We start from the raw sequence: 57110 nt of genomic DNA, 5'->3' as shown, positions 1-57110 counted from the left end.
TGACCAACATGGCGGCGGATTACAACTTCTTCCAGAGCCTGTTCGGTATCGATCGGGACGACAAAGACCCGGCTTATGCCCGTCAGGCATTCCAGGATTTCAAGACCCTGCTGCAGAACTACCCCAACAGCGTCTATGCCGCCGATGCTCGTGCCCGCATGATTGGCCTGAAGAATCGTCTGGCCCGATATGACCTGAGCGTGGCCGAGTATTACGTGAAGCGTGATGCACTGGTCGCGGCCGCCAACCGGGCCAAGCTGATTGTCGAAACCTACCCCGACACAGCCGAAACCGAGAAGGCGCTGGAGATCATGGTCGAGTCTTACGACTCTCTGAAGATGCCGCAGCTGGCCAAGCATGCCCGCGAAGTGCTGGCCAAGAACTACCCGGAGAACCGCCTCGGCCGTGGCTGAGTGATACGGATCAACCGGTAACAAAAACCGATGCCAAGGCATCGGTTTTTTTATCGCTGCAATTTAGCCACTGATATTACCCGCAGGGGCTCTGCAGAGCTGGGGTAACGTAACGGCGCCTTCCCAACGCCGTCATCGCAACGCTTACTTCGCGACGTTACCCGCCACGTTCAGGGCATCCCAGGTGCGGGAGAAGGGCGGCGCGTAGGCAAAGTCCAGCATGCCGAGCTGATCGGTGGTCACTCCCATGGTGATGGCCACCGCCAGCGCGTCGATGCGGTGGACCGCCCCCTTGCGACCGAGGATCTGGCCGCCCAGCAGCCGCTTGCTGCCCGCCTCATAGACCAGCTTGACGTGAATGTCGGACTGGCCCGGGCAGTAGTTGGTATGGCACTTGTCCTTGATCACCACGGTGCGATAGTCGATCCCCATCGCCTTGGCTTCCTGCTCGGAAAGACCGGTACGGCCCGCTTCCAGCCCCAGCACCTTGAGCGCCGCAGAACCGAGGGTACCCGGGAACTCCTGCTCGGCCCCCGCCAGGTTCTCGCCCACCATGCGCCCCAGCTTGTTGGCGATGGTGGCGAGCGGCACATAGACCTGCTGCTGCTTCACGCTGTGCCAGACGCTGGCACAGTCACCGGCTGACCAGACGTTGGCCAGCGAGCTGCGCCCCTGACGATCCACCTTGATGGCACCGTTGCCGAGCCGCTCGATGCCGGTGTCGGCCAGAAACTCGGTGTTGGGCTTGACCCCGGTGCAGACCACCACGATATCGGCCTCATACTCGCCCTGGCTGGTACGCACGCCGGTCACCCGACCATCCCCCAGCAGTGCTTCAACTCGCTCACCCAGATGGAGAGAGACGCCCTGCTCGCGCAGTTCGGTTTCGATGTGCTGGGTGATCTCGCCATCAAACGCATCGGGGATGACTCGATCCGCCAGCTCGATCAGGCGCACCTCTTTGCCCTGATGGACCAGCGCCTCGACCACTTCCAGCCCGATAAAGCCGGAACCAATCACCACGGCGCGGCGATTATTCTTGTCTTGCACCGCCGCCTTAAGCGCCAGCCCGTCGGCCATCCGGCGCAGACCGAATACCCCTTGCTGCTGCAGACCGGGGATGGGAGGCATCACTTCGCGGGCACCGGTGGCGATCATCAGTCGATCGTAGCGATCGGTGAAGGTGTCGCCGTTGTGCTCCACCACCAGAGTCTGGGCAGCCGCATCGACGCTCAGCACCCGATGGCCAATCTTGACCTCGATCCCCTTGGCGGCGAACTGCTCGGGGGTGAACTCGGCCATGTAACCGGGCTCCTGAAACTCGTCACCGACGAAGTAAGGCAGGCCGCAGGCACCGAAAGAGATCACCTCGGAGGCCTCATACACCACGATGTCGGCATCTTTGGCCAGACGGCGCGCCTTGGCCGCCGCGCTCATACCGGCGGCTTCACCACCGATGATCAGAATTCTCATAGTTTTTCCTCTCAATGGCGCAGGGAGGGCATGCCCTCCCTGCGGTCTATGACGGGAAAGAGTCGCCCCTTTCCACGGGCAGATCAACCGACGCAAATCAGACGGTAGACTCTTCGCCGTCCAGACTCACTTCGTGATCGCTGTTGAACACATGCATGTCGGTCTCGCCCATCAGGCGGCTGGTGACCGTCCCTGCGGTGATGGAGCCGGAAACGTTGAGCGCGGTACGGCCCATGTCGATCAGCGGCTCGATGGAGATGAGCAGACCGGCCAGCGCCACCGGGAAGTCCAGCGCGGAGAGCACGATCAGCGCGGCAAAGGTGGCGCCGCCGCCAATCCCGGCCACCCCGAAGGAGCTGACGGTGATGATGGCGATCAGGGTCATGATAAAGCCCGGATCCATCGGGTTGACCCCGACAGTCGGGGCAATCATCACGGCCAGCATGGCCGGATAGATACCGGCACAGCCGTTCTGGCCGATGGTGGAACCGAAGGAGGCGGCGAAGTTGGCGATCCCCTCCGGAATACCCAGCGACTTGGTCTGGGTCTGCACGTTCATCGGGATGGAGCCCGCACTGGTGCGCGAGGTGAAGGCAAACGCCAGCACCGGCGTGATCTTCTTGAGGAAGCGCAGCGGGTTGATGCCGACCATGCTCACCAGCAGCAGGTGCACGACAAACATGATGGCGATGGCGCCGTAAGAGGCCATCACAAAGCTGAGCAGGTTAAGAATATCCGCATAGTTGGAGCCGGAGACCACCTTGGTCATCAGCGCCAGTACGCCGAACGGGGTCAGGCGCAGCACCAGAGTCACCATTCGCATTACGATGGCATGAGCCACGGCCACGAAGTGGCTGAAGCTGGCGAAGATCTCCGGCTTCTTGCGGGCGATGCCGGTAGCGGAGAGGCCAATGAAGATGGAGAAGATCACCACGGCGATGGTGGAGGTCTTGCGGGCCCCGGTCATGTCGAGGAAGGGGTTGGCGGGAATGAACTCCAGCATCATCTTGGCGAAAGACATGCTCTCGACGCTGCCGAGGGTGCTCTGCAGCGCGGCGCCACGGGCGCTTTCGGCGGCACCGGAGGTGAGCCCTTCAGCCGTCAGGCCAAACAGGTTGGACATCAGGATGCCCGCCCCGGCGGCGATGGCGGTGGTGAAGATCAACACGCCTATGGTCATGGCGCTGATCTTGCCCAGCGCGGTGCCGCCATTGAGCTTCAAGATAGCGCTGATGATGGAGACCATGATCAGCGGGATGATGATCATTTGCAGCAGCTTCACATAGCCGCTACCCACGATATCCAGATAGTCGATGGTCTGAACAATGACCGGCGAACCAGCACCGTAAAGCAGTTGCAACGCAGCGCCGAACAGAATACCGAGCCCCAGACCGGCAAATACTCGGCGGGTGAAGCTCACATGTTTTTCCTGTAACCGGTAGAGAAAGAACAGCAAGATGGCGGCGATGGCCAGATTGCCGATAACGCTAAATGTCATGGTGTGACTCCCCAAAAAGCGGGCTTGCGCCCGAGAAACAAGAGCAAGCGCCATGCTTGCCCTGGCAACCGTGTCAGACGGTCTGCGCCGTCGTGACAAGAACAAGGGGGTCTATCGCCCCCTTGTCACAGATTCACTGCTTCTGCTGTTTCGCTCGCATGATGTTGATGATTTCGATGTCGGTATCCAGCATCCCCTCTTTGGAGAGGCGGCCCAGATTGGCGATGGTCTGGTCCACATCGTCGGAGACGATCCCCTCGCTCTGGGGGACATGCAGGTTGTTGATAGCCATCAGCGAAGACTTAACCGCCGCCGAGGTGGAGGTGGAGACCTTCATGGAGCAGGCGCTGCCCGCGCCGTCGCAGATGATGCCGGAGACATCGCCAATCATGTTGTTGATGCAGTGGCTGATCTGCTGATACTGGCCGCCCAGCAGCCAGGTGATGGCGGCACCGGCACCCATGGCGGCGGTACTGGCGGCGCAGAGGGCCGACAGCTTGTTCTGATAGGTCTTGATGTAGATGGCCACCAGATGGCTCATCACCAGTGCTCGGGTCAGCTGCTCGTCGCTCGCCTTGAGGAAGCGGGCAGCCGCGACCACAGGCATGGTGGCGGCAATGCCCTGATTGCCGGAACCGGAGTTGGACATGGCGGGCAGCATGGCGCCATCCATCCGCGCATCGGAGGCAGCAGAGGAGAGGCGCATCGCCAGCGTCATCAGGTCATCGGAGAGCAGCTTGCGCTCCACCTGCTCGGTGAGGATCTTGCCGATCTTCAGGCCGTAGCCCTGTAACCCTTCGTCCGCCAGCGCCTGATTCATGGTGGCGGCCTCGCGGATAAAGTCGATCTCCGCCAGCGGCACTTCCAATGCAAAATCGACGATCTCCCGCAGGGTCATGGCCGGTTTGGCGGATTTGGCTGGCTGGATCTGCACGCCGGGGGCACTGGCCTGCTCCATCAGCACCTCGCCATCCTTCTCCATCAGGATGATGCGGGTGTGGTCGGTGCAGATCACCACCCGGGCACTATGGCCCTCCACTTCGGCCAGCACCTCGGCGTAGAGCACATCCGGTACATCCTTCACATCCACCTTGATCACCGGCAGCAGCGCCTTGGCCGCTTCCACCTGTTCTGGTGTGAGGGTCTTGAGCACCTCCAGCCCGGCATCGGGATTGCCCCCTGTTATACCGACCGCAGCGGCTACCGGCAGGCCGATCATGCCGGTGCCCGGCACCCCGACTCCCATGCCGTTCTTGAACAGATTGCCACTGACCCAGACGCTGACGCGGGTCGGGGTCACCCCCAGCAGCTTGCGGCAGTTGGCCGCCGCCAGCGCCACCGACATCGGCTCGGTACAGCCCAGGGCCGGCACCACTTCACGCTTGAGCAGGGTAATAAAGTCGGTCCATTGTGCTTTCATCGCAGTGTTTCTCATGTTCAGGATGCCCGCAGGCAGTTATTGCTTGTTCAGATCCGCCTTGTAGTTGCGGATATGCAGATAAACAGTATGACGGGAGATGCCGAGCATCCGGGCAACCAGCTGGGCCGCCTCCTTGATCTCGAAGATCCCCATGTCGAAGAGCCGGGTCACTATCTCCTTGTTGCGCACCGTGCAGGAGAGCGAATCGTCCCGATCCACCTTCTCAATCACCTGAGTCACCAGATCGTCCACCGAGCTGGCAAAGGTCTCGTTGTTGAGCGGCGCCGGTGCCGCGGGCAGCGCAAAAGTATCGAGCAGGCTGCCAAGGGAGGTATCCAGACTGAAGTTCACGCAGAGCATGCCGATGGGCTTGCCCTGCCGGTTGCTGATGGTGATGGAAGAGGACTTCATCAGCGTCCCGTCGCGGGTACGGCTGAAGTAGCTGCTCCACTGGCTGCCCGCCTCCCCCTGCAAGCGGTTGAGGGCAAAGTCGGTGACCGGCGCCCCCTCCCGACGACCGGTGACATGGCCGTTGGCAATCTTGATAACCGATGCATCCAGCGTATCGAACGCATGCAACACCACCTCGCACCCTGCGCCAAACAGCGCGGCCAGCGCCTCGACCGCGGGCTCAAAACTGGCGATCAGATGACGTTCTTCATCCGTTAACGAATTGATCTGGTCAGTGGTGGCTGCTGTGGACATATATGAGTAACTCTGAGTAAACCGCAGTTGATTCTACTATCAACAAGATCAACTAATGTTGAGCGGCATCCCCTTTTTGCTCGCCATTATGCCCACCTTTTAACAAAGTGCGACAAATTGTGAAGCGGCGCACAGCAGGGCGGCAACTCAGAGGTGATAGCGGGCCAGCAGTTGCTTGTAGGCGGGAGTCTGTTTGAACGCCTTGAGGGCAGAGGAGAAGCGGATAGCCAGCTGATCGTGGCCGGGCTTGTGGGTAAACGCGAGGAAATTGCGGTTGTCGTCGGTCAGCAGACGCGAGCCGTGGCTCACCTGATCCTGCAGCCCCTGGGTATGCAGCAAGTAGCGACCGACCCGCTCGTTGAGCACCACCCCGTCCAGCCGACCGGCCATCATCAGATGCAGCTGTTTGATGGCATTCCCCTCCCCCGTCATCGGCATCCGGATCACCCCGGGATCGGTCAGAAAATCGGGGCTGTAGGCATAATCTTCCTGAATACCTATCCGCAGACCCTTGAGGTCGGAGAGCTGCTTGAAATCCACCGGACGAACCGTCGGATAGAAGAGCACTTCACCGCTGTAAGAGAGCGGCTCTTCGGGGTAGTGGAGCCAGTGCTGGCGGGAAGGTTCAAAGAAGACATCAAGCACCGCATCCCCCTGTCTGAGACGGGCCTGCTGCAGAACCCGCTTCCAGGGCAGCACCCTGATTTCAGTGCGATAACCCATCTGGCGCAACACGGTACAGGCCAGATCGAGATCGGCGCCGGCCAGCTCGCCATTGTCACCACGCATCACATAAGGGGGCCACAGCTCGGTCAGCAGCGTCAGTGTCGGCGGTTTGTCCGCCGCAGCCGCCAAACCGGCACCCAACAGGGAGGCCAGCAGCCAGCCGTACAACCCGATCCTTCGCCAACCCTGACACCACATCATGGAGATCCCTCATGGTCCGTATGGATTGAGGATATACAAGGGATGAGCAATAAAAAAGGAGGCCGAAGCCTCCTTGATATTCACTCTCTGAATGGCACTTACAGTGCTTTCAGGATTGCCTCGACGCTGGCCTTGGCATCGCCAAACAGCATCTGGGTATTTTCCTTGAAGAACAGCGGGTTCTGGACACCGGCGTAGCCAGTGTTCATGGAGCGCTTGAAGCCGATGACGTTCTGCGCTTTCCACACTTCCAGCACCGGCATACCGGCGATCGGGCTGCCCGGATCTTCCATCGCGGCTGGGTTAACGGTGTCGTTGGCACCAATCACCAGCACGGTATCGGTATCGGCGAAGTCGTCGTTGATCTCGTCCATTTCCAGCACGATGTCATACGGGACTTTCGCTTCCGCCAGCAGCACGTTCATGTGGCCAGGCAGACGACCGGCAACCGGGTGGATACCGAAACGCACCTTGACGCCACGATCACGCAGCTTCTGGGTGATTTCAGCCACCGGATACTGGGCCTGCGCCACTGCCATACCGTAGCCCGGGGTGATGATGACGGAGCTGGAGTTTTTCAGCAGGTCAGCCACTTCCTCGGCGCTGGTTTCGCGGTATTCGCCCATCTCCTGATCAGCCGTGGAGGCCACGCCATCGGAGCCGAAGCCACCGGCGATCACGGAGATGAAGGAGCGGTTCATCGCCTTGCACATGATGTAAGAGAGGATCGCACCGGAGGAACCCACCAGAGCACCGGTGACGATCAGCAGGTCATTGGAGAGCATGAAGCCCGCCGCAGCCGCCGCCCAACCGGAGTAGGAGTTCAGCATGGAGACCACCACCGGCATGTCTGCGCCACCGATGGAGGCAACCAGATGCCAGCCAAAGGCGAAGGCGATCAGGGTCATCACCAGCAGGGCGAAGGTAGAGCCGCCCGCGTTGACGAAGTAGACCATCAGGGCCAGAGAAGCGACCACGGCCAGCAGGTTCAGCTTGTGGCGGTGCGGCAGCATCAGCGGCTTGGAGGAGATGAGACCGCGCAGTTTGCCGAAGGCAACCACGGAACCGGTAAAGGTTACGGCACCGATGAAGACGCCCAGGAAGATCTCGACCAGGTGGATGTTCAGCATGGCGCCGGTCAGGTGCTCGACCTGGGCAACGCTGTTGGCCTGCTCGAACGCCGCACGGGCGGCTGCCAGGGTGGCATCCAGGTTGGAACCGACGGAGACGACGACCTCAGCAGGTGCAGATGGGTGCAGATCGATGAAGCTGTTGAAGCCCACCAGCACTGCCGCCATACCCACGAAGCTGTGCAGCACGGCCACCAGCTCGGGCATCTCGGTCATCTCGACCTTGAGTGCCAGACGCACGCCGATGGCACCGCCAATCACCATGGCTAGGATGATCCAGTGAACGCCACTGGTCTCCGGGTTGAATACGGTGGCGAGCAGGGCGATAGCCATACCCGCGATACCGAACAGGTTGCCATGCTTGGCCGTTTCTTGCTTCGACAGTCCCGCGAGACTGAGGATGAAGAGCACGGCGGCAACGATATAGGATGCTGTTACCAGTCCTTGAGACACGTTAAACCCCCTTAATCCTTACGGAACATCTTCAGCATGCGCTGAGTGACGGTGAAGCCGCCGAAGATGTTGATACTGGCAATCAGCACGGCGATAAACGCCAGCGCGGTAACCAGAGTCGACCCTTGCCCGATCTGCAGCAGGGCACCGACCACGATAATGCCGGAGATGGCATTGGTGACCGACATCAGCGGCGTATGCAGGGCGTGCGATACGTTCCACACCACGTAGTAACCGACCACACAGGCCAGGATGAATACGGTGAAGTGAGAGAGGAAAGCTGCCGGGGCAACGGACGCAATCCAGCCGAAGGCGGCGATGCCGAGGGCACCGAACACGAACTTCTTGTTGGAGGGCTTGGCCTCTTCCTTCTTGGCGGCCGGTTTGGCGGCTGCCGGTTTCTGCGGGGCAGCAGAGACGGAGATGGCGGGCGGCGGGAAGGTCACTTCACCGGCCTGGATCACCGTCATGTTGCGCTGAACCACGTCTTCGAAGTCGATGGCAACGTTGCCGTCCTTCTCCTTGCACATCAGCTTCATCAGGTTGACCAGGTTGGTACCGTAGAGCTGGGAGGATTGGGCAGGCAGACGACCCGGCAGATCGGTGTAACCGATCACCTTGACGCCGTTGGCGGTGACATGCAGCTCACCCGGCACTGTGTATTCACAGTTACCGCCAGCCTGAGCGGCCATGTCCACGATGACGGAGCCCGGCTTCATGCTGTCGACCATCTCTTTGGTGATCAGCTTGGGAGCCGGCTTGCCCGGGATCAGGGCGGTGGTGATGATGATGTCCACCTCTTTGGCCTGCTGGGCGAACAGCTCCATCTCGGCCTTGATGAACTCATCGGACATGACTTTGGCGTAACCATCGCTGGATGCACCGTCTTCGCCACCGAAGTCCAGCTTGAGGAATTCCCCACCCATGGATTCGATCTGCTCGGCCACTTCCAGACGGGTGTCGAATGCACGCACGATGGCGCCGAGGGAACCGGCCGTACCGATGGCGGCCAGACCGGCTACACCGGCACCGATCACCAGCACTTTGGCAGGCGGCACTTTACCGGCTGCGGTGATTTGACCGGTGAAGAAGCGACCGAACTGGTGCGCAGCTTCAACCACGGCGCGATAGCCACCGATGTTGGCCATGGAGGAGAGGGCATCGAGGGACTGGGCACGGGAGATCCGCGGCACCATATCCATCGCCATCACATTGATGTTGCGCTCGGACAGCTTCTTGACCAGCTCAGGGTTCTGGGCAGGCCAGATGAAGCTCACCAGAGTGGCGCCATCTTTAATTTGTGCGATCTCGGCATCGGTCGGCGCATTGACCTTGAAGATAAGGTCGGCTTGCCAGACATTCGGCACCACGCTGGCACCGGCAGCCTCGAAGGCGGCATCATCGAAGCTGGCCGACAGGCCTGCGCCGGTCTCGATGGCGACCTCGAAGCCGAGCTTTTTCAGCTGCTCGACGGTAGCCGGGGTCGCTGCGACCCGGGTCTCACCGGCGAGACTCTCTCTCGGTATTCCAATCTGCATGACTATTCCCTGATGGTTAATAAACAATCGCTGCCCAGTGTCTCACTTCTGACGAAACAAGACATGACCAAAGTGCAGGTCCAGGGCTCTTTGTTATGAAAATCAGTAGGCTTTACCTCAACCTCCTGTCATGGTCAGGCCCCCCGCTTTTCAGGCGCGAAGGTGATTAGTATCAAATTTTGGAGTTTTATTACAACCGCAGTCCCGACGGCACTCGTACAGAATTCAGCCCATCCCTGGCTACGATTAAAAAAAACAAACCAAATTAGAGGCTTATACCAGTAAAAACGGCTGAAAAAAGTGATCCAACCAGTCAAAAAAAATGTTTTACCGGCCCTCTATCTTAGCGTTTTTTGTTCTTACGAAATCCGCTTTCGTCTCACTTCTCGCAGCGAAACGCCGAAAAGTAACATTTTCCCAACAAAAGCGGGACCACTCAGCCGCCATATGGCGGGAGAGGGCCCCGGCAATTCAATCGTTTCGCCCGTTTGGCACCGATTGGCGGCCCTTACCAGGCCGCTTCATAAATATGCTGGCTCTGCACCAGATCGATATCGCTGTGCTCGCCCAGACGGGTCATGCCGTGCTCACCCAGCTTGCCGATCAGGGTGTCGATACCCAGATCTTTCAGACCGTAGTCGCGCAGTCGGGTCTTGACCCCCATCCGCTCGAAGAAGTCGCGGGTCGCGGCGATGGCATCGTCGATGCGCTCCGCTTCGCTACCGCTGTGCAGACCCCACACCCGCTCTGCGTATTGCAGCAGCTTGGCATGTTTCTGTTTGCGCTTGGCCTGCAGCAGGGCAGGCAGCACCACCGCCAGAGTCTGGGCGTGGTCGAGGCCGTGCAGGGCAGTCAGCTCGTGACCCAGCATGTGAGTGGCCCAGTCCTGTGGCACACCGGCACCAATCAGGCCGTTCAACGCCATGGTGGCGCTCCACATGATGTTGGCGCGCACCTCGTAGTTGTGCGGCTCGGCCAGCGCCTTGGGGCCCTCTTCGATCAGGGTCAGCAGCAAGCCTTCGGCGAAGCGATCCTGCACCTTGGCATTGACCGGATAGGTGAGGTACTGCTCCACGATGTGAACAAAGGCATCCACCACCCCGTTCGCCACCTGACGCTCGGGCAGGGTGTAGGTGAGCACCGGATCCAGCACGGCGAAGCGCGGCATCACGAACGGCGAGAAGAAGTGCACCTTGTCGCCACTGCTGCGACGGGTGATGACGGCGCCCATGTTCATTTCGGAACCGGTCGCCGGCAGGGTCAACACGGAACCGAGCGGGATGGCGGAACGCACTTCGCTGCCGACGGTCTCGAGAATGTGCCAGGGATCTTTGGCCAGATCGTAGTGCGCGGCAGCGGCGATAAACTTGGTGCCATCGAGCACGGAACCACCGCCAACGGCGAGCAGGAAGTCGACCCGCTCGGCACGGGCCAGCTCCACGGCGCCCATCAGGGTCTCGTAGGCCGGGTTCGGTTCGATGCCGCCAAATTCAAACAGGGTCATGCCAGCCAGCTCGTTGCGGATCTGTTCCAGCAGGCCGCTGCGTACCACGCTGCCGCCACCGTAGGTGATCATGACGCGGGCATCGCTCGGAAGCTGCTCGCGCAGCTGGGCGATCTGCCCTTGGCCGAACAAGATTTTGGTCGGAGTATGGAGAGTAAAGTTGTTCATCGACATTGCCTTCTTCTGATAGTCAGGGCGGCCTGGCCGCGAAATCGTGATTGCATTTTTCTCCAGAACCACCCTACCTTCAAGACAACATCCTGCTTGATTCTTGCCTATTTCTACAAAGCAGCGAAAACCGGAACTGTCGAATCAAAGAGCGCCCATGCAAAACCGTTACAGCGACCTCGCCGCCAGATTGACCCGCCACGTCACCGCCCCCGGCATCACCCCGTCACCGGTGAAACAGGTCAACCTCATCTATACCACCGAGCACCATGGCCGCACCCCGGTGCTCTACCAACCGCGGATGATCGTTATCCTGCAGGGACACAAGGTGGGTTATCTGGCGGATCAAGTGTTTCGCTACGACCCCAACCACTATCTGCTGATGACCCTGCCGCTCCCTTGCGAGTGCGAGTGCTTCGCCTCCCCCGAGCAGCCGCTTATCGGTTTTACCATCGAGATCGATCTGGTCACCCTGCAAGAGCTGCTGCTGGAGCTGGGCGATGCCTTGCCCGCCCCCGCGCCGCAAAAGAGCGGTGTCCACTCGGTCCCCCTGTCGGAAACCATGTTTTGCGCCGCCGAGCGACTGATCGAGCTGATGGATAACCCGTTGCACGCCAGGGTGCTGGGGCCGCAGACGGTGCGGGAGATGCTGTTCCACGCTCTCACCGAGGGGGGCGGCCCGGCGCTGCAGGCGCTCGCCAATCGCCACAACCATGTGGGCCAGATCGCCAGGGTGCTGCGTATGATAGAGTCCCGTTATGCCGACAACCTCACCATGGAGGAGCTGGCGCGGGAGGTGAACATGAGCGTCTCCGCCTTTCACCACCACTTCAAGGCGGTCACTGCCACCTCGCCGCTGCAGTACATCAAGTCGTTTCGCCTGCACAAGGCGCGGATGATGATGCTGCATGACGGTATCAAGGCGGGCACCGCGGCAGCCAGAGTCGGTTACGAGAGCAACTCCCAGTTCAGTCGGGAGTACAAGCGCTTCTTCGGCAGCACGCCGACGGATCAGGCCTCCCGCTTCCGGGATGGCCAGCTGCGCATCATTGAGGGATAACAAGAGAGGGATTACTTATGCGTTCACTGCTTTGCCTGTTCACCGCTTTACTGCTGACGGCCTGTACCGGGATAGCCGATGGCATTCGCCCCGTTACCGGCTTCCAGCTCGATCGTTATCTTGGTACCTGGTACGAAATCGCCCGCCTCGACCACAGCTTCGAGCGGGGGCTGGAGCAGGTGAGCGCCACCTACAACATGCGGGATGACGGTGGCGTCAAGGTGCTCAACCGCGGCAAGCAGAGCGATGGCAGCTGGCGCGAAGCCGAGGGCAAGGCCTACTTCGTCGGCAACCCGGACGAGGCGCGGCTCAAGGTGAGTTTCTTCGGCCCCTTCTACGGCGGCTACAACGTCATCGACCTCGACCCCGATTACCAGCTCTCGCTGGTGACCAGCTACAACCACGACTACCTCTGGATCCTCTCCCGCTCACCCAACCCGCCCAAGGCGAAAGTGGATGCGCTGGTCGCCAAGGCGAAGTCGCTGGGCTTTGCCACCGACCAGCTGATTTGGGTCAAGCAGACCCCTTAAGCCAGCCGTAAAAAAACAAAGGGCAGCCCGCGGGCTGCCCTTTCTGTTGCTGGAGTGGCGGGATGTCAGAGCCGGAAGCGGCCGATCTCCTGCTCCAGCCGCTCGGTCAACGACTTGAGTTCGGCCGCCTGCGCCGCCTCGCTGCCCGCCTGCTCGGCCAGCTCTTGCGAGACGTGGCGGATATTCTCGGTATTGCGGCTGATCTCGCCGGTCACTGAAGTCTGCTCCTCGGCCGCTGCGGCGATCTGGGTCGCCATGTCGCTGATGGAGCCGATCGCCTCGTTGATCCGGGCAAGGCTCTGGTTGGCCGCTTCGGCATCCTCGACGCTGGTACCCGCCAGCTGACGGCTGGTCTCCATGCCACCCACGGCGCGACGGGTAGTCTGCTGCAGGGTCTCGATCATCTGCTGGATCTCGTCGGTGGAGTCGTGGGTACGGCGCGACAGCACCCTCACCTCGTCCGCAACTACCGCGAAACCGCGCCCCTGCTCACCGGCCCGGGCCGCCTCGATGGCGGCGTTGAGCGCCAGCAGGTTGGTCTGCTCGGCGATGCCGCTGATGGTCGCCAGAATGCCGCTGATCTTCTGGGCATGGCTGTCGAGCTCATTGATGATCTGGCTGGCATCGGCCACTTCGTCCGCCAGACCGGTAATGCTGCGCTGACTCTGGCCAACCTGGGATTGACCGGCGACCGCCAGTGCAACCGCATCGGTGGCGGTAGTGGCGGCAAACTCGGCGTTACCGGCGATCTCCTGGGTAGCGGAGGCCATCTCGGTCACCGCGGTCGCCACCATCACGATCTCGTCCTGCTGCTGGCGTACCCGCTGACTGCGGGCCTGCGCCCCGGCCGCCTGGGCACGGGACTGGGCCGCCAGCTCGACGGTCACATCCCGCAACCGGCTGACGATACCGTGCAGCCGCGCCACAAACTGGTTGAAGTTCTGGGCCAGCTGACCCACCTCATCCTTGCTGTGAGTGTTGATGTGAACGGTGAGATCCCCCTCGCCGTGGGCAATGTCGTGCAGGGCGTGCGCGACCCGACCGAGATCGGCGAACAGGTATTTGAAGGTGGCGGTGAGCAGGGCGCTGAACACCAGCATCAGCACCAGGGTCAGCCCCACCAGCTCCCACAGCAGACTGCTGAGCGGCGCCTCCAGCACATCGCGATACATCACCATGGCCAGCAGCCAGTCGGTGCCCGGCACCGGTTGTACCGCCAGCAGCACATCCCGCCCGTCGAGAGTGGCGGCGTGCAGCTCGCTGTTCTCGCGGCCCCACTGCTGGAAGGTGGCGGCAGAGAGTCCCGGCGCCAGCTCGGCGATGGGCTTGAGCGCCAGATCCTTCTGCGGATGGCCGACGATGAGGCCGCTGCTGTCGAGCAGCATGGCGTAGCCCTCACCCTGCACCTTCATCGCCAGCACTTCGTCGATCAGCTTGTCGAGCGCCAGGTTGGCCCCCACGGCACCGACCAGCTCCCCCTGATGGAGTACCGGCTCGGAGAGGGTGACCACCAGCTTCTGCATGGTGACGCTGACATAGGGGGCGGTGACGATGAGCTGCCCCGCCTTCACCGCATCCTGATACCAGGGGCGCTCGCGCGGGTCATAGTTGCCGGTGTTGAGGGAGGGATCCTGCCGGGTCATCACCCCCTGCGCGGAGCCAAAATAGGTGAGCCCGAAGCCGCCCGAGGTGTAGGCCTGCTTCAGGTGCGGCACCAGCTCGGCTTGGGGGTTGTCGCTGATCAGGTTGACCAACGCATGGACGGTGTTCTTGCGATCCGTCATCCATTCGCCGATGGCGACCGAGTAGGCGTGGCCATAGTTGACCGCCTCGCTCTGGATGGCGCTCATGGTGCGGGATTTTAGGGTGTGAAAGGCAACGATGCCGAGCAGTGATGCCATCAGCAGCACTACGCCAAGACTGGTGGCCAGCAGCTTGCCGCGCAGAGAGAGGGTCATGACGACGAATCCTTGTTGTTGTGTCAGGCAGGGAAAACCCTGATGTATCAAAGGCTATCGGCCGCAATATGAACAGACTTTAGTGAATCTGTATATTTTCCCATCTATCAACAATAGAACGCGCTATTCGTGTGAACCAGATCGCTATTCCATGCTACTGACTCTTGTAACAACAAAGCAGCAGGCCGCCCTAAGGCGGCCTGTCACTTACCCCTGATATGCACCGGCGGAGTAGGTCAGCTCATAGCTGTGGCTGTAGATCTCGACGATATTGCCGAAGGGATCTTCCATGTAGACCATGCGGTAGGGTTTCTCGCCCGGGTAGTACTCGCGCACCGGCATCCGCTGCTTGCCGCCCGCCGCGACGATGCGCGCCGCCAGCCCCTCGACATCCGGATCCTGCACGCTGAAGTGGAACACCCCGCTCTTCCAGAATTCGAAGTTGTTTTCGCGCTGCTCGCTGTTGGGGAACTCGAACAGCTCGATGCCGATCTTGTCGCCGGTGGAGAGGTGGGCGATGCGGAAGGAGCCCCAGCCCGGGCCGAACACGTCGTTGCACATCACGCCGATGGCGGAATCATCCTCGGTGATGGTGGTCGCCGGCATGATGAGATACCAGCCCATCACCTTGGTATAGAACTCGACTGCCTTGTCGAGGTCAGTCACCGTGATGCCGATGTGGGAGAAGTTGCGTGGATAGGTCATACGTCACCTTGAAATTGTGTGTGGGAAACAGGTGATATGATAGGAAGGGGCGACATAATGAAAAATAAGGTCAAACTAATGGAAGGCATAAATTAAATTTATGGTTAATCCGCTCTGGCTCCACACCCTGGTGGTGGTGCATGAAACCGGCAGTTTTACCCGTGCCGCCGAACGGCTGGATCTCACCCAGGCCGCCGTCAGTCAGCATATCTCGCGCCTCGAGGCCGAATTCGGCCCCCTGCTGCTGCGCAAGCCTCGTCAGCTGGAGCTCACTCCGCGCGGGCTGGTGCTGCTCGACTTCGCCCGCCAGCAGGCGCAGGCCGCCGAACAGCTGCGGGCCCGTCTCTCTGACGACGACCCTCACCGCGGCGCCATCACCCTGTCCACCCCCGGCAGCATCGGCCTGCTGCTCTATCCCCTGCTGCTCGACCAGCAACAGGAGCACCCCGGACTCACCATCCAGCACCGTTTCGCCCCCACCCCCGACATAGTGCAGGCGGTATTGGCGGGGCGCAGCGATCTGGGACTGGTGGATCAACCGCCGGAGCACCCCAGCATCGCCGCCGAGCCCTTCGCCCGCGAACCCCTCTGTCTGGTGGTTCCCAACGATGGCGAGGAGCAGAGCTGGCAGCACCTCTGTCAGCTCGGCTTTATCGACCATCCGGATGGCCGCAGCATGGCACAACGCCTGTTGGGACGACGCTACCCCGGCCAGCGCGTTGACGAGATCCCCCTGCGCGGCTTTACCAACCAGATCGGCCTGATCCTGGAGCCGGTCGCCCGCGGCCTCGGCTTTACCGTGCTGCCCCGCTTCGCCGTCACCGCCTTTGCCCAGCAGGAGAAGATCCGGGTGATCCATAGCCGCATTGAAGTGATCGACACCCTCTGGCTGATCTACCGCGCCGAGTGGCCGCTCCCCGCCCGCCACCAGCGGCTGGTCACCGTCCTGAAACAGCGGGTTGCTGCACATTGAACGCTCTTGCGACAGACATCGAGATCAATCTGGCCACAGTCACCGGACTGCTAACGGCAAGAAGGAGAAGAGAAAGGAGAGAGGGATAAATTGGCGAACGCCGGAAATGCGAAAGGCCAGCTCAATGAGCTGGCCTTTCTGAAAATGGCAGGGGCGGCAGGACTCGAACCCGCAACCATCGGTTTTGGAGACCGCTGTTCTACCAATTGGAACTACGCCCCTGCAACAAACGAGGCGTAGTATACAAAGTGGAGATCAAAGGTAAAGGCTTTTTTTACGCTTTCGATGCGATTGCACAAATCCCGAACAAGTCGCGGTTGTTTGTGCAGCAAAGCGGGATAACTTGCTGTATTTGCAGCCCTGCCGGGGTAGGAATGGGACATAAATGGGGGTAGGGTGAAATCAGGTACCGGGAGGCCACTTATGCTCAATTACCGATTGCTCCAACAACTGGCGCCCCTCAATTTCAGGGATGAACGCAAGACAGAGGCCCTGCCCGCCTATCTTGAACGGGTCGCGCCGCTGGTGCCCTTTATTCCTGAAAATGTGCTTTCCCAGTGGATTTACCGTCATTGGCGCGGTTTTGAGTCCAACTGGAGCTTTATCGATCTCGCCAGCCATCAGTTCACCTGTGAAAGCTGGCCCACCGCGCAACTGGTGGATCAGATAGACTCCCACCATATGGAGGTGATCGAGCGCTGGGGCGAGATGCTGCGCAGCAACCGCTATGTCCGTCGCTCCTGGCTCGGCGAGAAGATGCTGAGCGAAGGCACCTGGCCCGAACCTGTCATCGTGCTGGTGCCCGCCGAGGGGTGCAGTTACCCGAACGGGCAACCGCTGCCACAACCATACTGCCTGCTGGAAGGGCACCACAGACTCGGTTATTTGCGCGCCATGGCCCGCGATGGGGAATCGCTGCAAGAGACGCACAAGGTGTGGATTTGTCGTCATGTTTCCGCCACTTAAACGTTTTTCACGCTGAAATTGGCATCAGAAATAAAATTTTGACAATTAAAAAAGCGGCCCTATAATCTGTCCGTTTTTGAAAAAGGTCGGGACGAAACGATGCAGTTTTTGATTCAGAAAACAGCCTTGCAGACGGGTGGTGCGCACCAGAGCGGCCCCGTTTTTTCCGGTTCCCACCCCAAAGATCCCCAGTTATTTTTAAAAAAAGCCCCTGTTTCAGGGGCTTTTTTTTGTGCCCGAAAAACCTCCAATGATGTCAAAGGGAATGCAGACGATGACCAATCCACTCTATAAGAAACATGTCATCTCCATTTCGGACCTGACCCGGTCAGAAATGGAACTGGTAGTCTCAACCGCACAACGGTTGAAGGCTGAACCTGACACCAGCCTGTTGAAAGACAAGCTGGTTGCCAGCTGCTTCTTCGAAGCCTCCACCCGCACCCGCCTCTCCTTCGAGACCGCGGTACAGCGCCTTGGCGGCAACATCATCGGCTTCGCCGACGGTGGCAACACCAGCGCCAAGAAGGGCGAGACGCTGGCTGACTCCATCAAGATCATCGGCTCCTACTCGGATGCGGTGGTGATGCGCCACCCGAAAGAGGGTGCGGCCCGTCTAGCCTCCGAATTCTCCCGCGTGCCGGTCATCAACGGCGGCGACGGCTCCAACCAGCATCCGAGCCAGACCCTGCTCGACCTGTTCACCATCCATGAGACCCAGGGCCGTCTGGACAACCTCAACGTCGCCTTCGTCGGTGACCTGAAATATGGCCGCACCGTGCACTCGCTGGCCCAGGCCCTCAGCCTGTTCAACTGTCGCTTCTTCTTTATCTCCCCGGAAGCGCTGGCGATGCCGGACTACATCTGTGAAGAGCTGGAAGAGAAGGGCATCCAGTTCAGCGTCCACCAGACCATGGAAGAGGTGATGCCGGAGCTGGACATCCTCTACATGACCCGCGTCCAGAAAGAGCGCTTCGACGAGACTGAATACAAGCACATGGCCGCCAAGTTCATTCTGGAACTGGCGACTCTGGAAGGGGCCAAGCCCACCATGAAGATCCTGCATCCCCTGCCCCGCGTCGACGAGATCGATGTAGCGGTCGACAAGACTCCCCACGCTTGCTACTTCCAGCAGGCGGAGAACGGGGTCTATGCACGCCAGGCGCTGCTGGCACTGGTACTGAACGAAACTGTCTGAGCTTAGGGGAATATCATGTCTGACAAGAACCAACTGCAAGTCGAAGCCATCCGTCACGGCTCCGTCATCGATCACATCCCCGCTGGCCAGGGCATCAAGATCCTCAAGCTGTTCCAGCTGGTCGAAACCCAGGAGCGGATCACCGTCGGCTTCAACCTGAAATCCGGCGCGCTGGGCAAGAAGGATCTCATCAAGATTGAGAACACCCGCCTGACCGAGCAACAGGCCAACCAGCTGGCGCTGTTCGCCCCGAAAGCGACCGTCAACATCATCGAAGACTTCAATGTGGTGAAGAAGCACCAGCTGGAGCTGCCGGAGTTCATCGCCGGGGTGTTCCACTGCCCCAACTCCAACTGCATCTCCCACAACGAGCCGGTAGACAGCTACTTCCGGGTGCGCGAAGTGAAAGGCGTCGTGCGGATGAAGTGCAAATATTGCGAGAAGTCCTTCACTCAGGACATCGTCAGCGAGCGTTACTGATATCTGATTGGGCCCTGCGGGGCCCATTTTTGAACCCTGTCACATCACCGAATTTCCAGTCAGCTATAATTTGCCATCGCAAGATGGTAATGCCCGCTCATTCCCTGCATATAGATGGATTATCAGTGTTTTTGCCTGATAACTGACTGCTATGGCAGATATCGCGCGTTTACCTCCGGTCATCATCAAAGGAATTCGCCGTGGTCAAAACCCTCAGTCGTCCCGTTGCCCAAGAGCCCGATCTGGCCCAGCTGGATGCCTGTCGCCAGATCATCGGTCAGCACTGCTACAGCACCCAGGAAGAGATCCGTCGCGAGCTGTCGGAGCGCGGCTTTGCCGACATCAGCCAGTCCACCATCTCCCGCCTGCTGCGCCGTCTCGGCGTTGCCAAGGCGCAGAATGCCAACGGCAAGAAGGTCTACACCCTGGTCGACGAGCAGCTGGAACCCGCCGGCAGCACCCGCTCGATCCACGACATGGTGCGTGAAGTGGTACACAACCAGCAGATGGTGCTGATCCACACCACTCCGGGGGCCGCCACCGTGGTGGCCCGCCTGCTGGATCGCAACGCCAATCCCGAGATCATGGGCGCCGTCGCGGGCAACGATGTAGTACTGGTCGCGCCGCGCCATATCAGCCGCACCCGTCAGGCCCACGCCGCCGTGGTGCGCACCCTGGCACAAGCCCGCTAACCCCTTTCATCGAATGCATCGAGGCGACCTGCGGGTCGCCTTTTTGTTGCCTGCGACTTTGTGCCCATCACTTCTTGCGCCCATAAAAAAACGGGAGCCCGCAGGCTCCCGCTTCATCTTGCTTGCCATCCTCAGGAGAGCACGGCGCCCAGGCTCAGGCAGACCACGATCAGCACAGTCAGGATACCGAGCAACGGAGCCACCCACTTCAGCCAGCGCACATAAGGCACCTTGGCGATGGCCAGACCGCCCATGACCACGGCGGAGGTCGGGGTCACCAGGTTCACCAGACCGGAGGCAGACTGGTAAGCAGTCACCACCAGATCGCGGCCCACGTTGGCGAAGTCGGCCAGCGGCGCCATGATCGGCATGGTCAGTACAGCCAGACCGGAGGAGGACGGCACCAGGAAAGAGAGCACCACTTCCAGCACGAACATCACGTTGATAAAGACGATGGTGGAGAGGCCGGTCACGATCCCTTCTGCACTGTGCAAAATGGTGTGAGTGATCATGCCGTTATCCATCACTACCACGATACCGCGGGCGATACCGATAATCAGCGCCACCCCCAGCAGGTCGCGAGCACCATCGATAAAGTTGGAGGTCAGTTCCTCCTCGCTCATGCGGGAGATGAGACCAACGATGATGGCGGCTGCCAGGAACACACCGGAGATCTGCGCCATCCACCAGCCCAGCACGGCCACACCGTAGATCATCACGGCGAAGGCGGCGACGAAGATACCCAGCACGATTTTACGGGTCAGGGTGAACTCCAGCATCTGGTCACTCTTGTTGCCAAGGAAGTGGGCACGGTTCTCTTCCCACTTGTCAGCCACCAGAGATTTGCTCGGATCGCTGCGCACCATCTTGGCGTAACGCATGACGTAGGCAACACAGAGCAGCCAACCGGCGACCAGCATGGCAACGCGCAGCCAGATACCGTCGGTGAAGGAGATACCGGCAGCGTTGGCTGCAATAACAGTCGCAAACGGGTTGATGGTGGAACCCAGAGTACCGATACCGGCGCCCAGCAATACGGTTGCCGCTGCCACCACTGGGTCGAAGCGGGCGGCCATCATCACCGGCACCAGCAGGGTGTAGAAAGGCAGCGACTCTTCGGCCATGCCGTAGATGGTGCCGCCTGCGGCGAACAGCGCCATCAGGATCGGGATCATCCACTCTTCCCGGCCGCGCAGGCGGTCGGTCACACGTTCAATACCGGCATCGATGGCACCTGTCTTGGTCACTATGCCAAGAAAACCACCGATGATCAGGATAAAGAGGGAGACGTCGATGGCGCCTGCCTCATAGGTGTCGTGGTTGTAGAGGCCATCGATAGGTGCCAGCAGCACGTCGACGATCCCCTGGGGATTCCCCTCCACCAGTTTGTAGGTACCCGCCACCGGCACTTCTTTGCCGAGGGCTTCGTTCATGGTCATCTCATATTTGCCGGCCGGCACTATCCAGCTCAGGGCGGCCACCAGGGCGATCAGCACAAACAGTATCGTGTAGGCTGACGGGAACTTGAATTTGGTCATGGTCCAGCTTCCTTCTGTGGGTGTGGTATCCATGCAGGCTGCGGGTTGTAGGGTTAGAGGTATTATGCCGCTGTCACATGGTCGAAAAGCCGGGGGTCGCCCCCCGGCACCACTACTGCGACCTTAGTCGCCCAGCGTAGCAACCATCACTGCCTTGATGGTGTGCATCCGGTTTTCGGCCTCGTCGAAAACGATGCTGTGCTCGGATTCGAACACGTCCTCAGTCACTTCCAGGCCTTTCATGCCATATTTGTCAGCCACTTCCTTGCCCATGGTGGTCTCGTCGTTGTGGAACGCCGGCAGGCAGTGCATGAACTTCACATCCGGGTTCTTGGTGGCGTTGATGACATCCATGTTGACCTGATACGGGGTCATCAGTTTGACGCGCTGATCCCAGGCTTCTTTCGCTTCACCCATGGATACCCAGACATCGGTGTAGAGGAAGTCAGCACCCAGCACACCCTCTTTCACATCTTCGGTCAGGGTGATGCGTGCGCCGGTCTCTTCGGCAATCAGGCGGCACTTGGCAACCAGCTCCTCTTCCGGCCAGAAGGCTTTCGGTGCAACCAGACGGATGTCCATGCCCATTTTGGCGGCGCCGACCATCAGGGAGTTACCCATGTTGTTGCGGGCATCACCCAGGTAGGCGAACTTGATTTGATCCAGACGCTTGCCCTTGCCGTGCTCCAGCATGGTCATGAAGTCGGCCAGGATCTGGGTTGGGTGGAATTCGTTGGTCAGGCCGTTCCAGACCGGGACTCCGGCGTAGGCGCCCAGCTCTTCCACGATCTCCTGACCGTAGCCGCGGTATTCGATACCGTCATACATGCGACCCAGTACACGGGCGGTGTCCTTCATGGACTCCTTGTGACCGATTTGGGAACCGCTCGGGCCAAGGTAGGAGACTTGCGCGCCCTGGTCGAAGGCCGCCACTTCAAACGCACAACGAGTACGGGTGGAGGTCTTCTCGAAAATCAGGGCGATGTTCTTGCCGACCAGATGCTTGCGCTCGTAGCCACCGTATTTGGCTTTCTTCAGGTCGATGGCCAAGTCGATCATGTATTGGATTTCGCGCGGGGTGAAGTCCAGCAGTTTCAGGAAGTTACGGTTACGCAGATTAAAAGCCATGATGAGTTCTCTCTATATATGTTTCAGACCAGTTCGGGCAGTAGTGTTGACTACGCATTCTCAGTACAGATATCGGTAATTACGCATGTACGGTGCGGGTGGCGACGATATTGGTGCCGGCTTCACCCTTGAGGATGGCGAGGCCATCTTCCAGCGAGCCGATGCCGACCATGCCGCCGGTCGCTTTGACAAATTCACAAGAGGCTTCGACTTTCGGTCCCATGGAACCTGCGTCGAACTTGACCCCGGCCAGCTCGTCCGGGCTGGTGACTCGCAGCGGACGCTGGGTCGGCTTGCCCCAATCCAGATAGACGGCATCGGCATCGGTCAGGATCAGTAGGGCGTCGGCCTTGATCTGCTTGGCCAGATAGGCGGCAGACATGTCCTTGTCGATGACGGCTTCGATACCGGTCAGGCTCTGGCCATCCCAAGTCACAGGGATGCCGCCACCACCGGTACAGATGATGAGGTGGCCCTGGGCAATCAGGGTTTCGATGGCATCGCCTTCCACGATGCGCTGGGGCAGCGGGGATGGCACTACACGGCGGAAGAACTTGCCGTCAGCCTTGACCACCCAGTGCTTCTCTTCTGCCAGGGTGCGGGCTTCAGCCTCTTCGTAGACGGGGCCGATAAATTTGGTCGGGTTGGCGAATGCCGGATCCTTGGGATCGACCTGCACCTGAGTCAGCAGCGCGGTGACGTTGCGGCTCGGCATCAGGTTTTTCAGCTCCTGGATCAGCATGTAGCCGATCATGCCCTGGGACTCGGCACCCAGCACATCCAGCGGATAGGGGGATACCTTGGTGTAGGCGCTGTTTTGCAGGGCCAGCAGGCCGACTTGCGGGCCGTTGCCATGCACCAGCACCACGTTGTACTCCTGAGCGATCAGGGCGATGGTCTTGGCGGCAGTTGCAATGTTCTTGCGCTGGATATCCGCTTCCAGTGGCTCACCACGACGGAGCAGTGCATTGCCACCCAGAGCGACGACGACAGTTGGTTTTTTCATAGTGGTTAATCTCGAGTTTGGTTCTGTGTGGCGCCAGCTTCTGCCGGCGCCACGCCGTCTCATCAGATGCTGTCGCGTTCCATCGGGCAGCTCATGCAGCGGGCGCCGCCACGGCCACGGCCCAGTTCATCACCCGGGATGGAGAGAACTGTGATACCGGCCTTGTCGTACTTCTCGTTGGTGTAGGTATTGCGCTCGTAACCCACCACCACGCCGGGACGTACGGTCAGCACGTTGTTGGCGTCGTTCCACTGCTCGCGTTCGGCTTCGAAGCTGTCACCACCAGTGGTGATGATCTTCAGCTGATCCACGCCCAGCGCTTTCTCGATAGCGGTGACGAAGTAACCCTCTTCCTTGATGTTCATGCCGGTAGCGCCGCCCGGAGTCAGGCTCCAGCACTGCACGTCCTTGCGGATCACTTCCGGATAGACGGAGAAGGTATCGATATCCATGTGGGTCATGACGGTATCCAGGTGCATGCAACTGCGGTGCTTCGGCAGCTCCATGGCGATGACCTGCTTGGCCTGACCATGTTTGAACAGGCTGCGAGCCAGGTGCTCGACACCTTGCGGGGTGGTGCGCTCGGACATGCCGATCAGCACAGCGCCGCGGCCGATAACCAGTACGTCGCCACCCTCGATGGTGGAGTTGTCGTAGTCACGCTCCTCGTCACCGAAGTACTTGATGAAGTCCTGACCGGCAAACATCGGGTGCCAGCGGTAGATGGCCTTCACATGGTTGGTCTCGCGGCGACGAGCCGGCTTGGCCATCGGGTTGATGGAAACGCCACCGTAAACCCAGCAGGAGGTGTCACGGGTAAAGAGGTGGTTGGGCAGCGGCTCGATGATGAAATCGGTCGGAGCGTGCATGCCCACTACCATGTTGACGCCGCTGTAGGGCATCTCGGAGTAAGTCAGGCCGCCGGAGAGAATGCGGGCCAGTTCGCGGTGCGGCATGTCAGCCAGGAAGCAGCGCACGTCGTTGGCAAAAGAAGAGCCGAGGCGATAGTCGGAGACCTGATGTTGCAGCAGCCAGGTTTTGGCTTCCGGCACATCCAGAGTCTCGGCCAGCAGATTGGTCAGCAGGAAAACTTCGACATTCTGATCGCGCAGTACCTGAGCGAATTTGTCGTGCTCCTGACCGGCGCGTTCAACAGACAGGACGTCATCGAACAGCAGATCCTGGCAGTTGGAAGGAGTCAGACGCTTCAGACTGAGGTTGGGGCGGTGCAACATGACACGGCGCAATTGGCCAACTTCAGAACCTACATAAAATTTGCTCATGATTATATTCCGTCTAGCAGTGGTCCCTGCGAGTGATTGAATAGATTCCTTCTATTCATGCTCGTGGCTAAGGCGGGATATTCTTTATGTAGGGTAATCGGCTTATGTTCTATCCTGCCCTTGCCTTTCGAGACCGAGGTTAGCCCTGCGAATCACGACAAACTTAGACATTGATCACATTCACCCAGAACTGAATATATTCACCATCCAATCTATGAGCCCGGTAGCAAATTGCGCATTTTCCACACAAAGTGCACCGAATAACCATGCAAAACCACCCTGCTATATTTCAGATTGATTCATTTTTTATTCATGCCAACTCACTGGATCGATTAAATTCAAATAACAAAAACTGTTAAAAATCATAACTATAAATAACTTTACAAATAGAATTTGAATATTACTCCATATGTATTGAATACATCGCCGTGACGGGAGGAACGCGGGAGAAATAAATACTCACATCGACCACATTCACTGCATAAATTTTTTCTTGTTCCAGATCATGGCATTGATGCCAACCCCATCAGGCCAGGCCTCATCAGTCACCACCTCTTTGTTCGGTTCAACTTAATATGCACAAAGTCCGCATCGAGGTGGGCAGCCATCCTCGTCGGTCACCACAACGCCTTTTGATACTTTTTTCATTAATTGAATTTATTCGTCTCACCTTGCACTGGCGCCAACCTCGGCTTAACTCAGAAAGTGATCCAGATCACACAGGAATGGCACTACCAAGGAGTTGTTATGAAGATGAAACCCATGCTGTTGCTCGCGACTTTGCTGCTCTCTGCGCTCCCCACCCTCAGTCAGGCTGAAGGAGCCCCTGCCATGCCCATGGTGGTATGCCATGTCGACAAGGCCCCCCAGATGCTGGTGCCTGACTATGTCTGCCGCTGGCAGGGAGGCAGCGTTCATTACTAGTCGAAACAACGAGAGGAGCATCACTCCTCTCGCCTTGTGATGAGACTGGCCCCTCCTATACTGAAATCAGCGGTTTTCTCATGGATAGGGGAACGTCATGATCTTGTTGGTCGGTGGAGAGAAGGGGGGGAGTGGCAAGAGCTGCCTGGCACAAAATCTGGCGGTCTACCTCAGATCCCAATTTCAGGGGGAGGTGTTACTGGTCGACTGCGACCCGCAGCGCACCACCTCTGACTGGATTCAGGAGCGCAATGACAACCCGGAGCTGCCACAAATCAACTGCGTACAGCTCTATGGCAATATTCGCAACGACCTGCTCAGCCTGAAAAACCGCTACGACTACGTCATCGTCGATTGCGGCGGGCAAGACAACCGGGCGCTGCGCTCCACCATGGCTGTCGCCACCCACGCCCTTATCCCCTTGCGCCCAAAACGCCGCGACCTCAAGACCCTGCCCCACATGGAAGATCTCATCACCACCTGCAAGATGGTTAATCCGACGCTCAATGCAGCCGTAGTGCTGACCCAGTGCCCCGCCCTGCCCAATCAGGTAAAACGCATTCTCGAAGCGAAAGAGGTTTGCTCCTCGTTCGGTGTCGACGTCCTGAACGCCATCACCTATGGTCGCAACGTCTATGACGACAGCGAAGAGAAGGGGCTGTCGGTGATGGAGATCGAGCCGGATGGCAAATCCGCCGAAGAGATCCGGGCCATCGCCAAAGAGTTCCTGCAAGTGGGGGTGTGAGATGGGTCTGGCCGATCTGAAGAAAAAGCACCAGCTGCATCACCAGAAGAAGTTCACCGTCGACGAATTTATCGAAGATGCGGATTTCTACGCCAAGGGCAAACCCAAGGTGGTCAGCCTTGAACTGGGCCTGCATCGTGACGAGGCGTTGTCGGCGCTGGCCTTTATCGAGAGTGGCGAGCACCTGAAGCCCAGCTACAAAAAAGCCACTTTCTCCATGAGCACGGTGGCCATCGACGAGCTGGGTAATCTGACCCAGCAAGATGGCATGAACAAGTCCCTGTTGCTGCGCCTCTTTACCCACTACTTCTCTTCGCTGACTCCTGAAGAGCGCCAGACCATCTATGAGCGGCTCAACCAGCGCTCATAATTTCTCCATTCAGCCGCTCTTTGTGTGCCTCACCAACTCACCCCGAATGGCCATCATCAGACTGCAAAATCTGTTTCTGAAGCAACCAAAACGCCGTGTAAGAGATCTGCCATTCCATATGTAAGCAAACAGCCTAAAAGATCCCCGAGATAATCGGAAGATAAGATCTTAAAACATGAAGATGAGCAACTTAACTGGCTGTTTATAAATGAATAAATCGAAACTCACCACTTTCGAAACAGCTAATGACAAAAACGTTTTCCAATCTGGCGTTGTAGCCCGTTAGAAAATCCTTATAGTTACTCATGCACGGACGCAATGAAGTCGGTCAGGAAGACTGGCTGCCAGGGTTGGGCAAATGGACTCACCACAGGATGTGGTAAAGGACACCTCCCAGGACGGAGAAAGTGCGACGGGACAGGATGACTCGTCAGGCCAAGACGGCTAAAGGACACCCCAAAGGATTGGGAAGGGGAAACCTAAAGGAAGAGGTAAACAGTCAGGGATTGCAGGGAGCAACTTCGTTCAAGGATCTGAGCGATACGACTACCGGGGGCGACGCAAGTCGCCCCCATCTTTTTATCTGCGTTTCACAGCCCTATCGCTTGCCTCAGCCCACGGCCTCTTGCCAGAACCTTCCCGACCCGCTGCCTAAGCAAAATACATATGAAAGGGCGCCACTATGGCGCCCTTTTCTGTTTTCTAATCGGCAAACAAGCTTAAATCACGCGAGAGAACTGCTGCTGACGCGCCTTGTTGCGCAGGTACATGTCGAAGCACATGCAGATATTACGGATCAGCAGCTGCCCCGTGGAGGAGACTTCCAGACCATCCTCCGTCATACGCACCAATCCATCGTTGATGAAGGTCTGCAGCAGCTTGAGATCATCGGCAAAATACTCTCTGAAATTGAGCCCGTGCGCCTGTTCGACAGCGGCAAAGTTCAGACGGAAATCACAGATGAGCCGCTTGATCACCTCACGGCGGATCAGGTCATCCTGATTGAGCGAGCAGCCTTTCCACTGGGCATGACCCAGCTCTGCAACCTGTGCGTAATACGCCTTGAGCTCTTTCTGGTTCTGGGAGTAGGCATCACCGATCATGCTGATGGAGGAGACCCCCAGCCCCAACAGATCACAATCTCCCTGAGTGGTATAGCCCTGGAAGTTGCGGTGCAGCTTGCCCTCGCGCTGCGCCACCGCCAGTTCGTCATCGGGTTTGGCAAAATGGTCCATGCCGATGAACTGGTAACCCTGACCAGTGAGGAAGGCGATGGTGTCCTGCAGCATGGCCAATTTCTCCTGCGGCGCAGGCATATCCACCTCTTTCAATTTGCGCTGGGCGGCAAAGCGGCTCGGCAGATGGGCATAGTTGAAGATGGAGAGGCGCGCCGGATCCGTCTTGAGCACCTCTTCCAGCGTATGGTGGAAGCTGGCACGATCCTGATGCGGCAGGCCATAGATAAGGTCGAGGTTGGTCGAGCGGAAACCCAGTTCTCTGGCCCGTTCCAACATGGCTTTAATAAAGTCGTTGTCCTGCTCGCGGTTGACTGCGAGCTGTACATCCTTGTTGAAGTCCTGCACCCCAAGGCTGATGCGGTTGAAGCCGACGTCTCGCAGCACATCCAGCATGGTAATGGCAATCTCGCGCGGATCGACCTCGATGCTGAACTCCCTCTCTTCGGCGAAATGGAAGTGCTCACGCAGCATGGCCATCAGACGGCGCGTTTGTGCTTCATCCAGATAGGTGGGTGTACCGCCACCCCAGTGCAGCTGGGTGACCAGACGGTGCTTGAAGAGCGGGGCTTGCGCCTTGATCTCCTGCTCCAGGTAGTCGAGATACTCGTCAGCCTTGTGCTGATGACGGGTAATGACCTTGTTGCAGCCGCAGTAGTAGCAGAGCTTGTGACAGAAAGGGATGTGCACGTAGAGCGACAGATTGCGCTCGGGATACTGGCCGGCTGCGCGGACAAAATCCGGATAGCCGAAGCTCTCGTTGAACTCCAGCGCAGTGGGATAAGAGGTGTAACGCGGGCCACTGTAGTTATATTTTTCGATCAGGGCCTGATCCCACACAATCTGTTCTGCTTGCACGCTCGCTTCCTCTCTTGTTGTTATTGTTGGCTCACCGACCTAACTGAAAATCCTTCAGCTGGGCCACATCCTTGAGGATCTGAGCCTCCAGCTCGGCCTCGTAGCCGCTGCGTTCGAGATCCATCTTCATCACTTCATTGCGCTTGAGGGCGCGTCTGGCCTCATGAGTCGGCATATCTTTCACCTTCTCATACAGCCCGTACAGACCCGGGAACTCGGCAACGAACGCTCGCCCCCCCTTGATCTGCAACGCATCCAGCAGATTGGTCAGCCGAATGGCGCCTTCGGAGTAATCGCACTGCCCCTCCTGCACCGCATGGGCAATGACCCGTACGCTCTCCAGAATTCGCTCATTGCGAGCAGTTATAGCCTGCCACTGCATCGCTTGCTGTCGCCTCAGTCTGGCTAGCAGCATGCCTGCATAGATGGCCAATCCTGACAAAATCAGGCCGCCCAACAGGGCGGCCAGCATCCATCCACTCATCACTTTTTCTTCGGCTCAGGCTTGGGTTCCGGCTTGAAATCGACCTGGTTGAAACGATCCCACAACTCCTCTTCGGAGGCCGGTTTCTGCTCGTCGAACTCGGCATCATCGCCATCATCAAACGGCAGATCGTCATCTTCATCATCGTCATTGTCGATGATGCCCAGCTCATCCATCAGCTCCTGATAACGGTCGACGCGCTGATCAACCCAGGCCTGCTCGGCCGCTTCCAGGGTTTCACCGGCATCCAGACGATCCAGCAGATCATTCAAGCGGTCATCGTTTTCGATAGAAGCCAGCTCCTGCTCGGGGGTCATCACCAGCTTCTTCTCTTTCACCGCCTTGGGTGCTGCCGGCTTCTTCTGTTTGTCATCCACCACCAGCACTACCGGCTTGCGGGAACCGATACGCGGATCTTTAGACTGGCTGTTGCCAGACTTGTTCTTCGGCTGTTCAACTTGCTGACGAGAACCAGCCTTCAGGCCCTTTCGCTTGGCAGCCCGTTTACGCTCACGGCCTTCCTGAGCACTGACATCAGATTCTTTGCGCTTGCCAGTAGGCTTGCGAGTGGGTTGTTTGGCAGACATGAATGGCTAACTCCGAAAATAACTGGTTTGACCCGTACCCGGGATGATCTCACCCGGTGGGATACGATGCGAGGAACAGTAAGGCTGGAACAAGAGCAGGATCCCGCACCAATCAGGCCCAATCAGGCCACTGAACACCGCAGGATCGGTATCCTCTGGGTATGTTGCTGGTATTTTGACACAGAATGGCTAATCGGGTTAATGACCCAAAAGAAAAAAGGCAGCCGAAGCTGCCTTGATATGTTCATGCGTGCGCCATCCTGAATGGCAAAACAGTCTGTTTCGTCCTCTCCATGACAACTTGTCGCCGCATCATATCGTTGTGTGGTCATCCTGACCTTATATTGGTCGTTCCTGAATGTGCGTGTGCTTGTTTGACCCGTCTCGACCGCATCCTGCCATCGTGCCGGGGAGTCTGCATCCCGCAACCCCATCCCGCTCCGGAGATGGTCACCATCCTGATCCTTCAATCCTTTGCCAGCTCATCCGAGCCCATGGCATCCCGCCACGCCAGCCATCCTCTGCTCACAACCCCCTGTCGTGAAACCGCCACCCAATCCGTGGGTGAATCCATTAAGCCTACTGTACCAACTCTATAAAGCGGCTCAATCCACTCAAAACATTCTCAACATGTCGAAAAATATCAACATTCATATAATTCATTGATAAATAATGATTATTTAATATTTTATGCAATTTTATGAGCCTTGGCCTGCCTTGAGAATGGGAGATCTCTTACAGAACGGGGGGATTAAACCGAGAATTATCTGAAAGCCATAAAAATAACGGGGAGCCCAGGCTCCCCGTTTCAACTCAAATCGACCGTATCGACTATATCAGTGCAGACCCGCCACATATTTGGAGAGGGCTTCGATATCCTGATCAGTCAGTTTCTTGGCAACGTCCCGCATCATGCCATTCGGATCGTTGTCACGCGTGCCGGCACGAAATGCGATGAGCTGAGCCTTGATATAGGCAGGATGCTGGCCGGACAGGTTTGGATACTTCGCCTGTTCGACACCCGAGCCACGGGGACCATGGCAAGCCGTACAAGCTGCCAGACCGCGACTCATGTCACCACCCATATAGAGTGCCTTGCCCGCTTCGACCACGTCGTCAGGGACAGCGATAGGGGTAACCTTCAGGCTGGAGAAATAAGCCGCCAGGTCATCCATGTCCTGTTCCGACAAAGGTAACGCCATCGGCCCCATCACTGGCGCAACCCGGCCAATTTGACCAGAAGCGGCAGCCTTCAGTTCAACTAACTGCTTTTTGATATATGATGCGTGCTGACCAGCAATTTTGGGGTACATATCAACCAGGCTGTTTCCGTCCGGTCCATGACAAGCCGCACAAACGGCAGCCTTGGTCTGTCCCGCAGCGGCATCGCCCTTGGCTTGTGCCATCCCCGTTACGCCAACCATCAGAGCAAGAGTAATGACTAGGTTCTTCATGGCGTTCCAACTTTTCGTTATTAGGCTTCCAGATCCCATGCCGCTGAAGGCATGTTAAAATAAACGCGTTTAAGCGACGCTATTTTACACCATTTTACAAAAAAGTAACTCTATAACCCTCTATCTCCATGGGGAATTTACGTTGGATACACAAACTCTGAATTTCAATAAGGTGCATTTTGTGACCAGCGCACCCGACATCCGTCACCTGCCAAATGATGGGGGTGTCGAGATCGCGTTTGCCGGCCGTTCCAACGCCGGTAAGTCATCTGCATTGAACACCTTAACCAAACACAAGAACTTGGCGCGCACCAGTAAGACACCCGGTCGTACCCAGCTGATCAACCTGTTTGAGCTGGAACCGGGCAAGCGTCTGGTCGACTTGCCGGGTTATGGTTATGCGCAAGTTCCGCTGGAAATGAAGCTCAAGTGGCAAAAATCACTGGCAGAGTATCTGCAGCGCCGTGAGTCATTGAAAGGTTTGGTGATCCTGATGGACATCCGCCACCCGCTCAAAGATACCGACATGAACATGCTGGAGTGGAGCTCGCACCGTCAGTTGCCCGTCATGCTGCTGCTGACCAAGGCTGACAAATTGAGCCCCGGCCCGCGCAACAACCAGGTAATCAAGGTGCGCCAGGCCGTTGCCAACCTCGGTTCCCAGATCCAGGTCGAAGCGTTCTCCTCCCTCACCAATATCGGTGTGGAGAAGCTGGCGCAAACCCTGACCGAATGGTACGTCAGTGGTGACGATACCGACCTGCTGGACGCTGATGAACAGCAACCTGCCGAGGAGTAATCTACTCCTCGCTCTCCTTGCAATTGGCGGAGCACTCCTCCGCTGATTGAAAGGGTTTCAGATTGCCGCTTTCACCTGCCTCACGACAAATACCCCGCATTCGCCTCCCCTGCTATATCCAATACTGCTTAAAGTTCATATAGATAGGCAGTTAATTCACAAAAATAATTAACTTAAGTAGGCGTTGATAGCGTTTTCAAATTCGTTCTTTCAAAACGAACAAGAATTACAAAAAGAGACAAAAATGAAATTTAATTACAAGTTCTAACCGAAAGGGATAAAAATGAGGCCGGACGACAGTGATGCCATCCAGCCTGAAATAATAAGTTCAAAAAATTGGGAAGAAGCTGAATCTTGAGTACCAGACGACAGGTATTCCTCAAGAAGCAGCCTCATTCTATCAAATGCATCGCCAATTTAAAGCATTTACTCTAAATGATGCGCATAAAAAAACACCCCGACGAGAACCTCATCGGGGCAGCTATTCAGCCACATTCAATTACGTGAAATAAAAGGTCTGAAAGATAGAACATCTTACCTCTGTACCCTACGCAGACAACTGTACAGCAAAGCAGCAGAAAGTGAAAGTAATTTATGTAATTTAGTTTCACAACTTACAGATTAAGAAAAAACCTTTTACTTTCATGCAGATAAAAAAATCCCCAGTACGAATACCGGGGAGTTATAAAGGTGACTAGCTAGCACTTCCTCAACTATCTAGTTAGTCAGCGCCATTTCAAAGTAGTTCCGCTACAAAACAAAAAAACTTTGAAAAATCAGAGATAGATAGCACCATCTTCAGCAAACTCTTGTTCTTCAATGAGTTTTTCAGCCATGTCTTCAATATCAAAACGTACACTTTCGAAGGCTCTGACGATGTCATCCTCTCTCGTCAGCGCCAGACCTGTCATTCTCTCCAGCCGCCGCTGGCTGATGTAACAATCTATCAGCGCCCCCATCTGCTGGGCAGGAAAACGCACCCGCTGTTCGTCAGCCTGCCACTCCATCAGATCGGGAAACAGAATACCCTGGTTCATATCACCCCCAAGTTACGCTTCAACTCTCTCAATACCTGTTTAGTCCCGGGACGAATTCCGCGCCACACGGTAAACGCTTCGGCGGCCTGCTCCACCAGCATGCCGAGTCCATCCATGGTTTGACGGGCCCCATGCTGTTTGGCCCAACTGATAAAGGCCGTATCCGAGGCGCCATACATCATGTCGTAGATAGCAATATCAGTGTGGATCAGGGCGGGGGCCAACGGCGGCAGCTCCCCTTGCAGGCTGGCAGAAGTCGAATTGATAACGAGATCGAACGGACCAGCCAACTGCTCATAGGCCTGGGCAGTCACAGGCCCCAGATCGTGGAATTCGGCAGCCAACTGTTGCGCTTTTGTGTGGGTGCGATTGGCGATCACCAGCTCGCTCGGCAACTCAGCCAGCAGCGGCGCCAATGCACCACGAGCCGCGCCACCGGCACCCAGCAGCAGGATCCGGCTATCCACCAGCGTCACACCATGGGACTTGAGATCGGCGACCAATCCGGCGCCATCGGTATTATCCCCCAGCAACACGCCATCATCGGTCAGCTTGATGGTATTGACCGCGCCCGCCCGCTTGGCCCTCGGGCTCAAGCGATCGACCAGAGTGAATGCCTGCTCCTTGAAGGGAACGGTGACATTGCATCCCTTGCCCCCTTGGTCAAAGAAGGTGCGCAGGGCTTGGGCAAACTCGTCGACAGCGGATTCAGCCAGCCCATACTCCAGCTCTTGCTGGGTTTGTCTGGCAAACAGGGTGTGAATGAAGGGGGACTTGCTGTGGCGCACCGGGTGGCCAAAAACCAGATAACGATCCATCAAAGAGTTCCATCAGAGGGCAATATTCCGATTTAACGGGTTTTCACTCTCGGGAACAAGCCGAATATCGGCCAGTAAAAAGGGGCCATCATGGCCCCTCGGGTCACAGCCACTCTCGCGGCGTGAGGTAATCGGTGTAGAGCAAGGCTTCAGGAGTGCCCGCTTCCGGCTGCCAGTCATACTCCCAACGTGCCAGCGGTGGCATCGACATCAGGATCGACTCGGTACGTCCGCCAGTCTGCAACCCGAACAGGGTGCCACGGTCATACACCAGATTGAACTCCACATAACGGCCGCGACGATAGAGCTGGAACTCCCGCTCCCGCTCGCCATAGGGCAGCGCCTTGCGTCGTTCGATGATCGGCAGGTAAGCATCAAGATATCCCCGACCTACCGCCTGCATAAAGGCAAAGCAGTCGGCAAAAGGCCAGCGATTAAGATCGTCGAAGAAGAGACCGCCCACCCCTCGCGTCTCGTTGCGGTGCTTGAGGAAGAAGTAACGATCGCACCAGGATTTGAACTCGGGATAGATCTCATCACCAAAGGGCCGGCAGAGATCACGGGAGACCTGATGCCAGTGCTGCACATCTTCGGCAAACGGGTAGAAGGGCGTCAAATCGAAGCCACCGCCAAACCACCAAATAGGCTCTTCACCCTCTTTCTCGGCGATGAAGAAACGGACGTTGGCGTGGCTGGTCGGCACATAGGGGTTGTGCGGATGGATCACCAGCGACACGCCCATCGCCTCGAACTTGCGACCGGCCAACTCTGGCCGATGGGCTGTAGCAGAGGCAGGCATGGCATCGCCATACACATGGGAGAAGTTGACGCCCCCCTGCTCGATCACCGCGCCGTGGCGCAGCACACGGGTGCGACCACCGCCACCGCCTTCACGGCTCCAGGCATCTTCCACAAAGAGTCCACTGCCGTCGGCCTGCTCCAGACCACGGCAGATCTCGTCCTGCAACTGCAACAGGAAGGCCTTGACCTGGGCCACATCCGGTTTGCTCATCTTGTCTCCAGTCAGGCAGGATCGTGAACGCCCTGTCCATTTTTATAGTTAAATCAATCCGGTGAGCTCACCACTCAGCAGATTGATAGCAAATCATGACGTATCCGCCAGCTCAGGAGGGGCGGATAATGGCGCCGGTTCGGGCGTCCTTGATCTCGGATGGGTTAGCTTGACCACCCACTTCACCGGGCAGGATATAGGCCAACTTGCTTGCCAGCCGCTCACCGATATCGGCCACCCGACGGGCAGGCTCCTCACCGGTCAGGTTGGCGCTGGTAGAAACCAGCGGCTTGCCAAAGGCACGGCACAACGCCTGTACCTGAGGATGAGCCGTCACGCGCACCGCCAAGGTCTCGAACTGCCCGGTCAGCCAGGCCGGCGTCGTTGCACGGGCAGGCATGATCCAGGTAAAAGGACCGGGCCAGCTGGCTTCAACCCGAGCCAGTTGCTCACCGCCAAGCTGACTCAGATCGATGTAATCCTGCAATTGCGCCACGTCGGCAGCAATCAGGATCAACCCTTTCTCTACCGGACGCTGTTTGATGGCCAGCAGTCGCTGCACCGCCACTTCGGAGTCGGGATCACAACCCAGACCAAACACGGCCTCGGTCGCATAAGCAATCACCCCTTCCTGTTGGAGGGCGGCAACTGCCTGTTCAAATTCATTTGGCATAGGAAAAATGCGGCAGCCTGGCTGCCGCCTCGTCACTTAGTAGCAAGTTGAATCCGTATGACGGCGACCATGGCAAAGTGACGTTTTGCTGTTGCACAGGAAAATACGACACATCCGGATCGCCACCCGTTCACTTACTTGAGTTGAGCCTGCAGGGCGGCATCCTTGGCCATCACCTCTTCGGCATTCTTCTGGCGTTCGGCCCGAACCTTGGCCGCCAGTTCATCATCGGCTACTGCCAGCATCTGGGCTGCCAGATAACCTGCGTTCTTGGCACCGGCTTTGCCGATCGCCACGGTCGCCACCGGTACACCACCCGGCATCTGCACGGTGGAGAGTAGCGCATCCAGCCCCTTGAGCGGGCCACCATCGATGGGCACCCCGATCACGGGACGAGTCGTGATGCCGGCTACGGCACCCGCCAGATGCGCAGCCAGACCGGCAGCACAGATAAAGACCTTGCAGCCACGGGCCTCGGCATCGGTCACATACTGATGAGTCGCAGCCGGCGTGCGGTGCGCGGAGGTGACTTTGACTTCCACTGCAATATCAAATGACTTGAGCACCTCGAGGGTAGTCTGCATCACGGGGAAATCAGAATCAGAGCCCATCAATACGGCAACAAAGGGTTTATTCATGGTGGGAATTTCCTTACTCCAAGTGGGGGGTTGAAGTTCACCGAAAACGTTTCAATCCGGTTGCGGCGGCGGGATTATACCTGCTCACTTTGGTGGCTGCATTTCTTTTGCGGACAGACCCAACGCAGCGTTCCCCTCACTTTTTTCTCTACCATGATACCCCAACCACACGCGGGACAAGGCATGGGGATCGGCTTGTCGTTCACCACATATTTGCAATGGGGATAGCCATCACAGGAGTAAAACTGCTTGCCGTAGCGGGAGGTGCGGCTCACCAGATGACCCTTGCCACACTCGGGACAGAGGATCTGGGTATCATCGCTCTCCTGCAGGGATTCGATGTGCTGACAGGCCGGATACTGGGTACAACCGACAAAGAGACCGTAACGCCCCTTCTTGATCGCCAGCGGCTCTCCGCAATCGGGACAGGCAGAGCCTTCGAGCACCTTTTCGATGTCGCGGCCGGATGGCGTCAGGGAGCGTATGTAATCACAGGCAGGATAGGCAGAACAGCCGAGAAAGGGGCCATGTTTGCCCTGGCGGATCACCAGCTCGGCCCCGCACTGCGGGCACGGCTCGCGCTCGAAGGCATGTTCGTGGGCTGAAAAGAGGTGATGATCGATTTTTGACATGGGCCGCGCCTTGAAATCCAGATGGCCTGAATTCTACCAGCGCGGCACCGGACTGTCAGTGAATGACGCCGTCTGACTCATCAAACACCAGCTCTTCCATCTGCTGGTAGGCATTTTCACTGCCCGGTACGTTGAACAGCACCATCATGACGACCCACTTAAGGTCATCCAGCTCGATATCCGGCTTGTCCAGTTCGAGCAGACGCTCGATACAGATCTCGCGGGTTTCGGCATTCAGCACCTGGGCCTGTTCCAGAAAGAGCAGGAAGCCGCGGCACTCGGTGCTGAGGCGTGCCAGCTCTTGCGGAGCATAGATACGCATCGAGCCTTGCGCGCTGGCGGTAACATAGACCTCCCGCTCGCTATCGTGCAGATTGGCCAGCCGCTCCAGCCAGTCGAGCGCCTTGTCGATCTCTTCTTTATCGAAACCGGCCCGGCTCAACTCGTCGGTGAGCTCATCCTGCTCGACCATCACATCTGCATCGCTGTGGATGTAGGTCTCGAAAAGGTACATCAATACATCAAACATGATTCGCCCTCCTCGCTCTGACGTATCCACCGGCTACCGCCATCACTGCACCGGCCAGCTCCAGCTCTACCAACCTGCCCAATACCACTTCGACAGGAAGCTGGGCCCGTTCGGCAACGGTATCCACGCTCGTGGTCTTATAATCTACGTTATCCAACAAATCGGCATAAGGCAATTCGCTATTATTCGGTTGCTCAGATGGTATGACCGACGAATGTGGCCGTGCGACCCACTCTGGCAGCTCTTCCACTATATCGGCAGCACTCAGCACAAGTTTGGCCCCCTGCTGAATTAATCTGTTGCACCCTATCGCCTGGGCGTTTTGCGGGGCACCGGGTACCGCAAACACTTCGCGCCCCTGCTCAAGCGCATAGCGGGCGGTGATCAGCGAACCGCTCTGCTCGGTCGCCTCCACCACCAGAGTTCCCAGCGACAGACCACTGATAATACGGTTGCGACGAGGAAAATGTTCAGCCAGCGGCCCTTTATCCGGCGCCAGTTCGGAGATAAGCAAACCACCACTCTCCAGAATCTGGCCTGCCAGCCCCTGATGGCGTTTGGGGTAGAGGCAATCCAACCCAGAACCCAACACGGCAAGGGTGATACCGTCACAAGCCAGCGCCTGCTGATGGCAAACACCATCGATACCAAGAGCAAGGCCCGAAGTGATGGCTAACCCGCATCCAACCAGCTCGCTACAGAGGCGGGACGCATTATCTTTGCCTGCATAGGTAGGATGGCGTGTCCCCACCATTGCCAGCTGGGGTAGCGACAGCGCAGCAAGATCGCCACGACAGTAGAGCAACAGGGGTGCCGCAGGAATTTCCCGCAACAAGGGTGGATAAATCGGGTGATCTTGCGGAATAAGGTGATTGTCAGGCAAAGCGGCCCAAGCCAGGCTCTGCTCAACCACAGGCGAGGGCCAGCGCAGTTGTTTGATCTGCTCTGACGACAACCCCATACCATGCAGCTGCGCTTCATCGCTCTGGAACAGGGTATCAATACTTCCCCAGGCCCGTTCCAGCAGACGTGCAGCGGTCACCGGACCAATACCGGTGACCGCATCGAGAGTTAGCCAGAGCGCCAGACGCGCGTCGAGATAATTCACGTCAGAAGTGAGTGACCTGATAACCCGCACTCACCATGTCGTTACTCTGCATGATGAGACCATAACTCACCTTGTCATATACCTTGAACAACATGACACGGGCAATCGCTTCAGAGGGCAGTGGTGCCTTTTTGTTGCTGCTGTAAAACACCCGGTTAAAAACCGACGAGAGCTCCTTGTACTGCACATCGCCATTCTTGGTGACCAGAGCAGCACCGGGCCGTCTGACATCCAGTACATCCCCGGCGACCAGTTGATCGCGGCCACCCCGGTTGATCAGCACCACATCAAACTTGCCACCGCCCCGGGTCTTGTTCGGCAAATCGATGATATAGCCCGGCGTGATGGCAGGTGCCGCTTTCGGTGTGAAGACTGCGGGCATGTTCTCCTGAGCGGGTAGCGGCATCACCTTGTCGCCCTGCAGCACTTCGCGCTGGTTATGAGTCAGAGTCACCTCGGTCCGATCGCCATCAAGACGCGCCACGGCCCGCACCACACCGGCAAAGATCGCCTCCTGGCCCAGCAGTTCACCGGTTTCGCGATCCTTGTAGACCACTCCGGGGTGATAAATGCCATAAACCTGCCCCGGCGTCAGGGAGCCCTGCACATAGAGGGTGTCCCCCTCCAGCATGCCGATATGTTTCTGATCCGACCCCAGCAGATAGGGCAAGGTTTTCTGCTGCTGGCTGTCAGCCAGAATATGGTCGGTTTGCAGGAAGGGGCCGATCTCGCTGATAGGCAGGGTCGGAATGGGGTTGGCTTTGTTCTCGTAACGGGTTTTCGGGCCGAGACGGATAACTTGCTTGCCACCCTGCATCGCCTTGCCGAGCCGGGGTTCACCATTGACCCAGCTCAGATGCAGTACATCACCGGGGTAGATCCAGTGAGGATTGGCTATCTGCGGATTGATGTTCCAGAGACGGGGCCAGAGCCAGGGTTCGGAAAGATACTTGCCGGAGATATCCCACAGGGTGTCGCCTTTTTGCACTACATAACTTTCGGGGTAACCCGCTTTCAACCTCAGCTGATCGGCCAGTGCTGCCTGACTCACGGTCACCAGTAGGCAGGCGAGGATGGTTTGCTTCAGATACATAACACTCCCTGTTACTTCTGTACGCAAAGTGTTGCTGTTTTTTGTCGGCGTAAATGACTAGAATTACGCCAATATTGACTGCATTTATACGAAACTAAAGAAAAAACTATGGCCATTCTAGATGTATTGCGTTTTCCCGATGAGCGCCTGCGCACCGTTGCAGCCCCTGTCGAGACCTTTACACCCGAGTTACAACAGATTGTAGATGATATGTTCGAAACCATGTACGCGGAGGAAGGCATTGGCCTGGCCGCGACTCAGGTCGACATTCACCAGCGCATCATAGTGATCGATGTCTCTGAAAACCGTGAAGATCCTCTGGTATTGATCAATCCGGAGGTCATCGAGCAGTGCGGCAGCACCGGCATTGAAGAGGGTTGCCTCTCCGTGCCCGGCAGCCGTGCTCTGGTGCCTCGCGCTGAACAGATCAAAATCCGCGCCCTGGATCGCAACGGCAAGCCATTCGAACTGGAAGCCGACGATCTGCTCGCCATCTGCATCCAGCATGAGATGGATCATCTGGTCGGCAAGCTGTTTGTGGATTACTTGTCCCCGCTCAAGCGCCAGCGCATTCGCCAGAAGCTGGAAAAGATGGCCCGTGAAGATCGCAAAGTCCTCTGAGGATCTGCCCCATTGAATAAGCTGAAACTGATTTTTGCCGGTACTCCCGACTTCGCCGCCCGTCACCTGGCGGCGTTGTTGTCTTCCGACCACGAGGTCGTTGCCGTTTATACCCAGCCCGACAAGCCAGCAGGCCGTGGCCAGAAGCTCACCGCCAGCCCGGTCAAAGAGCTGGCACTTGCCCACAACCTGCCGGTTTACCAACCTGCCTCTCTGCGCAAGGAAGAGGCGCAAGCCGAGCTTGCTGCACTGGGTGCCGACCTGATGGTGGTGGTGGCCTATGGCCTGATCCTGCCCAAGGTGGTACTCGATACCCCGCGTCTGGGCTGCATCAACGTCCATGGCTCCCTGCTGCCCCGCTGGCGCGGCGCGGCACCGATCCAGCGCTCCATCTGGGCGGGCGATGCCGAAACTGGCGTCACCATCATGCAGATGGATGTGGGGCTGGATACCGGCGCCATGATCCGCAAAGTGACCTGCCCCATCGCCGCCGACGAGACCTCCGCCAGCCTATATGACAAGCTGGCCGAGCTGGGCCCGCAGGCGCTGGTCGACACCATCAATGCCATGGCCGCCGGTGAAACCACTGCCGAGGCACAAGATGATGCGCTGGCCAACTACGCCGAGAAGCTCTCCAAGGAAGAGGCCCGCATCGACTGGTCGATGGAGGCTGTTGCCATCGAACGCTGCATCCGCTCGTTCAACCCCTGGCCTATCAGCTGGTTTGAAGTGGCTGACCAGACCGTCAAGGTTTGGCAAGCCGCAGTGGTGGATAGCGACCACGGCCAACCCGCCGGCACCCTGCTCAAGGCCGACAAGCAGGGGATCGATATCGCCACCGGCAAAGGGGTACTGCGCCTGCTGACCCTGCAACCGCCCGGCAAGAAGGCGATGTCCGTTTCGGATCTGCTCAACTCTCGCCGCGACTGGTTTGAACCCGGCACGCAATTGAATTGAACTGGATTGAATTGACACAAGCGGGGCCCAGGCCCCGACTTGCGCATCTAAGGTAACTCTATGAAAACACGTGCACAGGCCGCTCTCGTTATTCAACAGGTGCTGGATCAGGGTCAATCCCTCTCCGCTGTTCTGCCTGCTGCCCAGGAGAAGGTTGCACCTCGCGATCGCGCTCTCCTGCAAGAACTCTGCTACGGCACCCTGCGCTGGCTGCCCCGCCTCGATGCGGCAGTCAACGAGATGATGGACAAGCCGCTCAAAAACAAGAGCCGCATTTTCCACTACCTCATCCTGGTCGGTCTCTATCAGCTCATCTACACCCGCATTCCGGCTCACGCCGCGGTGGCCGAGACCGTCAACGCCGTCAAACTGCTCAAGGGCACCTCCCTGCGTGGCCTCATCAACGGCGTGCTGCGCAACTTCCAGCGCAGCGCCGAAGTCATTCTGCTGCGTATCGACCGTGTTCCCAGCATTCGCCTCGGTCATCCGGAGTGGCTCACCAAGCGCCTGCGTCAGGCCTATCACGATGAGTGGGAATTCATCATGGAGGCGAACAACCAGCGTCCCCCCATGTGGATCCGCAACAACAGCCAGCGCCAGAGCCGCGATGCCATGCTGGCTCGCATGGCTGAAGTCGGCATCAATGCCGTGGCCGGTGAAGAGGGCGAGGATTGCATCCTGCTGGAACGTCCCTGCGATGTGACCAAGCTGCCCGGCTTCGAGGTCGGCGACTGCTCGGTACAGGATGGTGCAGCACAACAGGCTGCCGCCCTGCTCGACCCGCAACCGGGCGAGTGGGTGCTGGATGCCTGCGCTGCCCCCGGCGGCAAGACCGCCCACCTGCTGGAGCGTCAACCCAAGCTGGCCGGCGTGGTCGCCGTTGATGCCGACGAGAACCGCCTCAAACGGGTGCAGGAGAACCTGGATCGCATAGGCCTGACCGCCAAAGTGATCCACGGCGATGCTGCGGCACCGGAACAGTGGTGGCCGGAGGGCCAGTTCGACCGCATTCTGCTGGATGCTCCCTGCTCCGCCACCGGCGTTATCCGTCGCCATCCCGACATCAAGTGGCTGCGCCGCGATCAGGACATTCGCGAGCTGGCCGAGCTGCAACGCCGTATTCTGAACGCCCTCTGGGGCAAGCTGAAGAGCGGCGGCACCCTGCTCTACGCCACCTGCTCCGTCCTGCCGGAAGAGAACCGCGAACAGATCCGCGCCTTCCTTGCCGCGACCAAAGATGCCAAATTGGTACCGTTGCACGAACAGGACACCCCGGATTGCCCGGGTCGCCAGTTCCTGCCGGGTGAAGCCGAGATGGATGGCTTCTACTACGCCAAGCTGGTCAAGCTGTGACGCTGACATGCTTCTTCCGGGGCAATCGCCATGCTGGCGGCATGCCCCTTTACTGCCTCAACGTGAGTAGACGTTCCCTATGAAGATCATCATTTTGGGAGCCGGCCAGGTCGGCGGCACCCTGGCCGAGAACCTGGCCGGGGAGAACAACGACATCACCATCGTCGACACCGACAGCGAACGCCTGCGCGAACTGCAGGACAAGTTTGACCTGCGGGTGGTCAACGGTCACGGCGCCCACCCCAAGGTGCTGCGCGAAGCGGGCGCCCAGGATGCCGACATGCTGGTCGCCGTCACCAACAGTGACGAGACCAACATGATCGCCTGTCAGGTGGCCTACTCCCTGTTCAACACCCCGAACAAGGTGGCACGGATCCGCTCACCGGCCTATCTGACCGAGCGGGATCGCCTGTTCCTGCCGGAATCGGTGCCGGTGGATCACCTGATCGCGCCGGAGCAGTTGGTGACCGACTATGTGCGTCGCCTGATCGAATATCCGGGTGCCCTGCAAGTGGTTGATTTTGCAGGTGGTCGCGTCGGTCTGGTGGCGGTCAAGGCCTACTACGGTGGCCCGCTGGTGGGCAATGCCCTCTCCACCCTGCGCGAGCACATGCCCAACATCGAAACTCGGGTAGCGGCCATCTTCCGTCAGGGCCGCCCGATCCGCCCGCAAGGTACCACCATCATCGAAGCGGATGACGAGGTCTTCTTCGTCGCCGCCGCAGGCCATATCCGTGCCGTGATGTCGGAGCTGCAGCGCCTAGAGAGCCCCTACCGCCGCATCATGATCGTCGGTGGTGGCAACATCGGCGCCGGTCTCGCCCGCCAGCTGGAGAAGCGCTACAGCGTCAAGCTTATCGAGCGCAACCAGAAGCGGGCGGAGCAGCTCTCCGAACTGCTGGAGAACACCATCGTCTTCTGTGGCGATGCGGCGGATCAGGAGCTGCTGGCCGAGGAGCACATCGACCAGATCGACGTCTTCATCGCCGTGACCAACGAGGATGAGGCCAACATCATGTCGGCGCTGCTCGCCAAGAAGATGGGCGCCAAGAAGACCATGGTGCTGATCCAGCGCGGCGCCTACGTCGATCTGGTGCAGGGTGGCTCCATCGATATCGCTATCTCGCCCCAGCAGGCCACCATCTCGGCCCTGCTGACCCACGTACGCCGGGCCGATATCGCCAACGTCTACAGCCTGCGCCGCGGCGCCGCCGAGGCGATCGAGGCGATTGCCCACGGTGATGAGAACACCTCCAAGGTGGTCGGCAAGACGGTAGGCGAGCTCAAGCTGCCGCCGGGTACCACCATCGGTGCCGTAGTGCGCGGGGATGAGGTGCTGATCGCCCACGATCGCACCAAAATCCAGCAGGATGACCACGTGGTCATGTTCCTGGTGGACAAGAAGTACATCCCGGAAGTGGAGCGGCTGTTCCAGCCAAGTCCCTTCTTCCTGTAACGTCTTCATGCGCACAGGCTGTCAAACCAGACCCGGCTCAGCTCCCCCAAGGGGATGGTCCGGGTCTTTTGTTAATCAACGACCAGGTTATCGAACATGATCAAGCTGCGTCCCATCATCTTCACCCTCGGGCTGGTGCTCTCCAAGCTGGCGCTCTTCATGTGGCTGCCCACCTTGCTGGCACTGCTCACCGGGTCAGAGGGATTTGTCGAGTTTCTCAAGTCCGTGCTGATCACCCACGGCGCCGCCCTGCTCTGCCTCCACTATGGTCGCAAGGCGGAGTTTCATCTGGGGGTGCGGGAGATGTTCCTGCTCACCACCTCGGTCTGGGTGGTGGCCTGCGCCTTCGGCGCCCTGCCTTTTGTTTTCATCACCCACATCAACTTCACCGACGCCTACTTCGAGACCATGTCGGGGGTAACCACCACGGGCTCCACCGTGCTCTCCGGCCTCGACAACATGGCCCACAGTATCCTGTTGTGGCGTTCCATCCTGCAGTGGCTGGGCGGGGTCGGCTTTATCGTGATGGCGGTAGCCGTGCTGCCCTACCTCAACGTTGGCGGCATGAAGCTGTTCCAGACCGAGAGCTCTGACTGGTCAGACAAAAGCGCCCCGCGTGCCAAGACGGTGGCCAACAACATCGTCGTGGTCTATCTGGTGCTCTCCATGCTCTGCTTCATGGCCTACTGGGCCAGCGGCATGAACATGTTCGAGGCGATCAACCACGCCATGACCACTCTCAGTACCGGCGGCTACTCCACCTCCGATCAATCCATGTCCCACTTCTCCAACTCGGCACACTGGATTGGCACCCTGTTCATGTTCCTCGGCGGCCTGCCCTTCCTGCTCTATGTGCAGAGCCTCAATCACAGGGACAACAGCCTGTTCAAGGATGCCCAGGTGCGCGGCTTCTTCTGGCTGGTGGTCTGGGTCACCGTCATCATGACCTTCTATCTGTGGGAGAGAGACCTGTTCGGCTTCTGGGATGCCCTGCGCATCAGCTGCTTCAACATCGTCTCGGTACTCACCACCACCGGCTACGGCCTTGGTGACTTCGGCACCTGGGGGCCGCTCGCCAGCATCGTCTTCATCGTGCTGCTGGCTCTTGGGGCCTGCTCCGGCTCCACTGCGGGCGGTCTCAAGATCTTCCGGGTACAGGTGGCATTCGCCCTGTTCAGAAAGCAGATGCGCCAGCTGATGCACCCCTCTGCCGTATTCCCCCAGAAGTACAACGGCCGGACGGTCAATGACGCCATCATCCGCTCGATGATCTCCTTCGTACTGGCCTACTTCGCCATCATTCTGGTGATAGCTGCACTGCTGGGCGCTATCGGGCTTGACCCCCTGACGGCCATATCCAGCTCCATCACCGCCGTTGCCAACGTCGGCCCGGGCATGGGCCCGGTGGTCGGCCCCAGTACCAACTTTGCCAGTCTGCCGGAATCGGCCAAATGGTTGCTGTCATTCGGTATGCTGCTGGGACGACTGGAGATCCTGACAGTCGCCGTGCTCTTCTTCCCCTCGTTCTGGCGCCAGTAACCCGCATGTAGCGACGCCCTCCACCGGTGGATAACAACCGGTGGAGGGCGTCGTTTTTTATGCCCCGGATCGGGCTCCGCCCTGTAACGGCCCGGCATAAGCCACAGAGTGCTTCAGGCTGCCCACCTTGCTCACATAAGGTAAAGCTGGGTCATTAAGACAAAATCCATAAATTAAATTTATAGCGATTGCTTTGGCTCACCCATAAGAGCCCGCCCCTGCCAGCAGGCCCGGCAGCAGCGCTTATCCACAAAGCAAGGTGCAACCGAACCGCGCAGCCCAACGCAGATAAAAAAAGGCCCAAACCTCAGGTTTGGGCCTTTCTATCAGCGAATCGTCAGCCACCACGAGGGCTACCGAGACTCAGCACATGGGATTAACCACGGCCAGAGCGCTTGCGATCCAGCTCGGTCAGCAGCTTCTTACGGATACGGATGCTCTTCGGAGTCACTTCTACCAGTTCATCGTTGTCGATGAACTCGAGAGCCTGTTCCAGAGTCATGCGGATCGGCGGAGTCAGAACCTGAGCTTCGTCGGTACCGGAGGCACGCATGTTGGTCAGCTGCTTGCCTTTCAGGCAGTTAACAGTCAGGTCGTTGGAACGGGAGTGGATACCGATCACCTGGCCTTCGTACACTTCGGTCGCGTGACCGATGAACAGACGACCGCGGTCTTGCAGACCGAACAGGGCGTAAGTCAGTGCCTTACCGGTAGCGTTGGAGATCAGCACGCCGTTCTGACGCTCACCGATGCTGCCACCCTTGTGCGGACCGTAGTGGTCGAAGGTGTGGTACAGCAGACCGGTACCGGAGGTCATGGTCATGAACTCGGTCTGGAAGCCGATCAGGCCACGGCTCGGGATCATGAAGTCCAGACGGACACGACCCTTGCCATCCGGGGTCATGTTGGTCATTTCGCCCTTACGCAGACCCAGCTGCTCCATGACGGAACCCTGGTGCGCTTCTTCCACGTCCACAGTAACGGTTTCGAACGGTTCTTGCAGCTCGCCGTCAACGGTACGCAGGATTACTTCCGGACGGGATACCGCCAGCTCGTAACCTTCGCGACGCATGTTTTCGATCAGGATGGAGAGGTGCAGTTCACCACGACCGGATACACGGAACTTGTCCGGATCATCAGTCTCTTCAACGCGCAGGGCCACGTTGTGGACCAACTCCTGATTCAGACGCTCCAGAATGTTGCGGGAGGTCACGAACTTGCCCTCTTTACCGGCGAACGGTGAGGTGTTGACCTGGAAGGTCATGTTCACGGTCGGCTCGTCAACGGAGAGCGGCGGCAGCGCTTCAACAGCACCGTTGTCGCAGATGGTGTCGGAGATCTTCAGCTCGCCCAGACCGGTGATGGCGATGATGTCGCCAGCTTGCGCGTCGGCAACTTCGGTACGGGACAGGCCCAGATAGCCCAGCACCTGACCGACTTTACCGTTGCGGGTCTTGCCGTCGGCACCAACGATGGTGACCTGCTGGTTGGTCTTGACGCGACCACGGGTGATACGGCCGATACCGATAACGCCCACGTAGGAGTTGTAGTCCAGCTGGGAGATCTGCATCTGGAACGCGCCTTCGGTGTCAGCTTTCGGGGCTTCCACGTTGTCGACGATGGCCTGGAACAGCGGCTCCATGTTCTCGGACTCAACGTCCTGATCCATGGTGGCCCAACCGTTCAGTGCAGAGGCGTAAACCACTTTGAAGTCCAGCTGTTCGTCAGTCGCGCCCAGGTTGTCGAACAGGTCAAATACCTGATCCATTACCCAGTCAGGACGAGCACCCGGACGGTCAACCTTGTTGATGACCACGATCGGCTTCAGACCCTGAGCGAACGCTTTCTGGGTCACGAAACGGGTTTGCGGCATCGGGCCGTCAACGGCGTCAACCAGCAGCAGCACGGAGTCAACCATGGACAGTACGCGCTCTACTTCACCACCGAAGTCGGCGTGACCCGGGGTATCAACGATGTTGATGCGGTAGTCATTCCAGCGGATCGCAGTGTTCTTGGCGAGAATGGTGATGCCACGTTCCCGTTCCAGATCATTGGAGTCCATGATCCGTTCCTGGCCTTCCGTGGAGCGGTCCAGTGTGCCGGACTGCTGCAGCAGCTTATCAACCAGAGTCGTTTTGCCGTGGTCAACGTGCGCAATAATCGCAATATTGCGTAAATTCTCTAACATTCTCGCCTCAATCACCGGGTAAAATTGGGCGCTAATTGTACTCTTGCCTTTGTGATCTGCCTAGCAGAATTGCAGTACATTCGCGCATAACAACAGATCTGGATCATAGACCTCTCTGACAAACCCTGCTTAGATGGGCGGTGACCGTATTTCGCGCACCATTACAGCGCACCAAAACGATCCACCATCGCACTAAATTGATGCAACGCGAGTCGAGATCGCCTGGTTTTGGGGAGCCTCTTCAGCGAGATTGCCCTGAAATCAAGCTGTCACAAACTTGGCACGATACTGGCTTATGTGAATACGACGACGCATTCACCCAGAGAGTTTTAACACCGGAGGTTACTTAGCATGTCAGCCCAGAACGTTTTGGCCCTGATCCAGGAACACGAAGTCAAGTTTGTTGATCTGCGCTTTACCGACACCAAGGGTAAAGAGCAGCATGTATCCATCCCTGCTCACCAGGTTGATGAAGATTTCTTCGAAGACGGCAAGATGTTCGATGGTTCCTCCATCGGCGGCTGGAAGGGCATCAACGAATCCGACATGGTACTGATGCCGGACGCAGCCTCCGCCAAGCTGGACCCGTTCACCGAAGAGACCACCCTGAACATCGTTTGTGACGTGCTGGAGCCTGCCACCATGCAGGGCTACGACCGCGATCCGCGCTCCATCGCCAAGCGTGCAGAAGATTTCCTGAAGTCCAGCGGCATCGCTGACACCGTGCTGTTCGGGCCGGAGCCGGAATTCTTCATGTTCGACAACATCACCTTCTCCAACACCATGGGCCACAGCTTCGTGAAAATCGAATCTGAAGAAGCCGCATGGAACTCCGGCACTGCCTATGAGCATGGCAACAAGGGTCACCGTCCGTTCGTGAAAGGCGGTTACTTCCCGGTTGCACCGGTCGACTCTTCCCAGGATATCCGCGCCGCCATGTGTCTGGTGCTGGAAGAGATGGGCCAGGTCGTTGAAGCTCACCACCACGAAGTGGCCACTGCCGGTCAGAACGAGATCGCTACCCGCTTCAATACTCTGACCCTGAAAGCGGATGAAGTGCAGGTACTGAAGTACGTGATCCACAACGTGGCCCACGCCTACAACAAGACCGTCACCTTCATGCCGAAACCCATGTTCGGTGACAACGGCTCCGGTATGCACTGCCACCAGTCTCTGGCCAAGAACGGCGTCAACCTGTTCGCCGGCGACCTGTATGGCGGTCTGTCCGAGATGGCGCTGCACTACATCGGCGGTATCATCAAGCACGCCAAGGCCATCAACGCCTTCGCCAACCCGACCACCAACTCCTACAAGCGTCTGGTTCCGGGTTATGAAGCACCGGTCATGCTGGCCTACTCTGCCCGCAACCGCTCTGCCTCCATCCGTATCCCGGTGGTTCCGAGCCCGAAAGCCCGTCGTATCGAAGTGCGCTTCCCGGATCCGGCAGCCAACCCGTACCTGGCCTTCGCAGCCCAGCTGATGGCCGGTCTGGACGGTATCATCAACAAGATCCATCCGGGCGATGCCATGGACAAGAACCTGTACGACCTGCCGCCGGAAGAGGCTGCAGAAGTACCGACCGTTGCCGGTTCTCTGGACGAAGCACTGGCTGCTCTGGATGCTGACCGCGAGTTCCTGACCCGTGGCGGCGTGTTCAGCGATGACTTCATCAACTCCTACCTGGAACTGAAACAGCAGGATGTTGACCGTGTGCGCATGACTCCGCACCCGCTGGAGTTCGAACTGTACTACTCCGTCTAAGTCTCAGCAGACTGTCCGTTTAAATCTGCTCAGCTTGCTTAATCGTGACAAAACCCGCCATCTGGCGGGTTTTTTCTCTGATAGGATTAAGCAAAATACCGTCAAGGAGAGATGGATGAACAACAAGCATGGCATAGGGGTGCTCAGCCTCCTGTTGCTGACCTCGTTCGGTGCGGACGCGGCCAAGGTCTACTCCTGGGTCGATGGCAATGGCATCACCCACTACTCGGATGCGCCACCACCCGGCAAAAACGCCAAAGAGGTCGATCTGCGGGTCGCCCCGCTGCTGGGCAGCAGCGCGCCCAGATCGGTGCAGGTGGATAACTTCAACAGCCTGACTGGCGCCGATGCCAAGAAAGAGAAAGAGGCGGCCAAGCTGACCATCGAACTGCTCTCCCCGGAACAGGGCAGCACCCTGCGCGACAACACAGGCAACATCGTCTTTCAGGGCACCATCAGCCCCAAACCTCCGACCCAGTATGATGTGCGCCTGACCCTGGATGGCAAAGCCGCCCCCATCGTCAGCAACAGCCTCTCTGTCCGGGTCGAAAACGTCGATCGCGGCGCCCACGAGGCTCAGCTCGAGCTGCTTGCTAAAGACGGTACGATCCTTGCTAAATCCAGTGCAGTCACCTTTTACCTGCATAGAGCGAGCGTGACGCCGGCTCCCAAACCCACCCCCAAAGCCAACCAGGGGTGATATAGCGCACCGATGCGGGTAAACTCTATGCACCATATCGGTGCATAACAGGTGTGTAGCACCGTTTTAGGGAGAAACCTGTGCCAACCCGCTCGGACAACGCCAAAACACTCTTGGATAATTTGCTGACCGCCGTGATCCTGATGGATGAGCGGCTCTGCATCCAGTTCGTCAACCCGGCGGCTGAACAGCTGCTCTCCCTCAGTGAACGCAGGCTGATCGGCATCGAACTGCCCCATCTGCTGGAACATATCTCCCTCGATTTGCAGCGACTCAAGCAGTGCCTCGCGTCAGGGCAAGGCTTTACCGATAGCGAAGTGACTCTGGTGGTAGAGGGAGAACCGCGACTGGTGGAGCTGAGCGCCACCCCGATGGCCGACCACGAACAGCGTCTGCTAGTGGTGGAGCTGCGCAAGATCGACCAGCAGAAGAAGATCAGTCAGGAGCAGCAGCAACATGCCCAGCAGCTGGCGGCCAAGGAGCTGGTGCGCGGGCTGGCCCACGAAATCAAGAATCCCCTCGGCGGCCTGCGCGGCGCGGCCCAGCTGCTGCAAAAGGAGCTGCCGGACCCGGCCCTGCGCGAATATACCGGCATCATCATCGAACAGGCTGACAGGCTGCGGGTACTGGTCGATCGGCTGCTCGGCCCCCAGCGCCCCGGCCGTCACCAGATGCACAATGTCCATTCGGTGCTGGAGCAGGTACGCCGACTGGTGGAGCTCGAACTCCCTCCCTCTGTTCGCATCGAGCGGGATTACGACCCCAGCATCCCCGAATTCGAGATGGAGCCGGATCAGCTGCAGCAGGCGTTTCTCAACATAGTGCGCAACGCGGCCGAAGCACTGGGGGATCAGACCGGGCTTATCCGTATCAAGACACGCACCGCGTTCCAGATCACCATCCACGGCCAGCGTTACCGGCTGGCGGCGGAGATCAAGATCATCGACAACGGCCCCGGCATTCCCGACGCCATTCGCGACACCCTGTTCTACCCCATGATCACCGGCAAGGAGGGGGGAACCGGGCTCGGCCTCTCTATCGCCCAGAACCTGATCGACCAGCACAAGGGGCGAATTGACTGCATCAGCTGGCCGGGTCACACCGAATTCACCATTTTTCTACCGCTTCGCAAGTAAGGGAACCCCATGACCGCCAAAGTGTGGATCGTCGATGACGACAGTTCTATCCGCTGGGTGCTGGAGCGCACTCTCGGCAGCGAAGGCTTCAACTGCGAGAGCTTTGCCGATGGCGAAGCCCTGCTGCACGCCCTTGAGCTGCGCTCGCCCGATGTCATCCTCTCCGATATCCGGATGCCCGGTATCGACGGCCTGAGCCTGCTGGAGCAGATCCACCGCCGTCAGGCCGATCTGCCCATCATCATCATGACCGCCCACTCGGATCTCGACAGCGCGGTCAACGCCTACCAGCGCGGCGCCTTCGAGTACTTGCCCAAACCGTTCGATATCGACGAAGCGGTGACGCTGGTGCGCCGCGCCGAGAATCACCTCAAGGAGCAGCGCACCAAGCGCAAGTCTCGTCAGCAAGAGGCCACCGCCACTCCCGAGATCATCGGTGAAGCACCGGCGATGCAGGAGGTGTTCCGCGCCATCGGCCGCCTGTCTCGCTCCAGCATCTCGGTGCTGATAAACGGTCAGAGCGGTACCGGCAAGGAGCTGGTCGCCCATGCGCTGCACAAGCACAGCCCGCGCGCCCACAAAAACTTTATCGCCCTCAACATGGCGGCTATCCCGAAAGATCTCATCGAATCCGAGCTGTTCGGTCACGAGAAGGGGGCCTTCACCGGCGCCAACAACATCCGCCACGGCCGCTTCGAGCAGGCCGACGGTGGTACCCTGTTTCTCGACGAGATCGGCGACATGCCGCTGGATGTGCAGACCCGGCTGCTGCGGGTCTTGGCCGATGGCCAGTTCTATCGAGTCGGCGGCCACCAGCCGGTGCAGGTAGACGTGCGGATCATCGCCGCCACCCACCAGAATCTGGAGAAGCGGGTCGCCGATGGCGAGTTTCGCGAGGATCTGTTCCACCGCCTCAACGTCATTCGCATCCATATTCCTGCCCTCAAGGAGCGCCGTGAGGATATCCCCCAGCTGGCCCGTCACTTCCTGCTGCGCGCAGCCAAAGAGCTGAACGTCGAGGCCAAGAGCCTGCACCCGGATACCCAGGCCTATATCAGCCGCCTGCCCTGGCCGGGCAACGTGCGCCAGCTGGAGAACGTCTGCCGCTGGCTCACCGTGATGGCCTCGGGGCAAGAAGTGCTGGTCGGCGACCTGCCTGCCGAGCTGCTCACCCCCATCACCCACAACGCCGAACCGGGCCAACCGGCGTTGCCCGGTTGCTGGCAGCAACAGTTGCAGGAGTGGGTGGCCAGCAAGTTGGCGCTGGGAGAGACAGACATCCTGGCCGATGCCATGCCCCAGTTCGAGCGGATCATGCTGGAGACGGCGCTGGAACACACCCACGGCCACAAGCAGGAGGCCGCCCGCCTGCTCGGTTGGGGCCGCAACACCCTGACCCGCAAGCTGAAGGAACTCGATCTCTCCTGAGTCCCGGGGAAAAACGATTCCCATCACGCCCTGACAAATCACCGTCCGCCAGAACCCCGTTTAACCATAAACGGGGTATCTTTTTTGAAAGCCCCGCCTAGAATGGCAGGCTTTCAAACCTGACTCGACGAGGGCGCCCCCATGATTGACAGATCTCTCCCCCTGACCGACCTGCACCGCCATCTGGACGGCAACATCCGCCCGCAAACCATCCTCGAGCTGGGTCGCCAACACAATATCCAGCTGCCCGCCTTTGAGCTGGAGGCGCTGCGCCCCCACGTACAGATCGTCGAAAACGAGCCGAGTCTGGTTGCCTTCCTGAAGAAACTGGACTGGGGTGTGGCCGTGCTGGCTGACTATGACGCCTGCCGCCGGGTCGCCTACGAGAACGTGGAAGATCTGCTGCGCGCCGGTATCGACTATGCCGAGCTGCGCTTCAGCCCGGCCTATATGGCAATGGCCCACAAGCTGCACCCGCAGGGCGTGGTGGAAGCCATCATCGACGGCGTGGCCGCTGGCAGCCGCGATTTCGGTATCAAGACCAACCTGATCGGCATCATGAGCCGCACCTTCGGCACCGAGCAGTGCAATCAGGAGCTGGCCGCCTGCTTGGCTCACCGCGACAAGCTGGTCGCCATCGATCTGGCCGGTGACGAGCTGGGCTTCCCGGGCGAACTCTTTGTCGACCACTTCCGCAAGGTGCGCGATGCAGGTATGCGCGTCACCGTACACGCTGGTGAAGCCGCTGGCCCCGAGAGCATGTGGCAAGCCATTCGCGAGCTGGGCGCCGAGCGCATCGGCCACGGCGTCAAAGCGATTCAGGATCCGGCCCTGATGGCCTATCTGGCCGAACACCGCATCGGCATCGAATCCTGTCTCACCTCCAACGTCCAGACCACTACGGTAGCGAGCCTGACCGAGCACCCGATCCGCCAGTTCCTGGCCGCCGGCGTGCTGGCCTGCCTCAACACCGATGACCCGGCGGTGGAAGGGATCGACCTGCCGCACGAATATGAGGTGGCAGCTCCGGCCGCTGGCATGACAGCGAGCGAAATCCGCACCGCCCAGCAGAATGGCCTGACCCTAGCCTTCCTGAGCGATAGCGAGAAAGCCGAACTAAGCGCCCGCGCCGCCAGCCGCTGATCCACACCGGCACTGCAAATAAAAACGGCCCACTTCGGTGGGCCGTTTACTTTGCGGATTTCAGATGATGGGTAAGCACTGGGCCAGCTGGCAGATAGCAAAAGGCCCAAACCGGGTTTGAGCCTTGGCTGATGACGGTGCAGGTAAAAACTACTCCCGCTCCTTGTCACGCTCCAGTGCCCGCTCCACCAGCGGCTCTGGCAGGCTCTTGGTCACCTCCACCCCCAGCTCGCGGAAACGCTCGACCTGGGCAATCAGGTTGCCACGGCCGTTGACCAGCCGTCCCATTGCCTTGTCGTAGCTCTCCTGCGCCTTGTGCAGGCTGCCGCCCATCTGCTGCATCTCCTCGACAAACAGCCGCAGCTTTTCGTAGAGGCGACCGGCCCGTTCGGCAATCTGGCGGGCATTCTGGTTCTGCCGCTCGTAGCGCCACAGGTTCTCGATGGTGCGCAGCGCCACCATCAAGTTGGTGGGGCTCACCAGCAGGATATTGTTGTCGAGACCGTAACGCACCAGCGAGGGATCGGCCTCCATGGCGGTGAGGAAGGCAGGCTCCACCGCCACGAACATCAGCACATAGTCGAGGGTGCGCACTCCGGGCAGCTGCTGATAATCCTTGCGGCCCAGCTCGCGGATATGGTTGCGCACCGAGGCGACATGCTCCTTGAGCGCCACCGCCTTCTCCAGCTCGTCCTCGGCGTTGTACCAGCGCTCGTAGGCGGTCAGCGACACCTTGGCGTCGATGATGATGTCCTTCTCCTGCGGCAGGTGGACGATCACATCGGGCTGGTAGCGCTTGCCCTTCTCCACCTCGATATTGACCTGAGTGTGATACTCGTGGCCTTCGCGCAGGCCACATTCGCTGAGGATCCGCGCCAGCACCACTTCCCCCCAGTTGCCCTGCTGCTTGCTGTCGCCCTTGAGGGCGCGGGTCAGGGCCGCCGCCTCTTCGGTCATGCGGGCGTTGAGCTCGGCGAGACGCTCCAGCTCGAACTTGAGGCTGTGGCGCTGGGCCGTCTCCTGGGCGTGGGTCTCCCCCACCTGACGGCGAAAGCCCTCAAGCTGCTCCTTGAGCGGAGTAAGCAGCAGATCGAGACTGTTCTGGTTCAATTCACGGAAGTTGCCGGAGTTTTGCTCGAAGATCCGGTTGGCGAGGTTCTCGAACTGCTGGCTGAGGCGCTGCTCCGCTTCCTGTTGCAGTTGCAGTTTTTCGGCGGCGGCCAGCCGTTCGCTGCGCAGGGTCGCTTCCGCATCCTTGAGGCGGGCGGTGAGCTTGATCAGCAGGGTCTGCTGCTGATCCAGCTTCTGCTGGCCCTGCATCCGCTCATCCTGCAACTCGTCGAAGCGATCCTGAAGCGCCTGATAACGCTCCTGCGCCAGCATCAGCTCCTGAGCCTGCGCCGTGGCGGTACGCCGCCCGATCAGCCAGCCAAGCCCGAGGGCCAGCACTGCGGCGGGCAACAAGATCCCCCAGAGTCCGGGGTCAATCATTTGCGGCTCCGCTGACGCAGGAAGAGTTCGAGATAGCGGTTAACCAGGATCCAGAGCACCACGTAGATAAGGTAGGCGGCCAGCACCACCCACTTGTGGGTGTTGACGCCGGTATCGAGCTCGGCGAACTCGATATCCTTGATGCGGCAGTAGGCCCACATCAGCAGGGGAAAGACATAGAGCAGGGACGCACGCCAGAGAAATAGCCACATATGTTTTCATTCAACCACGTAAAAAGACCCGCCTAGCTTACACAAGGGCAACTGCGCTTGCGATCCTGACGGCCGCTATTCTCTGGCCTGCTTCCCGAAACTTCGATAAAATTAACCCCTAATAGGTATCAGGGGCGAGCATGACTCACTATTTCCTCCGTTGGCTGACACAAGGTTGGCAAGCTTCCCGCAAGCCCGCAGTGGTTTGCCATGAAGCGCGCCCGCCATGGGCCATCGAGGAGTCCCAGTACCTCTCCCTCTGCACCCGCTGTGGCGAGTGTTTCAAGGCCTGCCCGCGCGGTCTGCTCAAACCGGCCACCCAGGAGGAGTACGAGGGGAGCCCCATCGCCGGTACCCCGGTGCTCGATCTCACCTGCGGCCAGTGCAGCTACTGCGGCAGCTGCGCCAGAGCCTGTCCCACCGGTGCCCTCGACCTGCAACTGGGTCGGCAGGTGCAGACCCGGGTGCAGATTGAAGAGAGCTGTCAGGCACGGCAGGGCTTCTACTGCCTGCTCTGTGAAGATGCCTGCCCGCAACAGGCGATCAAGGCCACCGCCGACGGCATCAACGTCAATATGGATGCCTGCAATGGCTGCGGTGCCTGCGGCCTCGCCTGTCTGCATGGCGCCATCACCCTGATCCGCCAGCCAGGCAGTCGCTAAAAACCACCTGAGTACAAAAGCAAAAGGGGCCATCAGGCCCCTTTCACATCTTGTTCAATATTCCGCGCCCCGTCAGGCCATGGTCACAATAGTCTCTTGCTCGATACCCAGCAGGTGGCAGAGACGGTTAGGATCGCGCACCGCATCAGCCAGAGTGTACTCACCCAGCACTTCGAGGAAGGCGTTCATGGCGCGGCGCAGAATGCCCTGAATGCGGCAGCCGCCGGAGAGACGGCAGTTTTCGCGCTTGCAGTCGACCGGACAGAGCACATGCTCCATGTCCATCACCACATCCCGCAGGTTGATAGAGACTGCAGAGCGACCGAGGCGGATGCCACCGTGCTTGCCGCGTACCGTCTCGATGTACCCCTTGATGCCAAGCTGGTGCACAATTTTGACCACGTGGTTGCGAGAGATGCCGAAGGTATCGGCCACTTCGGTAATGGTCGACAGACGATCCCCCGGCTGAACCGCCAGGAAGGTCAGGGTACGCAGGGCGTAGTCGGTAAATCGTGTCAGTTGCATGGTCGCACTTGCCTCTTACTACAAGCCAGGAATCAGGACGACAACATTGAGCTAAGAGGCAGGAGACAACCGGTTTGCCTCTGTTTGCCCATTGGCTCGCCAGAGGGGGGCCTGTCTCTTAATCTGAGTTGCGGAGTGACAGGTTAAGAGCAGCACAACCGGGTGTCGATGAAGATGCACATAAATCGACACTTTCTTT

General features: G+C 58.7%; 55 protein-coding genes and 1 tRNA gene (1 of these 56 running past the window's edge). 24 read left to right on the top strand and 32 right to left on the bottom strand.

Translation table 11 applies throughout. The annotated features are described in order from the left end of the window. Positions 1-413 carry the 3' portion of an outer membrane protein assembly factor BamD gene (locus I6L46_RS18230; protein ID WP_101530913.1) on the top strand. It extends 343 nt beyond the left edge of the window, so the window shows 413 of its 756 coding nt (coding positions 344-756); the start codon falls outside the window, past its left edge; it ends in the stop codon at positions 411-413. A gap of 144 nt (positions 414-557) precedes the next feature. Here the strand turns inward: I6L46_RS18230 and I6L46_RS18225 are convergent, their stop codons facing one another. From I6L46_RS18225 to yqhD, 8 genes are all read right to left on the bottom strand, one after another. After that, entirely contained in the window at positions 558-1886 is a 1329-nt protein-coding gene (locus I6L46_RS18225; RefSeq protein WP_216976630.1) for a CoA-disulfide reductase, read from the bottom strand. Positions 1887-1983: 97 nt separating this feature from the next. Beyond that, the gene (locus I6L46_RS18220) at positions 1984-3384 is read right to left on the bottom strand and encodes an L-cystine transporter (protein WP_216976629.1); all 1401 of its coding nucleotides are present in this window, start codon (positions 3382-3384) and stop codon (positions 1984-1986) included. A 133-nt stretch (positions 3385-3517) separates the two neighbouring features. Beyond that, entirely contained in the window at positions 3518-4819 is a 1302-nt protein-coding gene (locus tag I6L46_RS18215) for a serine dehydratase subunit alpha family protein (protein ID WP_216976627.1), read from the bottom strand. A gap of 21 nt (positions 4820-4840) precedes the next feature. Further along, on the bottom strand, positions 4841-5509 hold the full coding sequence (locus I6L46_RS18210) for a transcriptional regulator (protein ID WP_216976625.1): 669 nt from the start codon (positions 5507-5509) through the stop codon (positions 4841-4843). A gap of 147 nt (positions 5510-5656) precedes the next feature. Further along, on the bottom strand, positions 5657-6436 hold the full coding sequence (locus I6L46_RS18205) for an ABC transporter substrate-binding protein (RefSeq protein WP_216976622.1): 780 nt from the start codon (positions 6434-6436) through the stop codon (positions 5657-5659). A gap of 98 nt (positions 6437-6534) precedes the next feature. Beyond that, the gene (gene pntB, locus I6L46_RS18200; RefSeq protein ID WP_005339759.1) at positions 6535-8019 is read right to left on the bottom strand and encodes a Re/Si-specific NAD(P)(+) transhydrogenase subunit beta; all 1485 of its coding nucleotides are present in this window, start codon (positions 8017-8019) and stop codon (positions 6535-6537) included. Positions 8020-8030: 11 nt separating this feature from the next. Continuing rightward, positions 8031-9557, bottom strand: coding sequence for a Re/Si-specific NAD(P)(+) transhydrogenase subunit alpha (pntA, locus tag I6L46_RS18195; protein WP_040070064.1), 1527 nt, complete (start codon positions 9555-9557; stop codon positions 8031-8033). A gap of 508 nt (positions 9558-10065) precedes the next feature. Further along, entirely contained in the window at positions 10066-11229 is a 1164-nt protein-coding gene (yqhD, locus tag I6L46_RS18190) for an alcohol dehydrogenase (protein WP_139405384.1), read from the bottom strand. Between the two features lie 157 nt (positions 11230-11386). Here yqhD and I6L46_RS18185 point away from each other — a divergent pair, with 157 nt between their 5' ends. Together I6L46_RS18185 and I6L46_RS18180 are read left to right on the top strand one after the other, a co-directional pair. Then, positions 11387-12289, top strand: coding sequence for an AraC family transcriptional regulator (locus I6L46_RS18185; protein WP_019446575.1), 903 nt, complete (start codon positions 11387-11389; stop codon positions 12287-12289). 17 nt (positions 12290-12306) lie between these two features. After that, the gene (locus I6L46_RS18180) at positions 12307-12819 is read left to right on the top strand and encodes a lipocalin family protein (RefSeq protein ID WP_216976620.1); all 513 of its coding nucleotides are present in this window, start codon (positions 12307-12309) and stop codon (positions 12817-12819) included. Positions 12820-12884: 65 nt separating this feature from the next. Here I6L46_RS18180 and I6L46_RS18175 read toward each other — a convergent pair whose 3' ends face one another. Together I6L46_RS18175 and I6L46_RS18170 are read right to left on the bottom strand one after the other, a co-directional pair. Next, on the bottom strand, positions 12885-14777 hold the full coding sequence (locus tag I6L46_RS18175; protein ID WP_216976618.1) for a methyl-accepting chemotaxis protein: 1893 nt from the start codon (positions 14775-14777) through the stop codon (positions 12885-12887). Between the two features lie 207 nt (positions 14778-14984). After that, a complete protein-coding gene (locus tag I6L46_RS18170; RefSeq protein WP_216976617.1) occupies positions 14985-15482 on the bottom strand; it encodes a lactoylglutathione lyase family protein in 498 nt (165 codons plus the stop codon). A 100-nt stretch (positions 15483-15582) separates the two neighbouring features. Here I6L46_RS18170 and I6L46_RS18165 point away from each other — a divergent pair, with 100 nt between their 5' ends. Beyond that, positions 15583-16455 (top strand): LysR family transcriptional regulator, encoded by an 873-nt coding sequence (locus tag I6L46_RS18165; RefSeq protein WP_216976615.1) that lies wholly within the window; start codon positions 15583-15585, stop codon positions 16453-16455. Positions 16456-16600: 145 nt separating this feature from the next. Here the strand turns inward: I6L46_RS18165 and I6L46_RS18160 are convergent. Further along, a tRNA-Trp gene (locus I6L46_RS18160) sits at positions 16601-16677 on the bottom strand. Positions 16678-16878: 201 nt separating this feature from the next. On the opposite strand from I6L46_RS18160, the gene I6L46_RS18155 reads away from it, so the two are divergent. The 5 genes from I6L46_RS18155 (at position 16879) to I6L46_RS18135 (ending at position 19788) form a co-directional block, all read left to right on the top strand. Further along, entirely contained in the window at positions 16879-17421 is a 543-nt protein-coding gene (locus I6L46_RS18155) for a hypothetical protein (RefSeq protein WP_216976612.1), read from the top strand. A 99-nt stretch (positions 17422-17520) separates the two neighbouring features. Continuing rightward, on the top strand, positions 17521-17715 hold the full coding sequence (locus I6L46_RS18150) for a hypothetical protein (protein ID WP_216976610.1): 195 nt from the start codon (positions 17521-17523) through the stop codon (positions 17713-17715). Next, positions 17696-18616 (top strand): aspartate carbamoyltransferase, encoded by a 921-nt coding sequence (gene pyrB / locus I6L46_RS18145; RefSeq protein WP_005339735.1) that lies wholly within the window; start codon positions 17696-17698, stop codon positions 18614-18616. Before I6L46_RS18150 ends, pyrB begins: the two co-directional genes overlap by 20 nt. Positions 18617-18631: 15 nt before the next feature. Next, positions 18632-19096 carry an aspartate carbamoyltransferase regulatory subunit gene (gene pyrI / locus I6L46_RS18140; RefSeq protein ID WP_005339730.1) on the top strand — a complete coding sequence of 155 codons (465 nt, stop codon included), beginning with the start codon at positions 18632-18634 and terminating at the stop codon, positions 19094-19096. 200 nt (positions 19097-19296) lie between these two features. Then, positions 19297-19788: an arginine repressor gene (locus I6L46_RS18135; protein WP_005339728.1), complete on the top strand. Its 492-nt coding sequence runs from the start codon at positions 19297-19299 to the stop codon at positions 19786-19788. 131 nt (positions 19789-19919) lie between these two features. On the opposite strand, the gene I6L46_RS18130 is transcribed toward I6L46_RS18135, so the two are convergent. From I6L46_RS18130 to arcA, 4 genes are all read right to left on the bottom strand, one after another. Then, on the bottom strand, positions 19920-21326 hold the full coding sequence (locus I6L46_RS18130; protein WP_005339725.1) for a YfcC family protein: 1407 nt from the start codon (positions 21324-21326) through the stop codon (positions 19920-19922). 123 nt (positions 21327-21449) lie between these two features. Next, positions 21450-22454: an ornithine carbamoyltransferase gene (argF, locus tag I6L46_RS18125; protein ID WP_005339721.1), complete on the bottom strand. Its 1005-nt coding sequence runs from the start codon at positions 22452-22454 to the stop codon at positions 21450-21452. Between the two features lie 79 nt (positions 22455-22533). Continuing rightward, positions 22534-23460 carry a carbamate kinase gene (gene arcC / locus I6L46_RS18120; RefSeq protein ID WP_005339719.1) on the bottom strand — a complete coding sequence of 309 codons (927 nt, stop codon included), beginning with the start codon at positions 23458-23460 and terminating at the stop codon, positions 22534-22536. Positions 23461-23522: 62 nt separating this feature from the next. Continuing rightward, positions 23523-24743 carry an arginine deiminase gene (gene arcA, locus I6L46_RS18115; protein ID WP_005339718.1) on the bottom strand — a complete coding sequence of 407 codons (1221 nt, stop codon included), beginning with the start codon at positions 24741-24743 and terminating at the stop codon, positions 23523-23525. A 747-nt stretch (positions 24744-25490) separates the two neighbouring features. Between arcA and I6L46_RS18110 the strand changes: the two genes are divergently transcribed. The 3 genes from I6L46_RS18110 to I6L46_RS18100 all read left to right on the top strand — a co-directional run bounded on the left by I6L46_RS18110 (position 25491) and on the right by I6L46_RS18100 (position 26782). After that, positions 25491-25667 (top strand): hypothetical protein, encoded by a 177-nt coding sequence (locus I6L46_RS18110; protein WP_005339717.1) that lies wholly within the window; start codon positions 25491-25493, stop codon positions 25665-25667. A gap of 97 nt (positions 25668-25764) precedes the next feature. Then, positions 25765-26412, top strand: a complete 648-nt coding sequence (locus I6L46_RS18105; RefSeq protein WP_005339716.1) for an AAA family ATPase — start codon at positions 25765-25767, stop codon at positions 26410-26412. 1 nt (position 26413) lies between these two features. Next, on the top strand, positions 26414-26782 hold the full coding sequence (locus I6L46_RS18100) for a CopG family transcriptional regulator (RefSeq protein ID WP_216949811.1): 369 nt from the start codon (positions 26414-26416) through the stop codon (positions 26780-26782). 719 nt (positions 26783-27501) lie between these two features. On the opposite strand, the gene hemN is transcribed toward I6L46_RS18100, so the two are convergent. The 4 genes from hemN to I6L46_RS18080 form a co-directional block, all read right to left on the bottom strand. Next, positions 27502-28875: an oxygen-independent coproporphyrinogen III oxidase gene (gene hemN, locus I6L46_RS18095; RefSeq protein WP_216976608.1), complete on the bottom strand. Its 1374-nt coding sequence runs from the start codon at positions 28873-28875 to the stop codon at positions 27502-27504. A 31-nt stretch (positions 28876-28906) separates the two neighbouring features. Then, on the bottom strand, positions 28907-29347 hold the full coding sequence (locus I6L46_RS18090) for a DUF2489 domain-containing protein (protein ID WP_005339712.1): 441 nt from the start codon (positions 29345-29347) through the stop codon (positions 28907-28909). An 11-nt stretch (positions 29348-29358) separates the two neighbouring features. Next, positions 29359-29946: a Der GTPase-activating protein YihI gene (gene yihI, locus I6L46_RS18085; protein ID WP_101530323.1), complete on the bottom strand. Its 588-nt coding sequence runs from the start codon at positions 29944-29946 to the stop codon at positions 29359-29361. 836 nt (positions 29947-30782) lie between these two features. Then, on the bottom strand, positions 30783-31400 hold the full coding sequence (locus tag I6L46_RS18080) for a cytochrome c (protein WP_216949813.1): 618 nt from the start codon (positions 31398-31400) through the stop codon (positions 30783-30785). Positions 31401-31542: 142 nt separating this feature from the next. On the opposite strand from I6L46_RS18080, the gene yihA reads away from it, so the two are divergent. After that, positions 31543-32199 carry a ribosome biogenesis GTP-binding protein YihA/YsxC gene (gene yihA / locus I6L46_RS18075; protein ID WP_026034975.1) on the top strand — a complete coding sequence of 219 codons (657 nt, stop codon included), beginning with the start codon at positions 31543-31545 and terminating at the stop codon, positions 32197-32199. 776 nt (positions 32200-32975) lie between these two features. On the opposite strand, the gene I6L46_RS18070 is transcribed toward yihA, so the two are convergent. The 9 genes from I6L46_RS18070 to I6L46_RS18030 form a co-directional block, all read right to left on the bottom strand. Next, a complete protein-coding gene (locus I6L46_RS18070) occupies positions 32976-33236 on the bottom strand; it encodes a DUF1488 domain-containing protein (RefSeq protein ID WP_019445781.1) in 261 nt (86 codons plus the stop codon). Continuing rightward, complete coding sequence (aroE, locus tag I6L46_RS18065) at positions 33233-34054, bottom strand: shikimate dehydrogenase (RefSeq protein WP_216976606.1); 822 nt, start codon at positions 34052-34054, stop codon at positions 33233-33235. Before aroE ends, I6L46_RS18070 begins: the two co-directional genes overlap by 4 nt. A gap of 103 nt (positions 34055-34157) precedes the next feature. Further along, complete coding sequence (gene hemF / locus I6L46_RS18060; protein WP_216976604.1) at positions 34158-35066, bottom strand: oxygen-dependent coproporphyrinogen oxidase; 909 nt, start codon at positions 35064-35066, stop codon at positions 34158-34160. Between the two features lie 112 nt (positions 35067-35178). Then, on the bottom strand, positions 35179-35739 hold the full coding sequence (locus tag I6L46_RS18055) for a Sua5/YciO/YrdC/YwlC family protein (protein ID WP_216976602.1): 561 nt from the start codon (positions 35737-35739) through the stop codon (positions 35179-35181). 134 nt (positions 35740-35873) lie between these two features. Further along, positions 35874-36377, bottom strand: coding sequence for a 5-(carboxyamino)imidazole ribonucleotide mutase (gene purE, locus I6L46_RS18050; RefSeq protein ID WP_005339704.1), 504 nt, complete (start codon positions 36375-36377; stop codon positions 35874-35876). 74 nt (positions 36378-36451) lie between these two features. Further along, complete coding sequence (locus I6L46_RS18045; RefSeq protein ID WP_216976600.1) at positions 36452-37009, bottom strand: type I DNA topoisomerase; 558 nt, start codon at positions 37007-37009, stop codon at positions 36452-36454. Positions 37010-37064: 55 nt separating this feature from the next. After that, positions 37065-37538, bottom strand: coding sequence for a DUF494 family protein (locus tag I6L46_RS18040; protein WP_005339699.1), 474 nt, complete (start codon positions 37536-37538; stop codon positions 37065-37067). Next, positions 37531-38646 carry a DNA-processing protein DprA gene (dprA, locus tag I6L46_RS18035; RefSeq protein WP_216976598.1) on the bottom strand — a complete coding sequence of 372 codons (1116 nt, stop codon included), beginning with the start codon at positions 38644-38646 and terminating at the stop codon, positions 37531-37533. The genes I6L46_RS18040 and dprA overlap by 8 nt, the downstream gene beginning before the upstream one ends. A 1-nt stretch (position 38647) precedes the next feature. Then, the gene (locus I6L46_RS18030; RefSeq protein ID WP_201976674.1) at positions 38648-39739 is read right to left on the bottom strand and encodes a LysM peptidoglycan-binding domain-containing protein; all 1092 of its coding nucleotides are present in this window, start codon (positions 39737-39739) and stop codon (positions 38648-38650) included. 108 nt (positions 39740-39847) lie between these two features. Here I6L46_RS18030 and def point away from each other — a divergent pair, with 108 nt between their 5' ends. From def to I6L46_RS18005, 5 genes are all read left to right on the top strand, one after another. Continuing rightward, positions 39848-40360: a peptide deformylase gene (gene def, locus I6L46_RS18025; RefSeq protein WP_005357510.1), complete on the top strand. Its 513-nt coding sequence runs from the start codon at positions 39848-39850 to the stop codon at positions 40358-40360. A 12-nt stretch (positions 40361-40372) separates the two neighbouring features. After that, positions 40373-41317 (top strand): methionyl-tRNA formyltransferase, encoded by a 945-nt coding sequence (gene fmt, locus I6L46_RS18020; protein WP_216976596.1) that lies wholly within the window; start codon positions 40373-40375, stop codon positions 41315-41317. 60 nt (positions 41318-41377) lie between these two features. Beyond that, positions 41378-42670: a 16S rRNA (cytosine(967)-C(5))-methyltransferase RsmB gene (gene rsmB, locus I6L46_RS18015; protein WP_069555587.1), complete on the top strand. Its 1293-nt coding sequence runs from the start codon at positions 41378-41380 to the stop codon at positions 42668-42670. A gap of 79 nt (positions 42671-42749) precedes the next feature. Further along, on the top strand, positions 42750-44126 hold the full coding sequence (gene trkA / locus I6L46_RS18010; RefSeq protein ID WP_005339689.1) for a Trk system potassium transporter TrkA: 1377 nt from the start codon (positions 42750-42752) through the stop codon (positions 44124-44126). Between the two features lie 96 nt (positions 44127-44222). Beyond that, the gene (locus I6L46_RS18005; RefSeq protein WP_005341967.1) at positions 44223-45665 is read left to right on the top strand and encodes a TrkH family potassium uptake protein; all 1443 of its coding nucleotides are present in this window, start codon (positions 44223-44225) and stop codon (positions 45663-45665) included. A gap of 376 nt (positions 45666-46041) precedes the next feature. Here the strand turns inward: I6L46_RS18005 and typA are convergent, their stop codons facing one another. Continuing rightward, positions 46042-47853: a translational GTPase TypA gene (gene typA, locus I6L46_RS18000; RefSeq protein ID WP_041209495.1), complete on the bottom strand. Its 1812-nt coding sequence runs from the start codon at positions 47851-47853 to the stop codon at positions 46042-46044. A gap of 351 nt (positions 47854-48204) precedes the next feature. On the opposite strand from typA, the gene glnA reads away from it, so the two are divergent. The 5 genes from glnA (at position 48205) to add (ending at position 54021) form a co-directional block, all read left to right on the top strand. Continuing rightward, complete coding sequence (gene glnA, locus I6L46_RS17995) at positions 48205-49614, top strand: glutamate--ammonia ligase (RefSeq protein WP_005339672.1); 1410 nt, start codon at positions 48205-48207, stop codon at positions 49612-49614. Positions 49615-49729: 115 nt separating this feature from the next. Beyond that, entirely contained in the window at positions 49730-50314 is a 585-nt protein-coding gene (locus I6L46_RS17990; protein WP_216976594.1) for a DUF4124 domain-containing protein, read from the top strand. 80 nt (positions 50315-50394) lie between these two features. After that, a complete protein-coding gene (gene glnL, locus I6L46_RS17985) occupies positions 50395-51450 on the top strand; it encodes a nitrogen regulation protein NR(II) (RefSeq protein ID WP_139444367.1) in 1056 nt (351 codons plus the stop codon). A gap of 9 nt (positions 51451-51459) precedes the next feature. Further along, the gene (gene glnG / locus I6L46_RS17980; RefSeq protein ID WP_005339666.1) at positions 51460-52878 is read left to right on the top strand and encodes a nitrogen regulation protein NR(I); all 1419 of its coding nucleotides are present in this window, start codon (positions 51460-51462) and stop codon (positions 52876-52878) included. A gap of 141 nt (positions 52879-53019) precedes the next feature. Further along, on the top strand, positions 53020-54021 hold the full coding sequence (add, locus tag I6L46_RS17975) for an adenosine deaminase (RefSeq protein WP_075116081.1): 1002 nt from the start codon (positions 53020-53022) through the stop codon (positions 54019-54021). A 150-nt stretch (positions 54022-54171) separates the two neighbouring features. Here add and rmuC read toward each other — a convergent pair whose 3' ends face one another. Both rmuC and I6L46_RS17965 read right to left on the bottom strand, forming a co-directional pair. Then, the gene (gene rmuC, locus I6L46_RS17970) at positions 54172-55512 is read right to left on the bottom strand and encodes a DNA recombination protein RmuC (protein WP_150995565.1); all 1341 of its coding nucleotides are present in this window, start codon (positions 55510-55512) and stop codon (positions 54172-54174) included. Continuing rightward, entirely contained in the window at positions 55509-55724 is a 216-nt protein-coding gene (locus I6L46_RS17965) for a hypothetical protein (protein ID WP_005339659.1), read from the bottom strand. The genes rmuC and I6L46_RS17965 overlap by 4 nt, the downstream gene beginning before the upstream one ends. A 140-nt stretch (positions 55725-55864) precedes the next feature. Between I6L46_RS17965 and I6L46_RS17960 the strand changes: the two genes are divergently transcribed. Then, complete coding sequence (locus I6L46_RS17960) at positions 55865-56386, top strand: ferredoxin-type protein NapF (RefSeq protein WP_115521551.1); 522 nt, start codon at positions 55865-55867, stop codon at positions 56384-56386. Between the two features lie 72 nt (positions 56387-56458). Here the strand turns inward: I6L46_RS17960 and I6L46_RS17955 are convergent, their stop codons facing one another. After that, positions 56459-56911, bottom strand: a complete 453-nt coding sequence (locus I6L46_RS17955) for an Rrf2 family transcriptional regulator (RefSeq protein WP_005339654.1) — start codon at positions 56909-56911, stop codon at positions 56459-56461. Positions 56912-57110 lie beyond the last annotated feature (199 nt).

This window comes from Aeromonas sp. FDAARGOS 1416, from assembly GCF_019048085.1.
Classification (GTDB): Bacteria; Pseudomonadota; Gammaproteobacteria; order Enterobacterales; family Aeromonadaceae; genus Aeromonas; species Aeromonas veronii.
This window is presented reverse-complemented; position numbering and strand designations above follow the sequence as displayed.

Bases quoted from the DNA above. Each gene is read 5' to 3' on its own strand.
- I6L46_RS18080 (WP_216949813.1), bottom strand. From the start codon at position 31,400: ATGAAGAACCTAGTCATTACTCTTGCTCTGATGGTTGGCGTAACGGGG.
- I6L46_RS18030 (WP_201976674.1), bottom strand. From the start codon at position 39,739: ATGTATCTGAAGCAAACCATCCTCGCCTGCCTACTGGTGACCGTGAGT.
- yihI (WP_101530323.1), bottom strand. From the start codon at position 29,946: ATGTCTGCCAAACAACCCACTCGCAAGCCTACTGGCAAGCGCAAAGAA.
- I6L46_RS18205 (WP_216976622.1), bottom strand. From the start codon at position 6,436: ATGATGTGGTGTCAGGGTTGGCGAAGGATCGGGTTGTACGGCTGGCTG.
- typA (WP_041209495.1), bottom strand. From the start codon at position 47,853: ATGTTAGAGAATTTACGCAATATTGCGATTATTGCGCACGTTGACCAC.
- hemF (WP_216976604.1), bottom strand. From the start codon at position 35,066: ATGAGCAAACCGGATGTGGCCCAGGTCAAGGCCTTCCTGTTGCAGTTG.
- I6L46_RS18055 (WP_216976602.1), bottom strand. From the start codon at position 35,739: ATGCCAAATGAATTTGAACAGGCAGTTGCCGCCCTCCAACAGGAAGGG.
- I6L46_RS18170 (WP_216976617.1), bottom strand. From the start codon at position 15,482: ATGACCTATCCACGCAACTTCTCCCACATCGGCATCACGGTGACTGAC.
- pyrB (WP_005339735.1), top strand. From the start codon at position 17,696: ATGACCAATCCACTCTATAAGAAACATGTCATCTCCATTTCGGACCTG.
- arcA (WP_005339718.1), bottom strand. From the start codon at position 24,743: ATGAGCAAATTTTATGTAGGTTCTGAAGTTGGCCAATTGCGCCGTGTC.
- rmuC (WP_150995565.1), bottom strand. From the start codon at position 55,512: ATGATTGACCCCGGACTCTGGGGGATCTTGTTGCCCGCCGCAGTGCTG.
- I6L46_RS18045 (WP_216976600.1), bottom strand. From the start codon at position 37,009: ATGTCAAAAATCGATCATCACCTCTTTTCAGCCCACGAACATGCCTTC.
- glnA (WP_005339672.1), top strand. From the start codon at position 48,205: ATGTCAGCCCAGAACGTTTTGGCCCTGATCCAGGAACACGAAGTCAAG.
- I6L46_RS18185 (WP_019446575.1), top strand. From the start codon at position 11,387: ATGCAAAACCGTTACAGCGACCTCGCCGCCAGATTGACCCGCCACGTC.
- I6L46_RS18155 (WP_216976612.1), top strand. From the start codon at position 16,879: ATGCTCAATTACCGATTGCTCCAACAACTGGCGCCCCTCAATTTCAGG.
- I6L46_RS17965 (WP_005339659.1), bottom strand. From the start codon at position 55,724: ATGTGGCTATTTCTCTGGCGTGCGTCCCTGCTCTATGTCTTTCCCCTG.
- I6L46_RS18110 (WP_005339717.1), top strand. From the start codon at position 25,491: ATGAAGATGAAACCCATGCTGTTGCTCGCGACTTTGCTGCTCTCTGCG.
- I6L46_RS18210 (WP_216976625.1), bottom strand. From the start codon at position 5,509: ATGTCCACAGCAGCCACCACTGACCAGATCAATTCGTTAACGGATGAA.
- I6L46_RS18130 (WP_005339725.1), bottom strand. From the start codon at position 21,326: ATGACCAAATTCAAGTTCCCGTCAGCCTACACGATACTGTTTGTGCTG.
- I6L46_RS18225 (WP_216976630.1), bottom strand. From the start codon at position 1,886: ATGAGAATTCTGATCATCGGTGGTGAAGCCGCCGGTATGAGCGCGGCG.
- aroE (WP_216976606.1), bottom strand. From the start codon at position 34,054: ATGGATCGTTATCTGGTTTTTGGCCACCCGGTGCGCCACAGCAAGTCC.
- pntA (WP_040070064.1), bottom strand. From the start codon at position 9,557: ATGCAGATTGGAATACCGAGAGAGAGTCTCGCCGGTGAGACCCGGGTC.
- rsmB (WP_069555587.1), top strand. From the start codon at position 41,378: ATGAAAACACGTGCACAGGCCGCTCTCGTTATTCAACAGGTGCTGGAT.
- I6L46_RS17960 (WP_115521551.1), top strand. From the start codon at position 55,865: ATGACTCACTATTTCCTCCGTTGGCTGACACAAGGTTGGCAAGCTTCC.
- purE (WP_005339704.1), bottom strand. From the start codon at position 36,377: ATGAATAAACCCTTTGTTGCCGTATTGATGGGCTCTGATTCTGATTTC.
- I6L46_RS18070 (WP_019445781.1), bottom strand. From the start codon at position 33,236: ATGAACCAGGGTATTCTGTTTCCCGATCTGATGGAGTGGCAGGCTGAC.
- I6L46_RS18175 (WP_216976618.1), bottom strand. From the start codon at position 14,777: ATGACCCTCTCTCTGCGCGGCAAGCTGCTGGCCACCAGTCTTGGCGTA.
- I6L46_RS17990 (WP_216976594.1), top strand. From the start codon at position 49,730: ATGAACAACAAGCATGGCATAGGGGTGCTCAGCCTCCTGTTGCTGACC.
- I6L46_RS18220 (WP_216976629.1), bottom strand. From the start codon at position 3,384: ATGACATTTAGCGTTATCGGCAATCTGGCCATCGCCGCCATCTTGCTG.
- pyrI (WP_005339730.1), top strand. From the start codon at position 18,632: ATGTCTGACAAGAACCAACTGCAAGTCGAAGCCATCCGTCACGGCTCC.
- I6L46_RS18180 (WP_216976620.1), top strand. From the start codon at position 12,307: ATGCGTTCACTGCTTTGCCTGTTCACCGCTTTACTGCTGACGGCCTGT.
- I6L46_RS18040 (WP_005339699.1), bottom strand. From the start codon at position 37,538: ATGTTTGATGTATTGATGTACCTTTTCGAGACCTACATCCACAGCGAT.
- I6L46_RS18090 (WP_005339712.1), bottom strand. From the start codon at position 29,347: ATGCTGGCCGCCCTGTTGGGCGGCCTGATTTTGTCAGGATTGGCCATC.
- arcC (WP_005339719.1), bottom strand. From the start codon at position 23,460: ATGAAAAAACCAACTGTCGTCGTCGCTCTGGGTGGCAATGCACTGCTC.
- I6L46_RS18215 (WP_216976627.1), bottom strand. From the start codon at position 4,819: ATGAGAAACACTGCGATGAAAGCACAATGGACCGACTTTATTACCCTG.
- I6L46_RS18150 (WP_216976610.1), top strand. From the start codon at position 17,521: ATGCAGTTTTTGATTCAGAAAACAGCCTTGCAGACGGGTGGTGCGCAC.
- def (WP_005357510.1), top strand. From the start codon at position 39,848: ATGGCCATTCTAGATGTATTGCGTTTTCCCGATGAGCGCCTGCGCACC.
- yqhD (WP_139405384.1), bottom strand. From the start codon at position 11,229: ATGAACAACTTTACTCTCCATACTCCGACCAAAATCTTGTTCGGCCAA.
- I6L46_RS17955 (WP_005339654.1), bottom strand. From the start codon at position 56,911: ATGCAACTGACACGATTTACCGACTACGCCCTGCGTACCCTGACCTTC.
- I6L46_RS18105 (WP_005339716.1), top strand. From the start codon at position 25,765: ATGATCTTGTTGGTCGGTGGAGAGAAGGGGGGGAGTGGCAAGAGCTGC.
- trkA (WP_005339689.1), top strand. From the start codon at position 42,750: ATGAAGATCATCATTTTGGGAGCCGGCCAGGTCGGCGGCACCCTGGCC.
- glnG (WP_005339666.1), top strand. From the start codon at position 51,460: ATGACCGCCAAAGTGTGGATCGTCGATGACGACAGTTCTATCCGCTGG.
- add (WP_075116081.1), top strand. From the start codon at position 53,020: ATGATTGACAGATCTCTCCCCCTGACCGACCTGCACCGCCATCTGGAC.
- I6L46_RS18005 (WP_005341967.1), top strand. From the start codon at position 44,223: ATGATCAAGCTGCGTCCCATCATCTTCACCCTCGGGCTGGTGCTCTCC.
- argF (WP_005339721.1), bottom strand. From the start codon at position 22,454: ATGGCTTTTAATCTGCGTAACCGTAACTTCCTGAAACTGCTGGACTTC.
- I6L46_RS18100 (WP_216949811.1), top strand. From the start codon at position 26,414: ATGGGTCTGGCCGATCTGAAGAAAAAGCACCAGCTGCATCACCAGAAG.
- I6L46_RS18165 (WP_216976615.1), top strand. From the start codon at position 15,583: ATGGTTAATCCGCTCTGGCTCCACACCCTGGTGGTGGTGCATGAAACC.